The following is a 56,021-nucleotide window of genomic DNA, read 5'->3' as shown; positions in this document are numbered from 1 at the left end:
TTTGTCACCAAGGCAGAAGATAAGGACAACGAGGACATCGCCAAGCTGGTGGAGATCTGGCACTCCCCCGAGGTGCAGGCCGCCGTGGCGGAGGATTCCAAGGGCACCTCCGTGTCCGTGAACCGCCCCGCCGAGGAGCTCCAGGGCATCCTGGAGAACATCGAGGCCAACCAGCGCGACGCGAAGTAACCCTGACCCAGGATTAAAGGTATTCCCCTCATGGCCCCCAAGGCTCAGTCCCCCACCGCCGGAACCCGCATCGAGTTCCGCGAGACCACCAAGGTATTCCCCGCCAAGTCCCGCAACCAGGCGGCCGACACCACCGCCGTGGACGGCGTCACCCTCACCGTGGAACCAGGCGAGATCCTCGGCGTGATCGGGTACTCCGGCGCCGGAAAGTCCACCCTGGTTCGCCTCATCAACGGGCTCGATCAGGCCACCTCCGGGCAGTTGCTTCTCGACGGCACCGACGTCGTGGGCATGTCCGAGCGGCAGCTACGCGGCGTGCGCAGCAAGATCGGGATGATCTTCCAGCAGTTCAACCTGTTTAGCTCCCGCACCGCCGCCGGCAACATCGAGTACCCGCTCAAGCTCGCCGGCGTGCCCAAGGAGGAGCGCAAGCGCCGCGTGGAGGAGCTGCTGAGCTTCGTGGGCCTGGCAGATAAGGGCGGCAACTACCCCGAGCAGCTCTCCGGCGGGCAGAAGCAGCGGGTGGGCATCGCCCGCGCGCTGGCCACCAACCCCTCCCTGCTGCTTGCCGACGAAGCCACCTCCGCCCTCGACCCGGAGACCACCCACGACGTGCTGGAGCTGCTGCGCCGGGTGAACAAGGAGCTGGGCATCACCATCGTGGTGATCACGCACGAGATGGAGGTGGTGCGCTCCATCGCGGACAAGGTGGCCGTGATGGAGGGCGGCCGCGTGGTGGAGTACGGCAGCGTGTACGAGGTGTTCTCGCAGCCCCGCACGGCCGTGTCCGCGCGCTTCGTGGCGACCTCGCTGCGCAACACCCCGGACAACGTGGAGACGGAGGACCTGCTCGCCCACGAGGGCCGCCTGTTCACCATCGAGCTGACCGAGGAGTCCGGCTTCTTCGCCGCCGCGGCAGCCGCCCGCAGCGCCGGGGTGCGCATCGCCATCGTCCACGGCGGCGTGACCACCCTGCAACAGCACAGCTTTGGCAAGATGACCGTGCGACTCAGCGGGCCCCAGGACGCGATCAACACCTTCCGCGACGCCTTGGCTCAGACCACCACCATCCAGGAGATCACCCGATGACCACTACCGTCCTTGCCGCAGACTGGGATCGCCTCGGCGATACCTTCCGCGAGGCCATCGCGGACACCCTCATCATGGTCTCGATCACCATGATCGTCTCCGGGCTGCTCGGCCTCCTCGTGGGCATCCTGCTCTACACCACCCGCTCCGGCGGAATCCTCAAGAACTCCGTGGTGTACACGGTGCTCAACGTGCTGGTGAACTTCGTTCGCCCCATCCCCTTCATCATCCTCATCGCCGCGCTCCAGCCCGTCACGGTGGCCGCCATGGGCACCTCGGTGGGCCGCGACGCCGGCATCTTCGTGATGATCATCGCCGCCACCTTCACCGTGGCGCGCATCGTGGAGCAAAACCTCGTGGCCATCGACCCCGGCATGATCGAGGCCGCCCGCGCCATGGGCGCCAGCCCCTGGAAGATCATCACCTCGGTGATCGTCCCCGAGGCGCTCGGACCGCTGGTGCTGGGCTACACCTTCATCTTCATCGCCATCGTGGACATGTCAGCCATGGTCGGCTACATCGGCGGCGGCGGCCTGGGCGACTTCGCCATCGTGTACGGCTACCGGGCCTTTGATAAGGAGGCCATGTACGTGGCCGTGATCGCCATCGTGATCCTGGTTCAGGCCGCGCAGTTCCTCGGCAACTGGCTCTCCAAGAAGATCATGCGGCGCTAGGGCCTCCTACCGGCCCGCCGCTGGCCCCGCCCCTTTCCGTGAGGGGGCGGGGCCTTATGTGTGTTTGGGCAGGCCTTCTTGGATGTTAGAGGAGAATTTCCTGTTTGTTCATTCTAGGTTCTCTCACATGAAACTCACAGGTTAATTTTACGGTGTGATATGTAAATCAGAGTCGATCGCCACTACAGACTCGCATCCTATTCCCTAGTGCTTCGAGGAGGCATCTCATGTTCTTGCGCAAGAAGATCACGCGCGGCCTGGCCGCCACGGCGCTGTCCGGCGCCCTGGTCGCGGGCGGGGCGGCTGCCGCGCTGGCCACCCAGGTCAACGTTGATGGCGGCACCTGGAACTACGGCGTCGAAGGAGGCAAGGTTTGGTCCAATTACTACCACGGAGCCCGCAGTCACGGCTCCAGCGTACAAGGAAAGCACTACGCCGATAGCGGCTGCGTGGGAGCCGATCAGTGGTCTTACGCATCGGCACCCGACCGCTTCGGTAGGGCCGATCACTCCTACTACCGCTTCTGCTAGTTCCTTCTTTCTTTGCCTCATCCACTCCCCATGGGTGAGGCATTTTCCACTAGGAGAATATCCCATGCACCACCTATTACGAATATCCAGCTCTTTACTACTGATTTTAAGTTTCCTTGTCGCGTTTCCCCTCACCCACCTCTTAGACAGTGACCTCGCCTCCGCTGGCAGACAGTCATTTCTCATCACAGAATCTTCTGGAGAGACCTCCCCCACCCAACTCCAAGAAAATATCACACGCTATACCAAGGAAAACCACATCACCGTAGGCCTTGAGCATTTTGAAGCCACAAACGAAGGAACCACCCATCATCTCTACGTTTCCCCTGGGGAAGACTCCTCCACCATGAGCACGTGGCTCCGTACCGGCTACTCGGGTTTTGACCCTTCAGTAAACGTGTCCGTAAGCCTCCTATCTGAGGCGGAACTGACCGACGCCGGAGGCGTATACCATGTCGCTGGAACAGCCGATGAAAAAAACGATCTCCAGCAATATATCACGTCACTAGGTTTTACCGTAAAAAATTATGACGTTAATTGGGATTATATTCTCAGCAACCCCACCACAATTACTATCGCAGCTATGCTACTTCTCATCACCACCATAACCTTGGGTGGAGTTCTATTACGTGCACGCGATTACGCGATTCGGCGTATCCATGGACACGGATTCTGGAAGATCATCGGCAGCGATATACGCGCACTCCTTCCCTCCACACTTCTTTCCTTTATTATCTGCGGAACACTCAGCGCCCTGGCACTCTACCTCTATAACGGCTTCAACGCCACAGGACTCTACGCGCGCTGCACTGGCGGTCTCCTCATTGCCGGTGGTACCACACTTCTCCTCAGCCTCATCATCGGCGTAGCCACACTCCATCTAACCGACCTCATTCCCGCATTAAATGGCAAGATTCCGGGAAATTCCGTTTCTTTCGGAACGTACGTTCTCCGCTTCTGCGCCCTCACAGCCGCCCTCATCACAGTAGGCGCAACAGTATCGATGATCCTAGAAATACAACACCAAAAATCGCAGCAACATATTTGGAACTCTCACAGTGAGGCGGTGGCGTTCCAGATTTCCACCCGCACGGGGGATACTAATGGCGACGTCGCCCCCGCGCTGCGCGCCGCCGACGAGAGAGGCGAGCTTCTGCTCTGCCTGGTCTCGGAGGATCTTTCGCGCAGCCCCAACACTCTCGTCGTTAATTCTCTGTTTGCCGAGCAGGAGCTCTCCTTGCCCGCCAGCGAAACCCCGCAGCCGGGCGAGGCACTCATCCTGGTCCCCGAGGGCGCCCCCGCCGAGCACGTCGCTAGCGCTCGTGAGAAGGTGCTTTACGAGGCGGAATACGCCGGAATTCCGGCACCACACGTCACGGAGAAGCCCATTCCCGGCGATACCGAGGTGTTCACCTACGCGTCCTCCTTCGGTTTTACCCTCCCCGAGGCCACGGTGAGCGGGGTCCCCATCGTGGTACTGCCTCGCGGACTAGAGACGCTGGCGGACCGCAATCTCGTGGCTCCCGCCACGCAGTTGCAGCTATTCGCCGCCAACGGCGAGGCGATGCAAAAAATCATGTCTGACCCCTCGGCGGGCCCCTACATCGCCGGGCATTTCACCGCGCTATCGCACTGGGAGGAGGCCCACGCCAAGGCGCAGAGCCAATTCCGCTTCCAATCCATCAACCTGGGTATCCTCGTCCTCGTGGTCACCGCCTACGTGCTGGGCTCCGCCGCCGTGTACCAGACCCGGCACCGGCAGCGCCTCACCGTCACGGACCTCATGGGCGGCTCCCCCTGGAAGGCACGGCTCGGCCTGCTGGCGATCGAGGCGGCCTTCCTCCTCGTTCCCGCCGCGTGGCTGCTACACCGCCACCGCGCCTACGAGGAGGCCGCGCTCACGGCTATGCCCCGCGACGTTCTGCGTTCCATGGCCGTCACCCCGGAACTCGTCGCCGCCACGATAGGCATATCCGCGATCTGGGCGCTTACCTGCCTCGCCATGTCCGCCCACCTCGGCCGCATCTACTCCCGCACCCCCGCACGCTAAGGAGAACCACCCTTGTCCCCCACGATCACCGTCTCCCGCCTCACCAAGGCCTTCGGGCGCCGCACCCTGTGGCGCGATGTGGAGTTTTCCTGCCCGCGCGGCAGCATCACCGCCCTCACCGGGCCCTCCGGCAGCGGAAAGTCCACGCTGCTCAACTGCATCGGCACCCTCGATACCGCCGATTCCGGCACCATCACGGCGGCAGGGAGGAACATCCAGGAGTTATCCAGCGGCAAGCGCCGGAGGTTCCGCAAGAACAACCTGGGTTTCCTCTTCCAGGATTACGCCCTGATCCCGGATAAAACCGTGGAGTACAACCTGCGCCTGGCCACCGTCAACAAGCAGCAGCGCGCTCGGATCGACTCCGCGCTCGATACCGTGGGCCTGGAGGGATACCGCAAGCGCATGGTCCACGAGCTCTCCGGCGGCGAGCAGCAGCGCGTGGCGCTGGCCCGCATCCTGGCCCGCCAGCCGGAGATCATCCTCGCGGACGAGCCCACGGGCGCGCTGGACCCCGCCAACGGCCACAACGTAGTGCGGCAGCTCCGCGATCTCGCGGATCAGGGGGCCACGGTGGTCATCGCCACCCATGCCGCCGATGTCCGCGACGCCGCCGACCAGCACGTTGACCTAAGCCGGTTCCTCGTGGATGCCTGACTCCGCCACCCACGCCTTGACCGTCTTGGGCGCGCCGCCGCAGGAGGCCACCACCCCCTCGACCTCGCGGCGCACCAGGGGAACCTCCCAGCGGCGGCCGTCACGGTGCCGCACGGCGACGGGACCCTCCGGGGCGTCGTCCGCGCTGAGGTCGCCGTAGGCGAGGTCCTCCCCGGCGTCCAGGAGCGCGCGGGCCACCCGCAGCTCGGCCACCTGGCCGCGCGGCCCGTAGAGCCCGCTGCCCCGGTTGGCGGGGAGGAAGAAGCCCCCGCGCAGCGCCCGGGTCAGGAGTTCCCGCGCGGCCGGGGCGTTGAGGCGGCCGAAGGAGTAGCCCCAGGGCATGAGCAGCACGGCGGGGGCGAAGCGGTGGCCCTTGGTGTGCGAGGTCTCCCATGCCTGCTCGGGGAAGTCTCGGGCGAGCTCGGCGGCGAGGGGGCGCCCCTTGACCGCGCAGCATACGTCCCTGCGCCCGTGGGTGCATACCAGCAGCAGCGGGGTGTCCACGCGCTGGCCCCCGTTGCGGCCGGGGCCGGAGAGGTCCAGGCGCAGGAGGTCCTCGGGGCCGTCGAGAAGCAGCAGCTCCATCGCCCCGGCGCGCGCCCACACCAGGTAGCAGCGGTGGCGCGCGCCCACGTCCCGGCCCGCGCGGCCGGGGCGTCGGATGAGCTGGAGGCTGGCCCTGCCCTTGAGGGCCTTCTTGAGCCGCGCGCTCAGGTCGGGGCCGAAGGTGCCGCCGTCGAGCACGTCGCGGGACCATCCTCCGGGCCACTCGAAGAGCACGTACGCCTCGGCCCGCTTGGCGGTTCCCTCCAGGGGCTCGGCTGCCGCCTCGGAGCAGGGCGGGGCGGCTGGGTGCTGGGTGGTACTCATGCCCCGGTATCCTACTGCCGGGCGGCCACGGCCCTCTTCATGTCCGCCAGGACCCGGCGCGCGGAGACAATGGAGGCGTTGAGGAACCAGGGGTCGCCGTCCACCTCGTGCGCGCGGCCCTGGGTCACCGCGTCCAGACCGGTCCACAGGGGGTCGTCCAGGACGTCCGCCGCGGGTCCGCCGAAGGAGTAAAAGAGGTAGTCGGCCTCCAGCTCGTGGAAATTCTCCGGCGAGATCTCCTTGTTGGGCTGATCGGTAAAGGTCTGCGATTCGGGGCGCGTGAATCCGGCGTCCCGCGCCACGATCCCGGCCAGGGAGTGCTCGCCGTGGATCACGTACTGCCGACCCTTGCTGCGCACCAGGGACACGGTGGCCTCGTCGCCGCGCTGCTGCGCCCACACCCGCGCGTCCTCCTCGTAGCGCGCGAGCATGCGCTGCGCGGCCTCGCGCTGGCCCACGGCCTCCGCGACGATCCCGAGGTCCTCCTTCCACTTTTCCGATCCCCCGTTGCTGAGCACCACGGGGGCCAGCGCGCGCAGGCGATCCAGCAGCCCGGAGTCGGCGCGCTGGTTGGCCAGGATGAGGTCCGGCTCGAGGGCGGCGATCTTTTCCAGCGAAGGATCAGAGCGCTCGCCCACGATCTCGATGCCGTCGAGGTTGTGGCTCTGCCCGAACTCCTCCTGCACAAAGTCCGGAACTCCCGGAGCCGCGGTGGCGTCGGAGGAGGCGGTGGCGATGCCCACGGGCACGATCCCCAGAACCAGCAGGGTCTCGAGCTGCCCGGTATTGAGCGCCACCACTCGGCTCGGCGCCACGCGGCGGGCGAGGTCTGCGGGTTCCGGATCGCTGGACGAGCAGGCCGCGAGCGCTGCGCCCGCAACGCCCGCAGCACTGAGGAGACTCGCGCCGAGGAATCCCCGGCGAGTGAGGGGGGAGCGATACGTATAAGTCATAAACTATACCATATATCAATATGGCAAGGCATACCTAATATAGGAGGAGCCCCAGGGGCAGGATGGGTAGCAGCCCCCGCGCGTAGTACCGCACCACCTCGGGCGAGAAGCTCACGCCCATGCCGGAGTCGAAGAAGGAGGTGCTCCGCACCCTGTTCGGCCTGCCGCGCCTGCGCCCCACGAACACCCACACCAGCGCCACGGCGGCCACCTCCGCCGCGCCGCGCCCCTGCGCGGCGAGCACCACGGCCCCGGCCACCGCGCAAGCCACGAGGTAGCCCCAGCGCGCGGGCGAGGCCACCCCCAGGCGCCCGAAGTCCGCGGCCCGGTACGCCGCCGCGCACACGAAGCCCCAGGCCACGGCGGTCACGAGCACTCCCCTGCCGCCGTAGGCCGGCGCCAGGCCGAGCTGCCAGATCAGCACCGCAGCGGCCGCCCACGGCAGGTAGCCGCGACGCCGCAGGCGCCGCAGACCCAGCGCCCACGGGCCCGTGCCCCGCGCGGCCCACACGCTCCCCCGGCGGCGGGGCGCCACGCCCGACCGCCGCGCGGAGCCGCGCAGCCAGTTCATGACCAGCAGGTCGGACACCAGCTCCGTGTCCTGCAGCCCCGCTATGCCCTCCATCAGCGCGCGGGTGCGCCCCGCCGCCAGCAGCCCGGGCACCTCGCGACCCCGCCCGCAGGCCACTCCCACCGCGATCCGGGCCGCCGCCGTGGCCGCGGCGGCGTAGGCGGCGGGCGTGAGGCCATGCCCCGCCGCCGCGCCAAGAAAGGCGCCCGCCACGGCGCTCAGGGCCACCTGCACGAGCATCGCCCGATCCACCCCGGGGAGCCTGCGCCGCCGCCGGTAGCGCCACACCCACCTCCCCCGGGAAAGCCCGCGCAGCGGGACGAGGCGCTCCGCGAGCACCAGCAGCACCGCGCAGAGCGCGGCCGCGCTCGCCCAGCGCACGGGGGCCGCCACGGCGTGCGGGTCCGCCGGGAGGCTGGCCTGCACCAGGGCGCCCGTGCCCAGGCACGCCGCCACCGCGGCCATAAAGAGCGGATAGATATAGTCGCTCGCCTTGTCGATCAGCGCGAACACGGCCCTACTCCCCCAGCCGCAGCACGTCGCCGCAGCCCGCCACCACGCGCGGGGAGTGCGTGGCCACCAGCACGCAGACCCCCTCCCGCGCGATGTCCTGCAGGCGCGCGATGAGAAAATCCGTCCAGTCCTCGTCGAGGTGCCGCTCGGGCTCGTCGATCAGCAGCACCGGGGCCCGCACGCCGAGCTGGGCCCCGAGGTAGGCCCGCTGGCGCTGCCCGGAGGACAGCGCCCACAGCGGCGCCGCCACCAGGTTGTGCAGCGCCCACTCCTCCACCGCCGCGTCCCTGTCGATCCCCGCGAGGCTCAGGTGCTCCCCCACCGTGAGATCCGGGAGGAACACAGGCTCCGCGATGAGCGCCACCCCCGTGGTGCCGCTGCTCGTGGGCGTCTCCCCCAGCAGCACCTCGCCGCGCAGCGGGGACAGCTCCCCGGCGATGGTGCTCAGCAGGGTCGATTTCCCGCAGCCGTTGGGGCCGGTGAGCGCGCACAGCTCGCCCGGGTGGAACTCCCGGCTCACGCTGCCCAGCTCGGCGTCGTGCCCGTAGGCGCAATTCACGCTGAGAATCACGGATTCCTCACAAATTTGTCTCATTTTGCCATATACATTTCACACAGCTTCGCCGCACGAGATACGGTGGCAGTATGTCAGCGCTTATCGACGCCCCCCTGCGCCGCGGCCGTGCCCTGGCAGCGGTCCTCACAGCGGGCAGCCTGCTGCTCGCCTCCTGCGGCACGCAGCACGATACCACGCAGCCCGCCCCTTCTCAGGGCTCCGTGCCCGCCTCGCGCGACGGGAACGTCGGCGCCGACGCCACCACCGGCGAGAAGAGCGTCACCGGGGCGGGCCTTACCCCCTTAGGCGACGCCGACATGGCCAAGAAGACGATGCGCCCCAGCGAGCCCTCCGAACTGGTGGTGACCACCATGCGTACCGGCTCCCACGAGGGATTCGACCGCGTGGTCTTTGAGATGCAGGGGGAGGGCAAGCCCGGCTGGTACGTGGACTACTCCGACCACCCCACCCAGCAGGGCTCGGGCAACCCCATCGAGTACCACGGCACCACCGCGCTGACCGTGAACATCGACGGCACCGTGTACCCCTTCGACCTCGGGCTAGACACCCCCAGCCTCAACCGCATCACCCCCACCGACGGCGGCACCGTGGCGGACGTCATCAGCGTGGGCACCTTCGAGGGCCGCTCCCAGTTCATCGTGGGGCTCAACAAGCGCGTGCACTACTCCGTGGAGGTCCTGGAGGAGCCCACCCGCCTGGTGATCGACTTCGTTCCCTAACCTGGAGGGCATGAACGCCTACCGCACCCTGCACGCGCACCGCACCCCCATCCCCACTCCGGCGGCGGTGCGCCTGAGCAGCTCCCTGCTGGGCGGGGCCGCCGTGACCGTGCTCAGCACCGATCTTTCCCGCGGGGTACAGGTAGCCCTCGCCACCGCGTGCGTGCTCCTCGGGCTGCTCTTTCCCCTCGTCCACCCCTACCGCCGCCGGGTGCGCGAGTATCGTCGGGATCGCGGCGCGGGCTTCTCACCCCAGGTCTGGCAGTTCCTGCCGCTGTTCTTCCTCTGGCTGGCACTCATGCTCGCCCCGCTGCTGGCGCCCGCCCCGACGTGGGCCAGCGCCCTCCTGCTTCTCGCCGCCGCCGGGTGGCTGTACCTGACCTTTCCGCACATCGACGGCACCCGTGCGCTCGCGTACCTTCCTGACCAGGCGTGACGGGCGACTTTATACTTCTTTATAGATCAGCGATCTATAAAGAAGTATAAAGTGAAGGCATGCAGCCAAGCCCCTACACCCCGGTGCGGTAGCCCGAGAGGTCATCGGTGACCTTTCTTGGCAGGGCGACGGCCCCGTGCGCCGCGGGCATATTGCTCAAGAACTGGGCATTCGGACCACGGACCTCAGCATGGCCCGCCGCTCGCTCATGGACAAAGGACTCGTTGACGCGCCGCAGCACGGGTTCTTTGAGTTCACCGCCCCGGGGTTCGCAGAGTTTGTGCGTCGCACCGCCGATCTCTAGGAATCATTCTCCCCGCGTGGCCTCCGAATCCTTCTGTTCGCCCCCACGTACACCACGTTGCCCGCGTAGAACACCGCCGCGTTCCCCGCGAGCACCGGCAGCCACCACGCCCACCCCAGGTGGAACTGCCAGATCACTATGGCGCTAAAGATCAGGGAGAATGCCACCATCCGCCCCGGCTCCACATCAAAGCGCTTCATCCGCCGCACCCTAGTCGAGCCGCCCGCGCAGGGACTCGGCCTCGTCCACGAGGCGGACCAGGGTGTCCTCGTCCCAGTCCCGCGCCGCGCGGTGGTCCTCCGGGTTGAGCGCAAAATACTTCATGGCGGTGGCGAGCTGCGTGACGCGGTGGACGTCGCTAAGTAACTCCAGGGTACCCCGCCCGCCCCAGGCTGCCAGGTCCACCACCCCGCGCTCCGTCTTGTCCCGGGCCACCACCGCGCCGAGCGCCGCCGCCAGCAGGAAGGCGTCCCCACGCTCCAGGGCGGCGTCGGTGTAGTTCCCGCCGAGGCCCTCGAGCCCCAGCTCCGCGAAGATCTCCCCCAGCCCAACCTCGGGCGCCGCGTCCCCGCCGGCACCGGCGGCCCGCGATTCCAGCACGCGGACGAGGGCCGCCATCTCCTCGGTGGCCTGTAACGATATGCTCATGCGCCCTACCCTACGCCGGAAGGTCCCCTGACCCACCCTCGCTCACCTCGGCCACACCCCAGCATCCGGTAATACTCGATTCCCTATCCTCGGTGCCCTTGTGCAAGGTGATGGGCGTGAACCGTGAGTAACGGATTCGAACCGTCGCCCTTGCCCCTCGGGTGCCTTTCAGGAGATCGCGTAATTGGGCTGACGCGATCGGCAGCCTCGATGCTCGCTGACGCCGCCGATGGTGAGCTACCTACGCTCCGGCGCTACTCCTCGATCAACTCCGTGTTCCAATTCAACTGCTGGATGGCGGTGTCCCACCGGCGGTACTCCTTGGCCGCCGCGTCCGCCTTGCGCTGCAGATCCACCACGGAGACGCTGGCCACGTACCGGATCTCGCTGCGCGTGTAGCGGTCCTGGCGGGTGCTGGCCGCCCGCGCCAGGTCCGAGTACAGGGCGCGGCGGGCCAAGGCGGCGTCGCGCTGGGCGATGGCGTCGGTGAGCGTGTTCCGCTCGTCGAAGGCGGTGGCCGTGTTGGTGGCGTTGATCTTGCGGATCAGCCAGGTGATACGGTCCAGCAGGCCCTCGGCCTCCGCCAGCAGCTCTGCGGGATCCTCGTCGGGCCGTTCGTCCTCCTGCACCCGTGCTACCAGGGAGAGCCTCTCCTTAAGCTGCGCGCACCGGCGCTGCGCCTCCGCGCGCTCGGCCAGGGCCTCTGCCAGTTTCATCGTTCCTACTCCCACTCGATCGTTGCCGGGGGCTTGGAGGTCACGTCCAGCACCACGCGGTTGATCTCCGCCACCTCGTTGGTAATGCGCGTGGAGATCTTCTCCAGCACCTCGTAGGGGATGCGCACCCAGTCGGCGGTCATGGCGTCCTCCGAGGACACCGGGCGCAGCACGATGGGGTGTCCGTAGGTGCGGCCGTCGCCCTGCACGCCCACCGAGCGGACGTCGGCAAGCAGCACCACCGGGCACTGCCAGATCTGCTCGTCCAGGCCCGCGGCGGTCAGCTCCTCGCGCGCGATGGCGTCCGCGGCGCGCAGGATGTCCAGGCGCTCCTGCGTCACCTCACCGATGATGCGAATGCCCAGGCCCGGGCCGGGGAAGGGCTGGCGGCTGACGATCTCCTCCGGCAGGCCCAGCTCGCGGCCCACCGCGCGCACCTCGTCCTTGAACAGCAGGCGCAGGGGCTCCACCAGGGTGAACTCCACATCGTCCGGGAGGCCGCCCACGTTGTGGTGGCTCTTGATGTTCGCGGTGCCTGCGCCGCCGCCGGACTCCACCACGTCCGGGTACAGGGTGCCCTGCACCAGGAAGTCCACCTGCTGGCCCTCCAGCACCCCGGCCACGGCGCGCTCGAAGGAACGGATGAACTCCGCGCCGATGGCCTTGCGCTTGGCCTCCGGCTCGCTCACCCCGGCCAGCTTGTCCAGGAAGGCGGCGCGCTCGTCCACCGTGACCAGGCGCGCCCCGGTGGAGGCCACAAAGTCCTTCTCCACCTGCTCCCGCTCGCCCTGGCGCAGCAGCCCGTGGTCCACGAAGATGCAGGTAAGGCGGTCCCCGATGGCGCGCTGCACGAGGGCTGCCGCCACGGCGGAGTCCACGCCGCCGGACAGGCCACAGATAGCCCGCCCCTCGGCACCCACCTGCTCGCGCACGCCCGCGATCAGCTGCTCCGCGATGTTCTCCGGGGTCCAGTTCTGCGGCAGGCCCGCGATCTCCGTGAGAAAGCGCGTGAGCACCTCCTGCCCGTGCGGGGAATGCAGCACCTCCGGGTGGTACTGCACGCCCGCCATGTGCTTCTCCGCGCACTCGAAGGCCGCCACCGGGGCGCCCGCCGTGGTGGCTGTCACCGTGAATCCCTCGGGCGCGCGGGAGACCGAATCCCCGTGGCTCATCCACACCTTGTGCGTGTCCTCAAAGCCCCGGTGCAGGCTGCCGCCGGAGACCTCCATATCCGTGCGGCCGTACTCGCGCTGCCCCGTGGCGGCGACCTCGCCGCCCAGGGCGTTCGTCATCAACTGGAAGCCGTAGCAGATGCCGAACACCGGCAGACCCAGGTCAAAAATCTCGGGATCGAACGAGGGCGCCCCCTCCGCGTACACGGACGACGGCCCCCCGGAGAGCACCAGGGCGGCGGGGTTCTTCTCCCGCACCTCCTGCGCGGTGATGGTGTGCGGCACGACCTCGGAGTACATGCGGGCCTCGCGCACGCGGCGGGCGATGAGCTGCGCGTACTGGGCACCAAAATCGACGACGAGGACGGGGCTGGGAAGATGGGTCTGCTGCGCTTCAGTCACAACCCACAAGCCTACCCGAGGGGTGTGGCGTTGGCCCAGTCTCCGCCCGCGTCCTACGCCTTCGGCCTTCTGCGCTGCCCACCATGCTTCTGAAAGCCACACTGAGGCTTCACGGGATACTTACGAAAATACTGCTCCGGGTCCGACTCAAACAAACGCAGGCGCTCCGAATACGTAGCGTCAAAGGTCCTATTGATGGCGGCTTCACGGATCATTGCGGATCACCTCCGAGTGCTCCTCCATTGGGTTCGATTCTAGTGAGCGCTTCCAACGATGTCATGTCTATATAGGGAATGTCGCGCTGGTCTAGGAAGGTCATGGCCAGGGTAGAGGCCAAGTTCACTAGCGCCTCCTTATCCAGTTCACCGAGGTCACCCGGCCCCGGCGAATCCACGGTGAGGATTCCGTACAGGCGGTGTCCCGCAAAAACCGGCGCTACGGCGAACGAGCCATACGGCAAAAGGCATCCCTCTCCGTCCGGCAACTCCCGAGTATCGCCGATCAAGCGCCCCTCGCCTCTCAGAGCCTTCTTCAGGCTCTCGTCCTCAGCGGTGATGACTCGCTTCGAGCTTCCCACCGCGCTCCCCGCTACTCCCCACTCCGGGGCAACCAAGCAAAGCCTCTCGACGCTCTCCACCTGAAAATAATGAGCACGCGTCCCATCGTGTGCACCCATGAGGTTCCTCGCCAGCTCAAGGATCAACATCCGCGCTCCCTGTAGTTGGGCCTCGCGCTTTCGCTTCTCCCCACGGCTCATCGCCGCGCGCACCCGAAACGCCGCCATGTTGAGGTTGCTCACGAGATTCTTTGTTCGATCCCCCTGCGCTTCCTCCCACAGCTCCCGCTCCCGCCTCCCCTGGGCGTCCTGGTAGGCCCGCACCGCCACCGCCACGGCGGTCAGCACGGCTCCCAGCGCGAAGCACCCCACCCGCCAGGCCCCCTGCGCAAAGGAGGCGGCGGCCACCAGCAGGGTGCCCGCCACGCCCCCTAGCTCGAGCCACGCGGCCCTAATGCCCACGATCACCCGCAGCAGGAGCGGCTCGGAAAGAGCCGCCCTTCCCCGATCGTCCCCCATGATTCCCCCCGCTTCGCTCGCCCTACCCCGCGACGGACAACCGCACCTTCTGGAAGGACTTCAGGTCCGTGTACCCGCACTTGGCCATCGCGCGGCGCAGCCCGCCCACGATGTTGTGCAGGCCCAGCGCGTCGCGGGAGGGCCCGTGCAGGATCTCGCCCAGGCTGGGGCGCTCCTCGCTGGAGGCGAACTCGTATGCCTCGGTGATAAACCCGCGCGGGAAGCGGGGGTGCGCCGCCACGGAGGGCCAGAAGTAACCCTTGCCCGCGGCCTCGGCGGCGGGGGCCAGAAGGGTGCCGAGCACCACGGCGTCGGCGCCGCAGGCGATCGCCTTGACCACGTCGCCCGAGGTCTCGATCTCCCCGTCGGCCAGGATGTGCACGTAGCGCCCGCCCGTCTCGTCCAGGTAGTCCCGGCGCGCGGCGGCCACATCCGCGATCGCGGTGGCCATGGCGGTCTCGATCCCCAGGGCCATGCCGTTGGTGTTCACGCCGCCACCGACGATGATCCCGGCGGCGCCGGTGCGCATGAGGTGCATGGCGGTGGTGTAATCCGTCACGCCCCCGGCGATCACGGGGACGTCGAGGGAGCCGATGAAGTCCTTGAGATTGAGCGGCTCGCCCCCCTCGGCCACGTGTTCGGCGGAGATCATGGTGCCCTGGATGATGAGCAGCTCGGCCCCGGCGGCGATGACCTTGGGGGCGAACTCGCGGGCGTGCTGCGGGGATACCCGCACCGCCACGGTGGCCCCCTCGGCGCGCACGGCGCGGATGCGCTCGGCCAGCAGGTCGTGGTCCACGGGGGCGGCGTGGAGCTCCTGGAGCACGCGGGTGGCCTCGGCGGAGACCAGCCCGGCGTCGTTATCGGCGGCGTCGATCACGCGCTGCACGGCGGCCTCGAGGTCCGCGTGGCGCCCCCACAGGCCCTCGGCGTTGATCACGCCCATGCCGCCCTGTCGGCTCATCTCCAGCACAAAGTCCGGGGTGGCCAGGGCGTCGGTGGGGTGGGACATCACGGGGATGTCGAAGCTGTAGGCGTCGATGTTCCAGGTGGTGTCCACGTCCTTGGAGGAGCGGGTGCGCCGCGAGGGGACGAGGGAGACGTCGTCGAGGCGGTAGGTGCGGCGCGCCTCGCGTCCGATCCCGATTTCTACGTAATCGCGCATGGGATGCTCACATCTCCTTGGGGTTAGTGGTAGTTGGGGGCTTCCACGGTCTGCGTGATGTCGTGCGGGTGGCTCTCGCGCAGGCCCGCCGTGGTGATCTGCACGAAGCGCGCCTTCTGCAGCTCGGGAATGGTGGCGGAGCCGGTGTAGCCCATGGCGGCGCGCAGGCCACCCACGATCTGGTGCGTGATCGTGTCGATGGAGCCACGGAAGGGCACGCGCCCCTCGATGCCCTCCGGCACCAGCTTGTCCTCGCTCTTCACGTCCGCCTGGAAGTAGCGGTCCTTGGAGTAGGAGCGCTTCTCCCCGGTCAGGCCGCGCCCCTGCATGGCGCCCATCGAGCCCATGCCTCGGTAGCGCTTGTACTGCTTGCCGCCCACCACGACGATGTCCCCGGGGGCCTCGGTGGTGCCCGCCAGCATGGAGCCCAGCATCACGGTGCTCGCCCCGGCGGCCAGCGCCTTGGCCACGTCGCCGGAGAACTGCATGCCGCCGTCCGCGATGATCGGCACGCCCGCCGGGGCGGCGGCAGCGGAGGCCTCGAGGATCGCGGTGATCTGCGGCGCGCCGACGCCCGCCACCACGCGGGTGGTGCAGATGGAGCCGGGGCCGATGCCCACCTTGATGCCGTCCGCGCCCGCGTCCACCATCGCCTGGGCGGCCTCGCGGGTGGCAAGGTTGCCGCCCACCACGTCCACGCGGTCGCCAAAGTCCTTCTGCACGCGGGAGACCATCTCCAGCACGCGGTTGTTGTGGGCGTGGGCGGAGTCCACGATGAGCACGTCCACCCCGGCCTCCACCAGCAGCCCGGCGCGCTCGTAGGAGTCCTCGCCGGTGCCGATGCCCGCGGCCACCAGCAGCCGCCCGGAGGAGTCCTTGGAGGCGTTGGGGTACTGCTCGGACTTCACAAAGTCCTTCACGGTGATCAGCCCCACCAGCTTGCCTGCCTCGTCCACGATGGGCAGCTTTTCCACCTTGTTGGCGCTGAGCAGCTCCAGCGCCTCCTCCTTGGTCACGCCCTCGCGCGCGCTCACCAGCGGCATGGGGGTCATCACCTCGCTCACGCGGCGGTTGAGGTCCGGCTCAAAGCGCATGTCGCGGTTGGTGCAGATGCCCACGAGCACGCCGTTCTCGTCCACCACCGGCAGGCCGGAGATGCGGAAGCGCGCGCACAGGGCGTCCACCTCGGCGATGGTCATCTCCGGGGAGCAGGTCACCGGGTCCGTGACCATGCCGGACTCGGAGCGCTTGACGATCTCCACCTGCTCGGACTGCTCGGTGGCGGAGAGGTTGCGGTGCAGCACGCCGATGCCGCCCTGGCGGGCCATGGCGATGGCCATGCGCGCCTCGGTGACGGTGTCCATCGCGGCCGAGGCGATCGGGAGGCCGAGGCGGATGTTGCGCGTGAACTGCGAGGAGGTGTCCACGTCGCTGGGCACCACGTTTGACTCGGCGGGAAGCAAGAGCACGTCGTCAAAGGTCAAGCCTCGCAGCAGTACCTTGTTGGGATCGTCTCCGCCGGTAGATACCTGCTGCACCATGTAAAATTCTCCTCACTGTCAATGCTGTCGATGCGCCTGCCCCGCAGGGTCGTGTGCCTTTCCCTTCATTTAACCACCTACTCTAACCGGATCTTCCACGCCGGGGTAGCGCGAGGGAATTGCCAGTATGGAGGGGCTAATCATAGGATCGGCGTTGTGAATTTCGACTCTCAGATGCCGCTCGACCCCTTTGCCGACGACCCGAACGACCCCGCCTCGTTCCTGGACGCGGAGGAACCCGTGGAGCCGCTGTCCGAGGAAGAGCGCCGGGGAATCGAGCGCGACCTCGACCTCGTTCGAGAGTTCAAGGCGGCCCTGGGGCCCAGGGGCATCCTGGGGATTTTCTTCTTCTGCGAGGATTGCGAGGAGAACCACTACTTTAGCTGGGACATCCTGGCCGCCAACATGAAGGCCACGCTGGAGAACACGCTGAGCCCGGTGCACGAGCCGGGCGCGGCCCCCAACGTGGACGCCTACGTGCCCTGGGACTACGCCCTGGGCTACCTCGACGGGCTGCGGGGGCGCTGACCGCCGCGCCCCTTCCTATTGCTCTGCGGCCTCGCCCGGCGCGGGCTCGGCCTGCCCCTCCGCCCCCGCGCTCGCCTCCTGTGCGGGCTGGGCGATCCCCGGGCTGGGCTCGGCGGCCCGCTCGGCCACGGCGGGCTCCCCGGCCACCCCGCCGGGCTCGAGGACGGTCACGGTGGCCGTGACGGTGACGGTCTGCGTCTCGGTCACCGTGGGCCTGGGCTCGGCGGGTGCCTCCTGGCTCGCCTGGGCCCGGGGCTCCTCGCCCTGCGGCTGTTGCGCCGGGGCCGCCCCCGACACGGTGGTGGTCACCGTCACCGTGGCCTCCGCCGCCCCGCGCGGTGCGCCGCCGTTCCTCGGCGCGGGCGCCTCGCCGCCCGTCTCGCGCTCGGCGGCCAGGCGCGAGGTCTCCTCCATGTCCCGGACCATGAGGCGGGCCTGCTCCATGAGCAGGCGCACGCCGTCCATGTCCCCGCGCTGCGCGAGGTTGTTCATCTCCTCCAGGGTGCTGGCCAGCTCCACCACGTCCGGCGCGGAGTCCTGGCGCGGGAACAGCGCGGTGGAAAGCCCGTAGAGCGGGGAACCCGGCCCCGCGTTGAGCAGCACCGCCCCGCTGCCCGCGATCACGAGGGTGGCCGCCGCGGCCCCCAGCAGGCCGGCGAGCAGCGGGCGGACGCCACGCCGCGCGCCGAGATCGATCACCGGGGCCTGCGCCTGCGGGGCCGGGGGCATGGGTCGCTCCACGTCCGCCCGCAGCTCCAGCAGCATGGCGGCGAGCGGGTCCGCGCCCCCGCTGCGGTCTATCCCGTGGGACAGCTCCGTGAGGAGGGCGTCGCTGAACTGCAACTCGCGCTGTTCGCGAGGATCGTTCGTCATCGCTCTGCCTCTTCCCTCGTGTCCATTGCCTTGCGCAGGTTCGCCAGCGCCCGGTGCTGCGCCACGCGCACCGCCCCGGGCGTGGTTCCCACGATGTCCGCGGTCTCCTCCGCGGACAGTCCCACCAGCACCCTGAGCGTGATGATCTCGCGCGCCCTTTCGTTAAGTGAATCGAGAAGGAGGCGCACTCTGTTACTACCGTCCGTGAGCAGGGCCTCCTCCTCCGGGTTGGCCTCCCGGGAGGCGGAATCCGGCACCTCGTCCGTGGGGTGGGAGTGATCGCGCACGTAGGTTCTGCGGGCGTCCGCCACCTTGTTGCTCACCACCCCGTACACGTAGGCCATGAACGGCCGCCCACGGTCGGTGTAGCGCCCGATGGAGCTGACCACCGCCAGGCAGGCGTCCTGGGCGATGTCCTCGGCGCCCGGGATCCGGCCGTTGCTGATGCGGGCGCGCACGTAGCGCAGCACGAGCGGATGGATGATCTCCAGAATGCGTTGCAGAGCGCCCCGATCCCCCTTCACCGCGGCGGGGACGAGCGCCTGTAACTCTTGCTCGGCTTCGCTCACATCCTGCTCTTTTCCTAACGGTGATAGGTCACCGATTCAGCATACTATGGGCCATGCCGCCGACGGCGAACATAATGGTCTCATGGGCCGGAGCGGGAAAAATTCACCCAGGTTAACGGCGGGGAAAGGGGCAGTTCACAGGCACCGTGCGAGGCAGGGCGGGGGCTTGGCCACGCGGCGGTAACCGCCCGTCTACCTCCCGTTCACCCAGAAGGTACACACTTGCTCCTGTTTGTTTCCTCAGCAGCTAAGGAGGCCCCACCCATGGCTCAGCCCCGCCTGCTCCCCGGCCCCAACGCCGACCTGTGGGACTGGCAGCTCCACGGAGCCTGTCGCGGCGAGAACTCGGAGATGTTTTACCACCCCGACGGCGAGCGCGGGCACGCCCGCACCCGTCGGGAGAACAAGGCCAAGGCCATCTGCCACACCTGCCCCGTGATCGAGCTGTGCCGCGAGCACGCCCTGCGCGCCGCGGAGCCCTACGGCATCTGGGGCGGCATGAGCGAGTCCGAGCGCATGGCGCACCTGCGCACGCGCAGGCGGGCCTACTCCTCGCCCAGCACCACCCGGGCCTCCCAGGGCCGCAGGGACGAGGTGCTGGCGGCGTCCTCGTAGTTGCTCAGCACCAGCCGTTCCCGCTTACCCCAGGCGATGCCCGGCAGCGCCGCCTCGGCGGAGGTGAAGTTCGCCACCACCGTCAGCCGCGTCCCCGCCCAGATCCGCCGGTAGGCGTACACCGCCTCGTCCTCCGGGAACAGCGGCTCGTAGGAGCCCTCGCGCACCACGTCCCGCAGCTCGCCCTTGCGCAGGCGCAGGAGGCGTCGATAGTAGTTCAGCACCGAGCGGGGGTCCGATCGCTGATCCTCCACGTTGATCTCGGGGTAGGCGGGGTTGACGGCGATCCACGGCTCCGCCTGCGGGGCCTCCCCGCTGAACCCGGCCTGGGGGCGCGCGCTCCACTGCATGGGGGTGCGCGCGTTATCGCGGCTGCGGGCGTGGACGCGCGCCAGCGCCTCCCGGGCGGTCAGCTCCCCGCGCTCCTCCACCGTGGTGCGATACCAGTTCAGGGTGTCCAGGTCCCGGTAGTCCTCGATGTCCTCGAAGGCCACGTTGGTCATGCCCAGCTCCTGCCCCTGATAGATGTAGGGGGTGCCCTGCTGCAGGTACAGCGCCGTGGCCAGGGCCTTGGCCGAGGCCTCCCGGAACCGGGGGCTATCGTCGCCAAAGCGCGACACCGCGCGCGGCTGATCGTGGTTGTCCCAGTACAGGGCGTTCCAGCCGCGCCCCGCGAGGCCGCGCTGCCAGGAGTCCAGCACCTCCTTGAGGTCCCGCAGCGCGGGCCTGCCCAGGCTCCACTTGCCAAAGCGCTCGCTGGCGCCCAGCTCCACGTGCTGGAAGTGGATGATCTGGCTGAGCTCCTGGCGCTCCGGGGCGGTGTAGAGCACCCCCTGCTCGGGCGTGGGGCCCGCCAGCTCGCCCACCGTGAGCGCGCCCGCGTGCGACCACGCCTGGCGGTTCATCATGTTCAGCCAGGTGTGCACCTTGGGCCGGTTGTTCACAAAGCGCATGGAGGTAGTCACCCGCCCCGGCTCCTGGTAGGGATCGTCCGGGAAGCCCTCCGGCTTGTCCGCCGTGCCGATGGCGTCCACCCGCCAGGCGTCCACGCCCCGGTCCTGCCACCAGCGGATCATCTCGAAGATCTCCTCCCGCACGGCGGGGTTCTCCCAGTTGAGATCGGGCTGCTTGCGGGAGAACATGTGCAGGTAAAACTGCCCCGTGTGCTCGTCCCACTCCCAGGCCGAGCCGCCGAACTCCGAGCCCCAGTTGTTCGGCGGCAGCGGGGAGCCGTCCTCCGCGTAGCCCGAGGGGTCGCGCCACAGGTAGTAGTCCCGGTAGGGGTTGGTCCTCGAGGAGCGGGACTGCAGGAACCACTCGTGCTCGTCGGAGGTGTGGTTGACCACCAGGTCCATCATGATCTTCAGGCCCAGGTCGTGCGCGGCGGCCAGCAGGGCGTCGAAGTCCGCCAGGGTGCCAAAGTCCGCCATGATGTCCCGGTAGTCCGAGATGTCATACCCGTTGTCGTCGTTGGGCGACCGATACACCGGGCACAGCCACACCACGTCCGCCCCCAGCTCCTTGAGGTAGGGAAGCTGCTGGGTGATACCCGGGATGTCCCCGATGCCGTCGCCGTTGGAGTCCCGGAAGCTCCGGGGGTACACCTGGTACACCACGGCGTCGTGCCACCACTGCCGGTCCTGGGTATTCTGCTGCTTCTTGTCGCGCGTCACTGCTCTTCGGTTCCTTTCTCCTGCGCCTCGATCTCCACCAACACGCCGTAGTGGTCCGAGACCACCGGCGATCCCACCCCGTCCAAGACCACCCGGTGCGAGCGCACCGGCACCGGGTGGTTCACCAGCGCGTAGTCGATCCGCGCTCCCCCCTCGGCCTGCTCCCAGCCCACGATCCTTCCCGGGATCGTGTCGTGCCCGGCCACCTCCCGAGCGCCATCGCGGGCGTCGAGCCAGCCGAGGCCGCGCACCAGGGAGTAACCCTCCCCCTCCACCGTGGTGGGGTTGTTGAAGTCCCCCAGCACGCAGATGCGCTCCCCCGCGTGTTCCTTGGCAAACTCCTCCACCGCCCGCCACTCGCGGGCAAAAAGCCGCTGCCCCTCGAAGGACCACCAGGAGAAGTGCCCGGAGAGCACCCACCCCCACCCCTCCACCGGCACGGCCAGGGCCACGCGGCGCCGCACGTCCTCGTAGGCGTAATCCGCCAGCACCACGGCCCGGGCCCGAGCGCTGGGGCGGGGCTGCACCCGGCGCCGCACGAGCACGCCCACGCCCTCGTCGTACTTGCCAAAGCCCCAGTGCGCCTCCGCCCAGTAGCAGTGGTACGGCTCGCCCAGGTGGGCGCAGGCCGCCGCGAGCGCCTGGGCGTAGTTATCCGCCCCCACCGCCAGCGCGCTGGGGCCGCAGAAGTATTCGGAGCGCCAGGGCACCCCGCCCTGGAGCTGGTTGGCCTCCTGGAGCGCCACCACGTCCACCGCCTCGGAGACGATGAGCCGGGCGGTGTCCATGATCTTGGCGGGCTGATCCGCCTCGCACCAACTGTGCGCGTTGAGGCTGAGGAACTTCACGGGCGGGTCTCTCCTTGGGGCGGCTACACGACGGCGGGAAAAGGGGCGGAGGCGGGCAAGGGCACCGTGTGCCTTATTTTCCGACGCCTTGCCCGCCTCCGCTGACCACAGTAGGTGCGCCGGGCGCCCCGCACGGGGCACATCCGCCACCACGCGGGGGCATCCGTGCCACAACGGCGAAACTTATGCCGCAATCGTGGCAGGTCCCCACTATCGGTTCCACGAAGCCTTAAAGTGAGCCTGAAAGTCCTGCAAGGAAGAGGTATGTGACCATGATGGAAAAAGTGCAGAGGTTCGGCAGCGCCATGCTCGCCCCCGTGCTGCTCTTCGCCGTGGCCGGCCTGGCCGTGGCGCTGGCGATCATCGCCCAAAACGAACAGCTCCTCGGCGGGCTGGCCGCCCCCGGCACCGCGTGGAGCAACTTCTGGCGCGTCTGGGAGTCCGGCGCCTGGACCGTGTTCAACCAGATGGAGCTGCTCTTCGTCCTCGGACTGCCCATCGCCCTGGCGAAGTCGGCCAACGCCCGCGCCGTGCTGGAGGCCGCCCTGCTCTACCTGACCTTCAACTACTTCGTGGCGGGCTTCCTCGAGGTCTTTGGCGGCTCCTTCGGGATCGACTACGCCGCCGAGCCCGGCGGGGAATCCGGCCTCAAGCTCATCGCCGGGATCAAGACGCTGGACACCGGCATCCTGGGCGCCATCTTCATCTCCGCCGTGGCCGTGTGGATCCACAACCGCTACTTTGACAAGAAGCTGCCCGAGTTCCTGGGCATCTTCCAGGGCAGCCAGTTCGTGTACATCGTGGGCATCCTCGTCATGATGCCGCTGGCGCTGATCGTGTGCCTCGTGTGGCCGCAGATCCAGCTCGGTATCTCCTCCCTCCAGGGCTTCCTCGTCACCTCCGGCTCCCTGGGCGTGGGCGCCTACACCTTCCTCGAGCGCATCCTCATCCCCACCGGCCTGCACCACTTCGTGTACTCCCCCTTCGTCTTCGGCCCCGCCGTGGTGCCGGAGGGCATCCAGGCGCACTGGGTGAGCAACCTGACCACCTACGCCGAGTCCAGCGCCCCGCTCAAGGAGCAGTTCCCCGGGGGCGGCTTCGCCCTGCACGGCAACCCCAAGGTCTTTGCCCCGCTGGGCATCGCCGCCGCCTTCTACACCACCGCCAGGCCGGAAAAGCGCAAGGCCACCCTGGCCCTGCTCGTCCCCGTGGTGCTCACCGCCATGCTCACCGGCATCACCGAGCCGCTGGAGTTCACCTTCCTCTTCATCGCCCCGCTGCTCTTTGCCGTGCACGCCGTGCTCTCCGGGCTGATGACGGCCATCATGTACCAGCTCGGGCTCTCCGGGAACATGGGCGCCGGGCTCATCGACGTGGTGGCCCAGAACTGGATTCCCCTCTGGGCGCAGCACCACGCCACCTACCTCATGCAGATCGGCGTGGGCCTGTGCTTCACGGTGGTCTACTTCGCGCTCTTCCGCTTCCTCATCCTCAAGCTCGACCTGAAGACCCCGGGCCGCGAGGAGAACAAGGACGTCAAGCTCTACTCCAAGCAGGAATACCGGGAGGTGAAGAAGAACGGAAAGATCGGCGCCGCCTCGGGTGCGGACGACGCCTCGGAGGCCGCCCCGGGTGCTGCCTCGGATGCGGGCTCGGAGACTGCCTCGGAGGCGCCCGCCGACGACCCCTACTCCCAGCGCGCCACCGATTTCCTCCGGCTCCTCGGCGGGGCGGACAACATCGCGGACGTGAACAACTGCGCCACCCGCCTGCGCGTCTCCGTGAAGGACCCCGCCTTGGTGGCCGACCCCGACTCCTTCAGCGAGGCCGGGGCGCTGGGGCTGGTGAACAAGGGCACCGCCGTGCAGGTGATCGTGGGCATGGACGTGCCCCAGGTGCGCGACAGGTTCGAGGGGCTCATGGCGCACGCATAAAAGAGCGCCATCACGCCCGGCGTTGCTATGCTAACCGGGCAGAATGACGCCGCACCGTGGGAGGACCGATGAACCTAGAAAGCATCGTGGCCTCCACCCAGGGCTCCTGGAACGACACCGAGCGCGACATCCTCTCCTACCTGCTCGCCCACCAGGAGGAGGCCAGCGAGGCCTCGGTGCAGTACATCGCGCAGCGCACCTACACCTCCACCTCCTCGGTCATGCGGCTGGCCAAGCGCCTGGGCTTCTCCGGCTTCGCGGAGATGAAGTACTTCATCCGCACCTCCCTGCGCGAGGCGGAGCACCGCCCCGCGCCCGACCCGATCGCCCTGCAGCGCGACGACGTCCTGGGCACCCTGACCCACCTCGAATCGCTCTCCCTCGGCCCCATCGTCTCCCGGCTCTACGAGTCCAGCGCGGTGTACTGCCTGGGCACCGGCTCCTCGCAGCGTCTGGCCGCCTCGGAGTTCGCCAAGTCCCTCATGGCCAACGGCAAGCAGGCCACCGTGATTACCGACCTCACCGAGATGCGGGTGAGCCTGCCCATGATGCGCCCCAGCGACACCCTCGTGATGATCTCCCTGGCGGGCACCAACCCCGACTTCGTGGACATCCCCCGGGCCGCCACCCTGCGCGGGGTGCCCACCCTGGCCGTGACCAGGCTGAGCAACAACCCCCTCGCGGCGGCCTCGCGGTGGAGCCTGCACTACTGCGCTAGCGCGATGAACCCGCCGTGGCACGTGGGCGAGTTCTACTCGCTCATCGGGCTGAACGTGGCGCTGGACTACCTCATCCGGGCGTACATGGGGCACCGCCTGCGGGAGGAAAGCAACGGGGCGTAGGCCGCTCCCTCCCGCGCCTGTGTGCAGGCCATGCGCCCACAGCCGAAGGCGGTGGTCTCGTCCTCTCCCGGGCCGAGCACGGAACCGGATATATAATCCAGGCGTAGAGGAGACGCCGGCCGCGCGAGGGAGGAGCACGAGCATGAAAAGCATGGGGGACCTGCCCTCCCTGGAGAACGCCCGCATCGCCAATATGACGTTCTCGGGGAAAGATCTCCCCAAGCTCATCGCAGACCACTCGGAGTTCCGCAACGTCACCTTCGAGCGCTGCAACCTGATGAGCGCGGGGTTCATCGACGCCGAGTTCACCAACGTCTCGTTTTTATCCTGCGATCTCCGCAAGGCGGCCTTCCACGCCTCGAACTCGAACGAGTGCGATTTCCGGGGCTCCGACCTGCGCGGGGCCTACCTGGGAGGAAAACGAGAGGACTACCTCCACCAGGAGGGCGTCCTGATCGACGAGACCACCCGCTTCGACTACGAACCCTCAGAAAACTCGGTGCGGATATTCTTCCTTCCCCGGCGCACCCAACAATGAGGAAAGCCTCCCACCGGAGAGGGAATGCCTTCTCCGGCGGGAGGCTCGCGCTGCCTCGCCCCTAGTGGTGGTGATGCCCACCGGCGGCGGGCTCCTCCTCCTTGGGCTTTTCCACCACGGAGGCCTCCGTGGTGAGCACCATGCGCGCGACCGAGGCCGCGTTGACCACGGCGGAGTGGGTCACCTTCACCGGGTCGATGATGCCCTGCTCGATGAGGTTGCCGTACTCCAGGGTGGCGGCGTTGAAGCCTTCGCCGTTGGGGCGCTCGGCGGTGCGGGCCACCACCACGGCGCCGTCCAGCCCGGCGTTCTCCGCGATCCAGAAGGCGGGCTTCACCAGCGCGCGGGAGAGCGCCAGCACGCCGGTCTTGGCCTCTCCGTCGAAGCCCTCTGCGAAGGCCTCCAGCTCGTGGGCGATCTGCACCAGCACGGAGCCGCCGCCGGCGATGATGCCCTCCTGCACCGCGGCGCGGGCGGCGTTGATGGCGTCCTCCACGCGCAGCTTGCGCTCGCCCACCTCGGTCTCGGTGGCGGCGCCGACCTTAATCACGGCCACGCCGCCGGAGAGCTTGGCCAGGCGCTCCTCGGCCTTCTCCTTGTCCCAGGAGGAGTCCGTGTTCTCGATCTCGCGGCGGATCTGCTCGCGGCGGTTGTCCAGCGCCTCGGCGGTGCCCGCGCCGTCCACGATCACGGTCTGATCCTTGGTGATGGTCACGCGGCGCGCGCCGCCGAGCACCTCGGTGCCGGACTCCGCGAGGTTGATGCCCACCTCCGGGTCCACCACGGTGGCCCCGGTGACCACGGCGAGGTCGTCCATGAAGGCCTTGCGGCGCTCCCCGAAGTACGGGGACTTCACGGCGGCGACCTTGAGGGTCTTGCGGAGGGAGTTGACCACGAGGGCCTGCAGCGGCTCGCCCTCGATGTCCTCGGCGATGATGAGCGCCTGCTTGCCGGATTCCGCGATCTTCTCCAGGATCGGCAGGAAGTCCGGCAGGGAGGAGATCTTGTTGCGCACCAGCAGCACCACGGCGTCCTCGAGGATGGCCTGCTGGGCGTCGGTATCCGTGATGAAGTACGGGGAGAGGAAGCCCTTGTCAAAGGACACGCCCTCGGTGACGTCCAGGGAGGACTCGATGGAGGTGGACTCCTCCACCGTGACCACGCCGTCCTTGCCCACCTTCTCCATCGCGCCGGAGACCATCTCTCCGATGACCTCGTCGCGGGAGGACACGGTGGCCACGTTGGCCACGTCCTTGGCGGCGGAGACCTCGGTGGCGCGGGCCTTGAGCTCCTCGACCACCTTCTCCACGCCCGCGGCGATGCCCCGGTTCAGCTCGATGGGGTTGGCGCCCGCCGCCACGTTGCGCAGCCCCTCGGTGATGAGGGCCTGGGCCAGCAGGGTGGCGGTGGTGGTGCCGTCGCCGGCGATGTCGTTGGTCTTGATCGCCACGGACTTCACCAACTGCGCGCCGAGGTTCTCAAACGGGTCCTCGACGTCGATGTCGCGGGCGATGGTCACGCCGTCGTTGGTCACGGTCGGGCCACCGAAGGCCTTGTCCAGCACCACGTTGCGGCCGCGCGGGCCGAGGGTGACCTTCACGGCGTCGGCAAGCGTATCGACGCCGCGCAGGATGCCCTCGCGGGCCTCTTGGTCGAATGCAATCAGCTTTGCCATGCTTCTTCAGGCCCCTACTTGGCTACCACGGCGAGGACGTCGCGCGCGGAGAGGATCAGGTACTCCTCGCCCTCGTACTTGATCTCGGTGCCGCCGTAGCGGGAGAAGATCACGGTGTCCCCCTCCTTGACGTCCACGGGGATGCGCTCGCCCTTCTCGTCAAAGCGACCCGCGCCGACGGCGATGACGGTGGCCTCCTGCGGCTTCTCCTTGGCGGAGTCCGGGATCACCAGGCCGGACGCGGTGGTGGTCTCCGCCTCCACGATCTGCACCAGGATGCGGTCCTCAAGCGGGGTGATGTTGACGTTTGCCACTGTTATTCCTCCATTGGAAGTGCTCAATTGATTGTGCCGGTTGCGTACGTCCAGCACAGCCGTCGTCGCGGGTGAACAACTGTGTGTCTGACAACCTGCCTGGCACTCTACCCCCGCGAGTGCCAGCGTTCAACCGTCCGCACCCCCGTTTTGGTACCAAAGTAGCCCCCATGCGCTAGAGTTTGAAAAAACCATTTGAATGACAGAAACGGTGTTCGCCATGACCGCTACGCCACAGAACCAGCCGCAGGAGCTCCAGCGGCAGCTCACCAACCGTCACATCCAGCTCATCGCCATCGGCGGGGCCATCGGCACCGGGCTTTTCATGGGGTCCGGCAAGACGATCTCCCTGGCGGGCCCCTCCATCCTGCTGGTCTACGCCATCATCGGCACCGCCCTGTTCCTCTTCATGCGCTGCATGGGGGAGCTGCTGCTCGCCAACCCCCACTTCCACTCCTTCTCCGACATCGCGGAGAAGTACCTGGGCCCCTGGGCGCGCTTCGCCATGAGCTGGACGTACTGGCTGTGCTGGATCGTCACCGGCGTGGCGGACCTCGTGGCCATCACCGGGTACTTCCGCTTCTGGTGGCCGGACCTGCCCAGCTGGATCCCCATCCTGGGCACCATCGCCCTCCTCTTCGTGCTCAACGCGCTCACCGTCAAGGCCTTCGGGGAGACGGAGTTCTGGTTCGCCCTCATCAAGATCATCGCCATCGTGGCGCTCATCGTGCTCGGCGTGGCGCTGATCTGCCTGGGGCACACCAACGACTCCGGCTCCACCGCCTCCGTGAGCAACCTCTGGGAGCACGGCGGGGTCTTCCCCAACGGCTTCGGGGGCTTCGTCACCGGCTTCCAGATCGCCCTCTTCGCCTTCGTGGGCGTGGAGCTGGTGGGCACCACCGTGGCGGAGACCAAGGACCCGGAGACCGTGCTGCCCAAGGCGATCAACGCCATCCCCCTGCGCATCGTGCTGTTCTACATCGGCTCCCTGGCCGTCATCATGATGGTCACCCCCTGGAACGAGATCGTCCCGGAGAACTCGCCCTTCGTCACCATGTTCGCCCTCACCGGGCTGCCCGCGGCCGCCACCATCGTCAACCTCGTGGTGATTACCTCGGCGGCCTCCTCCGCCAACTCCGGCATCTACTCCACCTCCCGCATGGTCTACGGCCTGGCGCAAAGCGGCGACGCCCACCGCGTCTTCGCCAAGCTCTCCCCCCGCCAGGTCCCCCGCAACGCCCTCACCCTCTCGTGCATCTTCCTGCTCTCCGCTCTCGTGCTCATGGCCACCGGCGACGGCGTGCTGGAGGCCTTCACCATGGTGACCTCCATGTCCGCCACCCTCTTCGTGGCCGTGTGGACGGCGATCGTGTGGTCCTACCTCCGCTACCGGCGCCGCGAGCCCGATGCCCACCGCGCCTCCCGCTTCCGCACCCCCGGCGGGTCCACCACCGCCGTCGGGCTGCTGGTCTTCTTCGCCCTCATGTGCGTGGCCCTCTCCCTGGCCGCGGACACCCGCGGCGGCCTCATCGCCGCCCTCGTGTGGGTGGGCGCGGTCTGCGCCGTGGGCGTGGCACGGGAACGCAGGCGGGGTTAAGGCGAGGAGGGCTGTCCCCTCTATCTCAAGCTTCCCCCAAACGCCTCTGCAGAGCCCCTAGCGCCCCGCCGCGCTGCGCCACAGCGCGTATTCCTCCGGGTAGTCCTCGCAGTAGGCCCGGGCCGCGCGCACGACCTCGGCGGCGGCCCGCTCGTTGGCCTCCGTGGCGTCCTTCCCGTCGGCGCGCACGCACACCACGTCGCCCCGCAGGGCGGCCGCCGGGTCCGCCAGGAAGGCGGGGTTGCCGGTGGCCCGCCGGTTCTTCGCCAGGGAGGCCGCGGGGTTGGGCACGCCGCCCTCCTCCACCGGGTAGGCCAGGTAGGGGGTGGACTCGTCCAGCGCCACGGGGATCGCGGAGCCCTCGCGCAGCTCGCCGAGCGCCACGGACACCGTGCGGAGGGTGAAGTCGGGGGTGATGAGGATTCCTTGCGTCACCACCTCAGAGTAGATCCCCGGCGGCGCCCCCACCAGGGGGTCCGCCAAGATTTCACGCGCCGTTTACCCGGCGTGTACCAGAGGCACCTCCACGTCCAGGGAGGGATCGGTTCCCACCCCCAGGCCCGAGGGGCGCGCGCCCTCGTGGATGAGCTGCGCCGCCACCGTGGCGATCATCAGGCCGTTGTCCGTGCACAGCGCGAGGCTCGGCACGCGCAGCTCCACCCCCGCCGCCGCGCAGCGCTCCCCCGCAAGCTCCCGCAGGCGGGAGTTGGCCGCCACGCCGCCGCCCAGCAGCAGCACCCCGGCCCCCACGTCGCCGCAGGCGCGCACGGCCTTCATGGTGAGCACGTCGCACACGGCCTCCTGGAAGGAGGCGCACACGTCCTCCACACAGATCACGCGCCCCTCGCGCTCCGCGGCCTCCACGTAGCGGGCCACGGAGGTCTTGAGCCCGGAGAAGGAGAAGTCGTGGCGGTGTCCGCGCTGCTCGTCCACCTTCTTGGTCAGGCCCCGGGGGAAGGCGATCGCGGCGGGGTCGCCCCGGCGCGCCAGGCGGTCGATCACCGGCCCGCCGGGGTAGCCCAGGCCCAGCAGGCGCGATACCTTGTCGTAAGCCTCGCCGGCGGCGTCGTCGAGCGTGGAGCCCAGCTCCCGCATGGGTCTGCCCACGGCCTCCACCTCCAAGAGCTGGGTGTGCCCCCCGGAGACCAGCAGCGCCACGGAGTGCGGCAGCGCCTCCCCCTCGAGGTTGGCCACCGCGACGTGCCCGCCCAGGTGGTTGACGCCGTAGAAGGGCACGTCCCAGCCCGCCGCGTAGGCCTTGGCGGCCGACGCCCCCACGAGCAGCGCCCCGGCCAGCCCCGGCCCCACGGTGGCGGCCACGGCGTCGGGCCGCGCGATCCCCGCCTGCTCGAGCGCCTGGCGCATCACGGGGACCATCGCCTCCAGGTGCGCTCGCGAGGCGATCTCCGGAACCACCCCGCCGAAGCGCGCGTGCTCCCGCATGGAGGAGGCCACGGCGTTGGCGAGCTGCTCCACGCGGCCATCCTCGTGCAGACGCACGATCCCCACGCCGGTCTCGTCGCAGGAACTCTCAATGCCAAGGATAATCATGATGTCCTCACAGTAGCCTCACGCATCATCGTGTACGCATCCGCCCCGGAGGGTTGGTAATAGTTGCGGCGGATACCGGTGATGGTGAAGCCGCAGCTCTCGTACAGCCCGATGGCCGGGGCGTTATCCGTGCGCACCTCCAGAAACACCGGGGCGCTCAGCAGGTCCGCGGTGTGCAGAAGCTGATCCAGCAGGGCCCGCCCCAGGCCCCGGCCCTGGCAGGCGGGGTCCACGGCGATGGTGTACACCTCGCACTCGGGGTGCTCCTGCGGCCCCAGCACCGCCAGGCCCGCATACCCCACCAGCAGCCCGCCTTCCTCCGCGCCCACGTAGAAGGACGAGGGGTGCGGGATCTCGCGCTCGAAGGCGGCCTGCGGCCAGGGGCTGTCCCCGGGGAAGAGCACCCGCTCCAGCTCGGCGCAGCGCGCGGCGTCGGCCACCTCTAGTTTCCGCAGCCCCACCACGTGTTCACCTCCGGGATGGCCGGGGAGCGCGGCACCGGCTTGGGCTCGGCGGCGTCGGGACGGCGCAGGTACAGCGGACGCAGGGGCTCCGGGTCGGCCGCCAGGTCTGCCACGGCCACCAGGGAGGCCGCCGTGGGGGTGGCGTGGCCGCGCGGGAGCACGCGCAGGGGCTCCGGCAGCGACTCCCCCAGGTGCTCGGGGATGTTCACGCGCTCCGGGGCGAGCGCGGGGGCCAGCGCGGCCGGGGCCACCACGTCCGGCCCCTCCTCGCGGCGCCCGTGGCGGTACGTGGCCCAGTACACCTCCCGGCGCCGGGCGTCCGTGGCCACCAGGGCCGCCGGGCAGTCCCGGAGCTGGTATCCGATGGCGTCCAGCGTGCATACCCCGTGCACCGGCAGGCCGAGGGAGTGACCCAGCGCCTCGGCGGTGACCATGCCCACGCGCAGCCCGGTGAAGGGGCCGGGGCCACAGCCCGCCACCATCGCCTGCACGTCGATCAGGGAGAGGCCCTGCTCGCGCAGCATCTCCTGGATGGTGGGCACCAGGACCTCGTTGTGGGCGCGCGTGCCGCGCACGATGCGCTCCGCCACCACGGCCCCGGTGGCGGCGTCCACGAGGCCCGTCACGAGGTCCGCGGTGGCGGTATCAATGGCGAGAACTAACACGCAGCCAAGGATAGCGCGGCGGGAGCGGGCGCCCCATGCCGCGCCCTACCCCAGCAGGCGCTGCCCCACGTAGGCGTCGCCCTCGCGGATGCCGGGCGGCACCAGGTACAGCCCGGTGGCGGTGTGCTGGAGGTACTCGGTGAGCAGGTCCTCGGACATGCGGGCCAGCACCGGGATGAAATTCGTGCGCGGATCGCGCACGTAGGCGATGAAGAAGAGCCCGGCCTGCAACCGGCCCAGCTCCGTGAGGCCCTCGGTGTAGTTGTAGCCCCGGCGCAGCATCCGGGCGCCGCCGTTGTGCTGCGGGTGCACGGTGGCAAGGTGCGAGTGGGCGTCGATCCGGCCGTCGCCAAAGTCCGGGGCGCTGAACTCCTCGCCGCCGGACATCGGGCCGCCGCCGACCTTCTCCCGGCCGATGATCCGCTGCTGCTCCGAGAGGATCAGCTCGTCCCACACCTCCATCATCATGTGGATCTTGCGCACGCACAGGTACGATCCCCCGGCGGCCCAGGCCCCGGCCTCATCGCCGGGCTGAATCCACAGGTGCTTATCCAGCTCCGCCTGCGGGTCCTCGGCCTTGATGTTGGCGGTGCCGTCCTTGAAGCCAAAGAGGTTGCGCGGGGTCTCCTGCTCCGTGGAGGTGGAGGCGGTGCGGCCGTAGCCCACCTGCATCCAGCGCACGGAGGCCGTGCCAAAGGCCAGGCGCTTGAACTGGTGCATGGCGTGGAGTACCACCATGGGGTCCTCCGCGCAGATCTGGATCACCAGGTCGCCGTGGGAGCGGTCCTCGTCGATCTTCTCCGCCGCCATGCGCGGTATGCCCTCGCGCAGCGCCGCCGGGCACTTGTTGGCCAGGCCGAAGTCCTCCCGGAACAGGCTCGCGCCAAAGCCAAAGGTGACGCTCAGCCGCGCCGCGCCGAGGCCCATAGCCTCGCCGGTATCGTCCGGGGGCACGTCGTCGCGGGCCTTGGGCGCGTTCACCGGCTCGCCCGCCTGCATCCGCTCGGCGGCCAGCGTCCACGTCTCCAGCAGCGCCACCAGGTCCTCCCGGCGCGTGGCCACCACGTCGAAGGCCACCATGAGCATCTGCTGCTGGGCGGGGGTGAGGATGCCGGACTGGTGCTCGCCCCGGAACTCCACCTCCCCGCTCAGCGACGCCCCCTCGGCCGGGGCGTGGCGGCCCAGGGCGAAGCCGCCCAGCACGCCGCCCGCGCCCACCCCGGTGCCCAGGAGCATGGCGCGGCGGCTGATCTTGGCGGTCATCGGACGATGGCCTCCGTGAGCGTGGCCAGCGGCACGCGCAGGGCGTCCACCCGGTCGGATAGCTCCCGCCGGGCCTTATCGTCCAGGGAGTCGTAGGAGGCGAAGCCCTCCCCCTCGCGGTGGGAGTCCAGGGCGGCCTGCAGCGCCTCGAAGCGCGCGGAAATGGTGCGCGCCAGCTCCTCGTCGCCTCGCTTGGCCAGGTCCTCCACCGTCCCATAGGCCACGCGCGCGCCCTCCAGGTTGCCCTGGAAGTCGTAGAGATCGGTGTGGCTAAAGGCCTCCTCCTCGCCCGTGATCTTGGTGGTGGCCACCTCCTCCAGCAGGCCGATGGCGCCGTTGGAGATGTCCGCGATGCTCACGGTGAAGTCCGGGGAGTACACCAGGTCGTAGAGCTCCTGGGTGTTCTCCACGAGCTTGTCCGCCAGCTCGGCGCGCTGGGCGGGGTCCAGGGCCGGGGCGTCCTGCGGGCGCCACAGGTCCTTCTCGATGCGGTGCCACCCCGTCCAGGGGCGCGCGTCCGTCTCCTCGGAGGCCTGGTAGTCCGCCTCCCGCTCGTCGAGCGCGGGATCCAGGTCCCCGAAGGCCTCCGCCGTGGGCTCGATCCGCTCGTAGAACAGGCGGGCCGGGGCGTAGGCCGCGCGGGCGGACTCCTCCTTGCCGCCTCGGTAGTCATCCGCGAAGTCCTGCGTGGCGGCCAGGAGCTGCCCCACCTGATCGCGCACGTAGGCCGTGTAGTTGGTCACGGCGGCGTCGATCAGCTCCTGCTCGTCGCCGGAGACCTCCACCGCCTCGCCCTGGGTGACGGTGAAATCGCGCTCGTCCACCAGCGCCCCCACCATGTTCTTCTTGCAGGCGGTGACGTAGCTGCCGGGCTCCAGCAGCACCGTGTAGTCGGTGTGGGTGCCCGGCCCCAGGTTCTCCCGCTCGCCCACGATGCGCAGGCGATCCTCCGCGAGGATCTCGAACTCGTTGCGCACCGTGCCCTCGTTGCTCAGGGCAAAGGTCACCCGCCCCGAGGGCACCTCCGAGGCGGAGACCTCGCAGGTATCGTCCGTGATGCGGACGTCAATGGGCTCCCCGGCCGCGCCCTCCGCCTCGGAGGTGCCCTCGGGGTTGTTGGCCACGCAGGCGCTTAGGGCCACGGCGGGAACCAGCACGCAGGCCACACGAACAAGCTTCATCTTTACTTAACCCTCTCTACTTCACTGACGGAGCCGCGGGTGCGCTCTCCGGGTTCTTCTCGACGCCGCCCTTCGCAGCACCTGCTGCACCTGCGGCGTCGGCACCGCGGGCGCGCTCGGCGCTGCCGGGGCCGCCGCGACGGCCCCGCTGCTGGCGCCACAGCAGGGGCAGCACCGCGATCAGATAGGCGCACCACCCCACCACCTGCACCACGGTGGGCGCGAGGTTGACGTTGAACATGGCCTCCGCCAGCACGAACCACCAGGCACCGGGGTGCACCCCCGGGATGTGCCCGTCAAAGTAACCGGAGAGGTCGTAGGCGCTAGTGCCCCAGCCCGGGATCACCCCCGCCTCCTGGAGATCGCCTAGGCCGTAGGCCACGATCCCCGCGGCCACCACCAGCAACAGGTAGCTGGTGAGGCTGAAGAACCTGCCCAGGTTGATCCGGGCGGTGCCCCGGTAGATCAGCCAGCCGAGGACCACCGCCACCGCGAGGCCCGCCACCACGCCCGCCGTGGGCTGCCAGAGCCCGCCGCTGGCGGTGGCGCGCACCGTGGCCCACACGAACACCGCCGTCTCCAGGCCCTCGCGCCCCACGCTGAGCGCCGCGATCCACACGATTCCCCAGCCGGAGGAGCGCGCCAGCGCCGCCGCCGTCTGCGTCCGCAGGTCCGCGCTCATCTCCCGGGAGTGCCGCCCCATCCAGAGGATCATCCAGGTCAGCATCGCCGCCGCCACGAGGGACAGGACCCCGCCCAGGATCTCCTGGGCCTGGAAGGTCAGGGTGTAGGGGCTCCACGTCATCAGCGCGCCGACCGCCAGGGGCACCAGGGCCGCGATCCCCACGCCCAGCCACAGGCGCGGGAGCACGTCGCGGCGCCCCATCTTGACCAGGCTGGTCACCAGGATTCCCACGATGAGGGACGCCTCCACGCCCTCGCGCAGGGCGATAAGAAAATTAGCCAGGAACAACTCGCCATCCGCCTTTCCCGGCGCGCACGGCTTGTGTTTTTCACGGCATGAGGCGCGCCACGGGGCCGCAGGGATACAGTGATTCGGCCCTCTCCACCCGAAAAAATTAGCCTTGCTTTACCTATCCGGTCAATGGCCTTACCCCGCTCCATACCCCCGACTGCGCCGCACTTCACAGGCTCCTCCGAGCCACGCCCCGCGCTAGAAGTACGACCAGAACCGCACCACGATGGCCACCCCGATCGCCGCGATCCACAGCAGGGAGATAGCCGCTTTCCAACGATCCAGGCCGCGCACCCACCCCGCCCCGGAGCCGCCGTAGGTGCGCAGGTTGAAGGCCGTGACGTACACAAAGAGCACGATGCTTAACGCCCACACCCCCATGCAGTACGGGCACAGGGCGCCTATGACGTACACCGCCTGGAAGAACAGCCAATGCACAAAGAGCACCGCGAAGGTCATGCCCGCCTGGGCGCCGAACCAGAACCACCCCGCGAAGCGCCCCCCGGCGGCCACCGCCGCCCCGATGAGGGCCACCAGGCCGAAGCCCACCAGGCCGATGATGGGATTGGGGATGCCGAAGGCCGCCGCCTGGAGGGAGCGCATGACGTTGCCGCAGGACACCACGGAGCTGAGGTCGCAGGTGGTGGTGTAGGTGGGGTCCTCCGCCAGCTTCATCTTTTCCACCATGATGATGCCGGAGAGCACGATGCCGAGGACACCGCCCACCACGTACAGCCAGCCCCAGCCCGGTGATGGGGCGGCCCCCCGCCGCTCCTCGCGTGCCTGCGCCACCGCTTCTACCATGTTGCGCCCCTTCGAAGGTCCTCGCGCGCCACGCCCTGCGCCGGGCGCGACCCGCTATTGCGTCACCCCCATACTAGGCCCCCTCGCGGCGCTGCCACGATATGATCCTAGCCTCAGAATCCGGGTCCTCCTCCACCGCCGTGGTGCGGTCCATCCTGACCAGGAGGTACCCGCCCGCGAGCTGCTCCACCAGCCCCTCGCCCCACTCCGCCACCACCACGGCGGTATCCAGCTCGGAGTCCAGGTCGAGGGCGTCGAGCGCCCCCACCGGGTCCGTGGCGGGCCCCTCCCCCAGCAGGCGGTAGGCGTCCACGTGAATCAGGGAGGGGCCGCCCTGCGGGTGGCGGTGTTCCCTGGCGATGGTGAACGTCGGGGAGGTCACCCGCCCGCGCACGCCCATGCCCCGCGCGATCCCCTGGGTCAGGGTGGTCTTGCCCGCGCCCAGGGGGCCGTCGAGAAGCACCACGTCGCCCGCCTCCAGGCACTCCCCCAGGAGCGCCCCCAGCTCGCGGGTGTCCTCCGCCTCCTCGCAGCGGCGCGACCCCGCCGCCGGAAAACCCTGCTTCATGCCCCTACTCTCCCTTTCCCACGTACACTCGCCGCGTGCGGCCCCTCGGGGCGCACACGACCTCGTAGTTGATCGTCCCGGCGCGGCGCGCCAGCTCCGTGGCGCTCATGCCGCCCCGGCCAAAGATCACGGCCTCGTCCCCCGCCGCCACGCGGTGCTCGTTAGCCCCCAGCCACACCACGAACTGGTCCATGCACACCCGGCCCACCTGCGGGTAGCGCCGCCCGGCCACGGCGACCTCCACGCACCCCTGGAAGGAGCGCGGCAGGCCGTCGGCATAGCCGGCCGGAACCACCGCCAGGTAGCCGTCGCCCGGCGCGCGCCAGGTCAGCCCGTAGGACGCCCCCTCGCCCGCCCGCACCGGCTTGACCACCAGCACCCGCCCCACCCAGGACATCGCGGGGACCACGCCGTGCTCCACCCCGGCCACCGGCTCCAGCCCGTACAGGGCGAGCCCCACCCGCACCATCTCGTGGCGCAGGTCCGGGCGGGTCAGGGCCCCCGGCGAGTTGCACAGGTGGTTCACGGGCACCTCCAGGCCGTGCTCGCGCGCCGCCGCGATGGCCCGGCGGAACCGCTCCGCCTGGGCGTCGGTGGCGGGATCGTCCGGGACGTCCGCGCTGGAGAGGTGGCTCATCAGGCCGGTCACCCGCACGCGGGGGCACCGCGCCAGCAGGTCAAAGACCTCACCCCACTCGGCGGGGTCCACCCCACTGCGGTGCATTCCCGTCTCTACCTTGACGGTAACCTCGGCAACCTCGGTGACCCCGCTGCGCTCCTGTGCACCCTCCGCCGCGGCGACCACGGCCCGCGCGTGCGCCAGCGAGGGAATGGCCAGGCGGATTCCCCACCTCAGGGCCTCCGGGAGATCCTGCTCGGGGGACCACAGCCACGCCAGGATGGGGGCCTCGATGCCCGCCCGGCGCAGCTCCCGCGCCTCCCCCAGGGTGGCCACCCCCAGCTCCTGGGCTCCGTTGGCCAGGGCGATGCGGGCAACCTCCACCGCGCCGTGGTTATAGGCATCGGCCTTCACCACGGCCATGAGCCGGGCGGGGGCCACCCGCCGGGCGATCTCGCGGGCGTTATGCGCCAGGGCATCCCTATCGATGCGGGCGGTGAGCAGGTCCATGAGCACCCATTCTGCCACTGCCCCGGGGCGCGGCGACGCGCGCCCGTCCTCGGGTGGCGAGGGATTTACTCCACCGTCACGGACTTGGCCAGGTTCCTGGGCTTATCGATGTCCTCGTTGCCGCACTCCTGGGCGATGTAGGCGGCGAGGAACTGCAGCGGCACCGTGGCCAGCAGCGGCTGCATGAGGGTTGAGGCCTCCGGGAGACGAATGAGCCAGTTGGCAAAGGGCTCCACGGCGGTATCGCCCTCCTCCGCGATCACGATGGTCTTGGCGCCGCGCGCGCGGATCTCCTGGATATTCGAGACCACCTTGGAGTGCAGCAGCTTGACCCCGCGCGGGCTGGGCACCACCACGACCACCGGGAGGTCCTCCTCGATCAGGGCGATGGGCCCGTGCTTGAGCTCCCCGGCCGGGAAGCCCTCGGCGTGGATGTAGGCCAGCTCCTTGAGCTTCAGCGCGCCCTCCAGCGCCACCGGGTAGCCCACCCCGCGCCCCAGGAAGAGCATGGTGGGGATGGCGCCCAGGGTGGCGGCGATGGAACGGCACTGCTCCGCGGCGGGCAGCAGCTCCTCCACCTTGGCCGGGATGCCCTCCAGGGCCTCCCAGATCTCCTTGATCTCGTCCGGGTACTTGGTCCCCTTGGCCTGCGCCAGGGCCAGGCCAACGATGTAGTTGGCGGCCACCTGGGCCAGGAACGCCTTGGTGGAGGCCACGCCGATCTCCGGGCCCGCGTGGGTGTACAGCACGGCGTCGGACTCGCGCGGGATCTGGGAGCCGTTGGTGTTGCACACCGCCAGCACCTTGGCCCCCTGCGCCTTGGCGTAGCGCACGGCCTCCAGGGTGTCCGCCGTCTCCCCGGACTGGGAGACCGCCACCACCAGCGTGCGCGCGCCCAACACCGGGTCGCGGTAGCGGAACTCGCTGGCCACCTCGATCTGCACCGGGATGCGCACCCAGTGCTCGATGGCGTACTTGGCCAGCAGGCCCGAGTGGTAGGCGGAGCCGCAGGCCACCACGAAGATCTGGTCCACCGCGCGCAGGTCCTCGTCGGAGAGGTTCTGCTCGTCCAGCACGATCCGCCCGTCCTGGAAGTGCCCCGCCAGGGTGTCCCGCACCGCCGCGGGCTGCTCGTGAATCTCCTTCATCATGAAGGAGCTGTACCCGCCCTTCTCCGCGGCCTCCAGGTCCCAGTCGATAGTGAAGGGGCGGCCCTGGGCCTCGGAGCCGTCGAAGTTCAGGATCTCGTAGCCATCCTTGTTGATGATCACCACGTTGTCCTGATTCAGCTCCACCGCGTCCTTGGTGTGCTCAATGAACGCCGCCACGTCAGAGCCGAGGAACATCTCCCCCTCGCCCACGCCCACGATGAGCGGCGTGGAGCGACGCGCCGCGACGATCTCCTCCGGGTGATCCGCGTGCAGCACCAGCAGGGTAAAGGCCCCCTCCAGGCGGCGCAGCACCTTCAGCGCGCTGGCGCGCAGGTCGCCTGCCGTATCGCCCTCGTTATAGGCCAGGGCCACCAGGTGCGCCGCGGTCTCCGAGTCCGTCTCCGAGGCCATCTCGATGCCGTGCGCCTCCACCTCCTGCCGCAGCGGGGCGAAGTTCTCGATAATGCCGTTGTGGACGATGGCCACCTTGCCGTCGTAGGAAAGATGCGGGTGCGCGTTCTCGTCCGTAGGCCGCCCGTGCGTGGCCCAGCGGGTATGGCCGATGGCCGTGGTGCCCCGCAGGCCGTCCTCGCCGATCTCCGCGATCTTATCCTCGAGATTGGCCAGCTTGCCGGCGCGCTTGGCAAAGTGCAACTCGCCGGCATCCGCGACGGCGATGCCCGACGAATCATAACCGCGATACTCCATGCGACGCAGAGCATTGAGGGCCAGGCCAAGCCCCTGACGGTTGCCGACATATCCTACGATTCCACACATAGGCGCCAGGATAGTGTACGGATCAACCGCGCACCATCACCGATCTCCCCGCGCGGCCTATCGACGCCCCAGCGGGGCCGCGCCGGGCCCCGTCCCCGCCGCTCAGCGCCTCTATTCCCGCTGGTATTCGGTTGGATATTCGGCTGAGTATTCGGCGCGGCGGGGACCGGGCAGGTAACCGGCGTGCCCGCCCCGGGACGGGAGCGTCGGACGGGCTTGGGTGCGTGTATCGCGTGCGCTTTGCCCGGGGCGCTCTTGTGCGTGGGCTGGTATGAACCGGCTTGGCTGCCATTATCAGCGCGTGTACTCGGTGAAACTGCTGGCGGGTGGGTGGCCGGGTTGCCGGTGAAACGCTGGCGGTTGTTGGCCGGATGTTGGTACTGGATGTCGATAGTTGGTGGCGAGCGAGTGGCGGATAAGGGCCCGCCGGGCCGGAGGAGTCACGATGACGGCACCGTATTTACTATCCTGTTAGGCGTGTCTGAGAATCTGAATAAACACCTCCCTAAACTCGCCAAGCGCGGCCCGCACCGCGTCCTGGTGGGCGATCTTGCCTACGCCGGGCTTCCCGGCAAGGTGTACACGCCCGCCGAAGGCAACGGGATTCCCGCCGTGGCCTTCGGGCACGACTGGTTTACCGGCATCAAGGCCTACCACGTCACCCTGCGTCACCTGGCGAGCTGGGGGATCGCCGTGGCGGCCCCCGATACCCAAACCGGCATGAACCCCGACCACCGCAGCCTGGCCGCCGACCTCACCACCTGCCTGCAGATCCTCGCGGGCGTCAAGCTCGGCCACGGCAACGTGATCGTCTCCCCCGGCAAGCTGGGGCTCGCGGGCCACGGCATGGGCGCGGGGGCGGCCATCCTCGCCTCCGCCGGGGAGGAAAAGGTGCGCGCGGTGGCCTGCGCATACCCCGCCATGACCTCTCCCTCCTCCGAGGAGGCCGCACGCGCCGTCTCCGCCCCCGGCCTGATCCTCGGCTCCGGGCGCGATAACCTCGTGGAATCCGGCAACCCGGCGCGCGTGGCCCACAACTGGAAGGGGGACGTGGCGTACCGGGAGCTGGAGAAGGGAACCCAGCAGGGCTTCAGCGAGGACACCGTGCGCAAGCTGCTCGTGGGCGCGAGTGGACCGCAAACGGGTGCCAAGGAAACCGCTCGCGGGTTAATCACGGGCTTCCTTCTCCACCAGCTCGCGGGGGAAAAGAAGTATTCCGGCTTTTCCGATCCCGAGGCCACCGCCAAGAAGGTGGTGTCCTTAAGCTCCGAGGAGATAGAGGAAAAGGCGTATCGCCACCGCAAGCTTTCCCTGACCCAATAATCGCGTCCCTTAGTTTTTGAGTTTCTCTTCAGCACCCCCTGCACAGGTCCGTATTCGCGCCCGTGCGTCCGCGCGCGGAGTTCCGCGTGGATGTCTGCGGCCTCCATGCGGACCCCATAGCGCGGAGCCTGCCCTCGCAGCGCCTTGTCCTCCTGCCGCTGCGCGTCTCGCCTTTCCATCTCGCGTCGGCTTTCCTCCAGGGCCACCTCGAACTCCAGCATGCGCTTTGCGGCTCTCTCCCGGAAATTACGCGCAAATTCCTCGAAATCCATTTACCACGTTCCTGCCTTTCGTGCCCCGACCGTGCCGGGACGCTCCTCCTGCTGTCCATTCCCGCCGTCCGGGTCTCCCTGTTCCCGCGCGCCCGCGTCGCCCACGCCCTCCGCGTTATCGGTATCGGCCGCGGCGTCCGCGGGGGAGACTCCGAGGTCCGCCTCACCCACCAACATATGCTCGGGCGGATCGCCCCCAGGGGGCGAGGCCGGGGGCTCTTCGCCCACCGACGCCTGCTCGGGCGAATGCTCAGACGGCTGCCCCAGGTGAGCGAGCTTCTCCGCCGGTGGCTCGGGCTCCGGGACCGAGGCCAGGTCCACTCCGGGATCGATCGGAGCGCCCTGCTGTGGTTCGGCAGGCTCAGTACCGGCGGGGTCGGGCGATTCGCACGGCGGTTCCGGCGTTGTGGGCGGTTCCGGCGAGGAAGGCTCCTGCGGTGGGCAGCTATCCGGTTCCGGCGGCGCTGGCCGTGGGGGTGCCTCCTCGACGCACTCCGCGTTCTCCCGCGTGCTCCCCAACGTATCCGGGACGGGCGGGATCGGCTGCTCCGTTTGCTCGGACGAAACCGCCGGGCTCTCGCAGAGAGTATCGCTTGCCTGCGGAGGACAGGGCGGCGGGCCGTCCGCCGGAGGAACCGCCGACTCCACGACCTGAGCGATCCCTTCCACGGCGCCTCCTACTATCTCCGCGCCCAGCCTCGCGCCGTTGAGTATCGTCTCCATCCCCGCCGCGCCGGCGCCAGCAAGCGAGCCCACGATGCCCTCCATGCCGCAGGGTTGCCGCTCCCCGCAGGAAACCGCCTCCGTGGTCACCTGCGCCGGAGACACCGGGGACGGGGGCGCGGGAGACGGACCAGCCTGCGCTGGGCTCACCGGGGCGCAGTGGGTGCTCCCTGCGGGGGTCGGGCTGGTGTTCGGGCGCTCGCCCCTCGGGGGAACGGAGCAACCCTCCTCCCGCGCCGCATGCCTTGTCTGCGGTTCGGCTTCCCCGGACGCTGCCGGTGAGGCCTCCTCCGACGCGGCCGCCGGGGCGAGGCGCGGTTCCGGGCAGGCCGTTTCCGGCTGCCCAACCGGGGTACGCTCCGGCCCGGCGGCGGCAACCTCCACGCCGGGTGCGGCACCCGATCCGTTTCCAGGCGGGACGTCGGGCGGCGGGGCGGGCGGCGTCGGGGAGACTCCCGCGCTCGGTGTCTCCCGTTCCACCGGAGGGCACGACCTCTCCGCGCGTGCGGGCTCCACGGCGGCGGGCCCGCAGGGCTGCGGCGCCTCGCATACGGTAGACACCCTCCTTTCCAGCTCCTCCATGCACCCGGCCAGGGCGCCGTCTCGCTCCCGGCATAGCTCCATCACCGAACTCCCGGCCTGATCTATGACGCTTGCAGCCATCCCCAGGGCGGAGTTGAAGGCGGCGGCCTGCTCCGGCCCGGCCTGAGGCGCGAGGCATCGGAGGTGGTTACTCAGGGCCGTCACATTCTGGGACAGCGCCGCGAGGATCTCCGACGCGGCGGTATCCGAGGTTGCGCAGATGTCCCTCATCGCCTCGGCGGCCTTCTCCGCCTCGTGGGTGAGCTGCTGGGCGTCCTCGCGGTTCTGCCACCACTCGCGGATCCCCTTGCCCAGGGCGTCCCCGATCAGGCCGAAGGCCAGGTGCTGAAGAACCTGCAGCAGCCCGCCGAGCCACCCCTTTCCGAGCCTCGACGTATCGGTGACGCCCACGGCAAACCCCAAGTGCTGCCCAATGGCCCCGGGATCGATCCCCGCCGCCCCGCCGAGAGCTTGCTTGATCTCCTGAGGCCGTATGCCCGGCCCCGCATAGCGTCCCCCGGAGGCGTGGCGCAGTTCCTCCACGGCGTCGCCGTACGCCTGCCCCTCCGTCATAGCAGCGTCCCCCATTCGGCGGCGTTCGCGCGGTCCGTTGCCTCCACCCGTGCTATGTCCTCCAGCGCGGAGTGAAGCATCCGAGACAGGCCCCGCATCCTTTGTATCTCCGCAGCGTGCAGGCGCACATAGGAGTCCGCGAGGCGACGGCCCTGCGCGTAGAGCGCCCCTCCCGCGACGTCGAGAGACAAAGCGGGCGGCGTCTTTTCGTGCTCCCGCAAGCGCTCTTCTAGCTCCGCCAGGCCGCGCCGCAACAGCGCGCCGGCGGCCTCCGGCGCAATGGATACGTCCCCCATGAGAACCCCCTCGGGCTGGTTGTGTGAGTCAAAGAAAAATACCTCTTTATCCTTTGACTCCGCCCGGCCCCCGCCGGTTCCCCAATGGCGGAAATACCCGCTACACCGCCGCGACCACCGCCGCGAGCTGCCCGGCGACCTTGCGGGCCTGCTCCTCCTCGGCGGCCTCCACCATCACGCGGAACAGTTCTTCGGTTCCCGAGGGGCGCAGCAGCACGCGCCCGGTCTCGCCAAGCTCCTCCTCGGCGGCCTCGATCGCGGCTTTCACCTGGGGGTGCTGCGCGATCACGCTCTTGTTGGACACCGGGACGTTGATGAGGACCTGCGGCAGAACGGTCATCACGGAGGCCAGCTCCTCCAGGGTCTTGCCCGTCTGCGCCATCCGGGCCATGAGGCTCAGGCCGGTCAGCACGCCGTCGCCCGTGGTGCCGTACTCCGGGATAATGATGTGCCCGGACTGCTCCCCGCCCAGGCTCAAGCCGGAGGCGTTGAGTTCCTCGAGCACATAGCGGTCGCCCACCTTGGTCGGAACCACGTTGATCCCCTGCTCGTCCATCGCTAGGCGCAGGCCGAGGTTGCTCATCACCGTGGACACGAGGGTGTTCTTTTTCAGCTCGCTGTTATCCTTCATCGCCACCGCGAGGATCGCCATGATCTGATCCCCGTCCACCACCCGCCCCCGGGCGTCCACGGCGAGGCAGCGGTCGGCGTCGCCGTCGTGCGCGAGTCCCAGGTCCGCGCCGTGCTCGAGCACGGCGCGCTGCGTCTGCTCGATGTGGGTGGAGCCGCAGCCGTCGTTGATGTTGTAGGCGTTGGGCTGGTGATGGATGGCGATCACCTCGGCTCCGGCGCGTCGGTAAGCCTCCGGCGCGATCTCCGAGGCCGCGCCGTTGGCGGCATCCACCACCACGCGGATGCCGCCGAGGTCGGCCTTCACCGCCTCCCTGAGATGCGCGAGGTAGCGATCGTGAGCGTCCGTGGCCTCCTCGATCACGCGCCCCACGCCGTGCCCGGTGGGGCCCTGCTCGTCGAGCCCCGCCATCACCGCCTCGATCTCATCCTCCACCGCGTCCGGCAGCTTGCGCCCACCGGCGGAGAAGAACTTGATCCCGTTGTCCGGCATCGGGTTGTGCGAGGCGGAAATCATCACGCCCATGTCCGCGCCGTAGTCGTCCGTGAGGAAGGCCACCGCCGGGGTGGGCACAACCCCCACGCGCAGGACGTCCACCCCTCGAGAGGCCATGCCCGCCGCCAGCGCGGCGGCCAGCATCTCCCCCGAGACACGGGGATCGCGCCCGACGATGGCCGTGGGGCGCCGCTTGGAGGACTGCTTCTCGGCCGTGAGCACCTGCGCGGCCGCCGCCCCCAGCCGCAGCGCCAGGGAGGCCGTAAGGGTTTTGTTCGCCAATCCGCGCACGCCATCAGTACCAAAAAGTCGAGTCATGCGATCCATTATGCCCGGTGCCCGCCGCCTGCCCGCCAACGCCCCACAAACGGCAAACGCCGCCTTCCCCGAAAAGGGAAGACGGCGCCAGCGCGGTAAAACTTAGCGCTTGGAGTACTGCGGGGCACGACGTGCCTTGTGCAGACCGGCCTTCTTGCGCTCGACGGCACGAGCGTCACGGGTGAGGAAGCCAGCCTTCTTCAGCGCCGCGCGATCCGCCGGAGCGTAGGCGTTCAGCGCGCGAGCAATAGCGAGGCGGAACGCACCGGCCTGACCGGTGGGGCCGCCGCCCTTCAGGTTGGCCTGGATGTCAAACTGGCCCTCGCGGTCCAGGAGCACCAGCGGGGACTTCACGGTCTGCTGGTGGATCTTGTTCGGGAAGTAGTCCTCGAGGGTACGGCCGTTGCACACGAACTCGCCGGTGCCCGGCACCAGGCGCACGCGCACGATGGCGCGCTTGCGGCGCCCCACGGTCTGGATCGGGCCCTCGACGCCGACCTGCTCCGCCTCGACCTCAACCTCGGTCTCGGTCACCAGGTGATCGCCGATGGTGTTGGTGAACTCCTCGGTGGCCGCCGCGGCAGCCAGATCCTCGGCATCCGCCACGTTGTTCTCGATGTTGTTGTTCGGCTCGGTCACTGGGCCACCACCTTGATCTCGTAGTTCTCCGGCTTCTGACCAGCGTGCGGGTGCTCATCGCCAGTGTAAACGTGCAGCTTCTTGATGGAAGCGTTGGACAACTTGTTGTGCGGCATCATGCCCCGGATGGACTCTTCGATGGTGCGCTCCGGGTGATCGGACAGGGCGCGGCCCAGGGTCATGGTCTTGAGGCCACCGGGGTAACCGGAGTGGCGGTAGCGCAGCTCGCGGTCGCGCTTGTTGGAGCTGACGGCGACCTTATCGGCGTTGATGATGATGACGTGATCGCCGCAATCGACGTTGGGAGCGAACTGGGGCTTGCCCTTGCCGCGCAGCAGGTTTGCGGCGTGGGTGGCAAGACGACCCAGGACCACGTCAGTGGCGTCGATGACATACCACTTACGGGTGATGTCACCGCTCTTCGGGTGATAAGTAGACACTTAAGTGACTCCTTGAAGGTCTTATCTACAGGACTGCCGGCCAACAAGTGCGCCCTGCGATGATCACGGCGGCCGGTGGAGACCCGAGATCACGCATACTCGCACAGCACACAGAACATCTATCCTACGAGACACCGGGGCACGAACAAAACCGCAGCGGCACGATCACCGTACATCGCACCCGTGCCTGCCCCGCGATGACAAGACCCCGCCGCTGCGGTATTGCTCATTGCCGCGCGACCGCGGCCTTATTCACACAACCCAAACACACACCGCCTCGGCCTACCCCCACGACGCCGCGGCGGCGCGGTTCACGTCCGCCATGCGGTCGTTGCCCTGGGTGACGGTGCGGGAGATCGTTTCCAGTATCTGGTTGAGATCCTCCGCCGAGCGGTCCCACTTTTCCTGGGCCGCCTGGTACGCCACGGCGGAATCGCCTTCCCACGCCGCCACCATCGGTTGCAGCAAGGCCTTGAGCTCCCCCAGCAGCCCGTTGATCCGGCCGGACGTGGCATGAATATCCCCCGCGGCCGCCTCGATGGCGCCAAAAGAATACTTAATGTGATCCACTGTTCCTCCTAGAGAGCCAGGCCCGATCCACCGACGGAGCTGAAGGCCTGAGCGTTCTGCGCCTCCATGTCCTCGAAGTGGCGAGCATTGGAACGGATATTCTCGCTGATAGACCCCAGCGCCTCTCGTAGCTCACGGGCCGAGGTATTCCACCGCTCCATGAGCGCGTCAAAGCTCACCTGCGCGCTGCCAGCCCAAGAGCCGCGAACGCCGTCCACGACCCCTTGCAACCGCGTGAGCTCGGACTGCACCTGACTGTTGGTATCGTCCACGCGGCCTGCGGTGGCCACCATGACGTCGGCCTCTGTTCTAAAAACACCTGACATCGTTCCCCCTTTACGTATTGCTCGAAACCAATATGCGGAAGGCCGCTGCCGCGACCCTCCACTTATCTTTGACTGCCCCACCCCGCCTCCGGTTCCCTCCCGCCTTAAAAAGCCGCCGCAAAAATCGATGCATTCGCCCAGCCCGCTACCGGAGCCCCACGGATTCCTCCACGATCCGGCACGACGCCTTCTGCACCACGGTGGGCCTGCCCTTGGTATGGCAGCCCACGCTCATGTGATGGCCGGATTCCACCCACGTACTCCACTGCACCTGAGAACCGTCCCCGGGGTCCTCCCGATACCTCATCTTTTGCCCCTCCTCCCGTGGGGGTTCGGGCGGATCGAGGTCGCTCAGCGTGGGATCGCCCCCGACCTCGGCGGCGACCTCGCGCAGCACCTCACCAGGTGGCACCGAGAAAAGCGGGTCCGCCGATACGAGGATGCGTAAATCCGCATCGCGCCCGGTCAGGATCGCCACGCCCTCGGCTAGGTCCGCCCGAAAGCCCTCGGGGGTCGAGACCCTTATGTCCCCCACCTCGTGCACCACCGCCGGACGCTCAGCGCCTTCCTCGCTTTGTTGTTCGCCTTCCTGCGCCTGCGGTTCCGTGTAAGACACCGCAGGCTCCCCCTCCCCTCCCGCCTGCGGCGCGATGCCCACGGCGGTGCCGTCACCCAGGGACCACCACGAAAGCCCCGCCACCGCCAGCACCACCCCCACCATCGCGGCGTGCCACCACGTGAGCCTTAGCCACGCGGTTCTCCACCACGCGCCCTCGCCGTTGCCGCCCGCGTGGCGGTGCCGCGGCCCCTCTCGGGGCCGGGCCAGCACGTCCAACGGATCCCCGCGCCGCCCCGCCCCGGACGCGCGTCCCTTCTGTTCCTCTTCCGCTACTGAGGGCTCGGTTTCCTCCCCGCCGTCACCCATCAAGCCTGCGGCGCGCAGGGCCTGCGTGACCGCGGCGGCCACCTCCTCGTTCTGCGTCTCCGCCTGCACCTCCGCCTGACCGCGGTCCCCCTCGCAGAGCGCCTGCGCCTGCTCCACCAGGGCGCCCAGGGCCCAGGGTTCCCGCAACACCGGCGGCACCAGGTCGTAGCGGTAGACGGTATCCGCGCCCTCAAAGACCGTGGCCTCCTCCAAGAGCGTCACCACGAGCTTGGTCATTCTTCGCCCTCCTCCACGCGCGCCACCTGTATCACCTCGGCCTCCGCCCCCGGGGACGACCATCGCCCCCTCCCCGGCGGCTGAGGCAGCGGCTTCATCCCGCAGATGGCCCCCTCCTCCTTATCCGCGTCGAGCAGCAGCACCACCGGCATTTGATCACGCAGCGCAGCCAGGAAAGGCTGATACAGGGCCCTATTAATGCCACCGGATTTCTGCGCTACCACGAGGTGCAACCCCACGTCACGGGCGTGCGGAATAAGCGGAACGAGTTCCGCGAGGGCTCCGGGGTCCACCAGGTCGGCGTCGTCTACCACCACGTATATCTCCGGCCCCTCCCACCACGCGCGCTCGCGTAGCTGGGCGGCGCTCACCTCATGCCCGGGTATCCGTTCCCGAAGGGTCGCAGCGGTGTTCCGCAGCGCCTCCGCCGTGCCGGGCGCGGAGGCGCTGTACGCGGCCAGCATCTCCTCCGGGACCTCGCCCAGGTGTGCGCGCCGGTGATCGACGAGCACGATCCGCGCCCACCGCGGCCCCTTTCCGCCGATTCCCGCCATGAGCGTGCGCAGCGCGGTGCTCTTGCCCGAGCCGTGCGCGCCCACGCACAGTACGTGGTCCTGCCACCAGTACACCGGCTCCATGTGCACGCCGCCGATCCCCACCGCGCATCCCCGCCCAGGGGGAAGCTCGGACAGCGGCAGGGAGGAGGGCAGCACCTTCAGGGAGGGGACGGGCTCCTGATCGGCCGCCGCCGTGGTGATGTGCGCAATATCCTGCGGGGAGCACATGCACCACAGCATCTGTTCCCCCTCCTGAGTGATCCCCCGGCCCGGGCGCGCGGGAATCTTCTGTTGGGCCTTGCGGTCGATCAGGGAATCCATCGCCTCGCCCAGCAGCAGTTCCAGGCGGTAATCAATAAGGTCCCGGATCGCGGGGCGCAGCACCGTCCACCGTTGGGTGGAGATCATAACGTGGATGCCGGCGGCCGCGCCGTCGGCAACCAGGCGCGCCACCCTTTCCACCTCCTCCTCGCAGTCGGCCACCAGCCCGTGCCAGCCGTCGATCACCACGAAGGTGTGCCTGCCGTCGTCCGGCTCACCGGCCTCCATCAGGGCCGTGACCTCGTCGAAGATCCGGTGCACCCGCCCCAGGTCCTTCCTTCCGGCCACACCGGCCACGTGGGGCAGGCGCCCCAGGACGCTGTGAGAATCCCCCGCCATGTCCACCACGTAGAACCGCACCTGGGACGTCGTGTGCGTGGCCGCCAGCGAGGCCACGATGCTCCCCAGCGCCGTGGACTTGCCCGATCTCGGGCCTCCACACAGGGCCACGTGCCCGCCGCCCACGGTGAAGTCCAGCACCAAGGGGTCCTGGCGCTGGTGATAGGGGCGATCAATCACTCCCACCGCAGCCCGCAGGAACCCCATCGGCTCCACCACTCCGGCGAGCTCCACCGAGTCCGGCAGGGGCGGCAACCAGAGGGTTCGGGCGCGGCTGCCGCGCTTCTTCGCCGCCTCGCACGCGGCGTCCACCACGGCGTCGAGAAGCGTGCGCGATCCCTCCTCGCACACCGTGGTGCGCGCGCTATCGATGTCGGACCAGCTCCGGAAGGGCCTCACGCCGTGGTTTCCGCCGCCTATCTCCCGGCAGTGTATGACCGGGCCGGACACGTACGCGGCCTGGAACCCCACCACGTCCTGCGGCCCGGCCTTGATAAAGCCCATGCCTGGCACGGCCGGGAGGTCGTGGGCGTCCGGCACCCCCAGCACCTGCCGCGATTCCGCAGCCGAGAAGGTGCGCAGCCCGATGCGGTAGGAAAGGTGCGAGTCGAGCCCGCGCAGGCGCCCCTCCTCCAGCCGCTGGCTCGCGAGAAGCAAATGCACGTGGAGGGAGCGGCCGAGGCGCCCCACCGCCACGAACAGATCCGCAAAGTCGGGGTGCTGCCCCAGGAGCTCGGAGAACTCGTCTACCACTATGAGCAGCGCCGGCATGGGATCAAGATCGTCCCTCCCTGCCCGGCGCGCGGCCTCGTAGTCGTGCACGTTGGCAAAGTTTCCGGCCGCCCGGAGCACCTCCTGCCTGCGGTTCATCTCCCCCGCTATGGCGTCGTGCATCCGCTCCACCAGCACGGATTCCTGTTCCAGGTTGGTGATGACCGCAGAGGTATGCGGGAGCCGATCGAGCCCGAGGAACGTGGCACCGCCCTTAAAGTCCACCAGGATCAGCGTCAGCTCCTCGGGGCTGTGGGTAGCCGTCAGGCCCACGACCAGGGTGCGCAGCAGCTCCGATTTTCCCGATCCGGTGGCCCCTATGCACAGCCCATGCGGCCCCATGCCGCCGTGCGCCGATTCCTTCAGGTCGAGCCATACGGGGGCACCCGTGGCGGTGTGCGCCCCCAGCGGCACGGTCAACCGGGTTGTCTCCGGCTCGCTTCGCTCGGCCCACATGGTCTCCGCAGTGAGCGCGTCGGCATCACCTATTCCCAACATCTGTAGGAGATCGTTCGGCGTCCTTCCCGGCATCGCACCCTCGGGTCCGTCCGGGCGATGATAGGGCGCCATGCGCCGCGCCAGGGACTCGGCCTGGGCCTGAGTCATGCGGTCGGGCGTGCCGATTCTTTCCGCCCCCGCCGCGGTATGCACCACGATCTCGCCGTCGAGGTGCAGCGCTAACCCCTCCTCCTCGGCGCGCCGCCGGATGAGCCCGCCGCCCGCCTCGGATACCTCGATGACGGTATCAGCCTCCGGGATATTCGGGCAGTCCTCCCCCGTCACCGCTACGCGGTACGCCGCGCGCTCGGGATGCCGGGTGTGCGGTAGCCACTTCAGCCACTCCCAGCCTTCCTGGCCCGGCGCGGCGCTCAGCCCCACGGTCTCGGGGCCGTGCTGGAATACCAGGCCGCTCAGCAGGGCCCGCGCGCAGTCGAGGGCCCCTCGCCCCGTCACCGAGACGTAGCGGAAGGCCCGCAGTTGGATCACCACGGGGCTGTCGGCGACGGTGCTCACGGCCCGTACCGTGCTGCGCAGCGAGATAGCGCACACGGGGTCCAGGTCCTCGGTCGCGCCGGGATCGCTCACCTCTATCGGGGTGCACAGGGCGGTTGCGCCAAGGCCTATCCGCACCTCCAGGGCGTCCTCGTCATCCCGTTCCTTCTCCCACATGCGCTCCCGCCCCACCATGGCCCACAGCTCTCCGGGAGGGGGATACCGATGCGTCTCGTTTGCGCGTTGCGCCTCCGCGTTGTCCGCTGCGGCGGCCCGAAGCTGCCCCACATGCCTCAGGTATGTGCGCCGCGTATCGTCCGCGTCCTGACCTCCCTGCGGGGAGAACATCATCAAAAATCCCATCGCCGCCATGAGCGGCATGACCAGCATCATCGGGTTGACCGTTCCCGAGGAGAGAAACATGACCGTGACCATGGCGGCCATGGCCGAGACCATCACCACGGGCATCAGGAGCCTCAACAGCGACGTCGCGGCGGGCCGGTGCGCCGCGGGAACCGGGAGCGCCTTGAGGGTTCCCTCCGGCCGCGGCGGGGCCGGAACGCGCCCGCCCACGGCCCGATACTGCACGCATAAATCCGGTGCCGTGGTCGCATGAGTCGCCTCCACAATCCCCCCTTGCACGCCCGTGAGCTGGGCCTATCCCTCGCCCACGACCCCCTGCCGTGGACATGCCTCACAGAATAGTCCATGATGGAGTCATATGTTGGAAGTGCCCGACTTTCGGGGGTGGCACGTCAGGACTCGGGGGAGTTGATTTCGCTCATGGCCGTCGACCATATGCTCAGGCTGCGGGTGCGCATGCAGGCTGGTTCCTATCGCCGCGAAGCGGACATTGCGTTTCCGGAACATTCCACGCTCGTGGAGTGCCTCTCGGAGCTGCTGAGCCTGTGCGACGCCCCCATGCTCACGCGGCCCTGGCAGGCACGCAGCGGCCTCGGGAGGGAGATCGACGCCACCGCGCCGCTTTCCCGCACCGGGCTCCACGACGGCGATACCCTCCTGCTCATTCCCCGCCAGGAATCTCCGCCTCCCGTGGTCCGCGACGCCACGGAGGCCCTCGTCGAGGCGGCCTCCGAGTATCGCGCCGTCACGCCCGATCGGCTCAGCCACGCCTACGCCACCACGGGCCTCATCGCCTGCGCGGTGTTGCTTTCCCATTGGATTCCCCCGTGGGCGTCCTTCCTCCCGCCCCTTGCCGCCGCGCTCCTGCTCACCCTGTGGGTGCGCCCCATGCCCGGCGTCATCGCTTGCGGCATCGCCTGCGCCGGAGCCGCCGGTTTCCTCTGGGTGTACCACAGCGCGCCGCCGGGCTGGGTCCCGTACGCCGCGCTCTCCGGCCTCCTGTCGGCGGGAATGGCGCTGGTGCTCTTCGCGCTCTCCGCCTGCACGCTGCCTCCGAGGGCCGTGTGTGCCGCCGCCACGGCCTGCCTGCTGGGGATCAGCGCCCCGATCCTGTGGTGGCTCACCCATCACCTACCCGGGGTGGCCGCAGGAGTCATCCTCCTTTCCTTTCTGCTTCTCTTCCTGGCTCCGCGCCTCGCCACCTCCCTGGTGGGGCTGAGCCCGCCGAGGATTCCCTCGGCCGGGCAGGATTTGGGGCTTGCCGACGCCCACCCAGCCCACGCGGAGCGCCGGGCTCGGCGCGCGCAGCGCCTCTACGAGGGTTTTCACCTCGGGATCGCCGCCGCGCTCTGCCCCGCCCTGCTCTGCCTCGGCCTCGCCCCGGCGGCCTCGGCGGGTTCCGCTCTGAGCACCGTCCTGGTCCTCGGCGTGTCCCTCGTGAGCGGCATCCATGCCCTCATGCATCCGCACCCGTACGCCGTGTGGTCCCAGGTATGCGTCTCCCTCAGCGGAATGGTGGCGGCGGTCGTCATGGCGCATGCGCACGTCGCGTCCGAGGTACTCGGCTTCCTCCTGGTGGCGGGGTGCCTGAGCGTTCCGTGGTGGCTGAGCATCGTCCCGCCGCCGGAGCCCACCCAGATCGTGTGGTGGGAGCGCCTGGAGTCCCTGGCGGTGGCGGCGATCTTCCCGCTCTGCCTGCACCACATGGGGTTCTTCGCTCTCATCAGGGGGCTGGGATGATGCCTCCGTCCTGGCACTACCTCGGACTGGTGGGCGTGCTGTTCGCGGCGCTGATCGCGGCGGCGCCCGCGCTGCACGCACGGGAGGGGTGCGCGGGCGGCGTCCCGGCACCGGGCCCCACGGCCCCTCCCGCCACCGTCTCGAATCACCTCTCGGGGCGGGGTGTCACGGTGGCCGTCATCGATACCGGGGTCACGCCGCATCCCCAGCTTGCCGAGGTCATTCCCGGGTCCGACTTCGTCTCCCCGGAGGACCCCGCGCCCCTGCTCGACTGCGACGGCCACGGAACGATCGTGGCGGGCCTTATCGCCTCGCGCGACGCCGGCGTGGCTCCCGGGGCGGCGATACTCAGCATCCGGCAGACCACCACGGCCCCCGCCCCCTCCGGGGAGGACCACGCCCGGGGCACCCTGTCCTCCCTGGCCAAGGCCATCGAGGAGGCCGTGGATCGCGGCGCCCGCGTCATTAACCTTTCGGTAGTCGCGTGCCTGCCTCCCGAGCGCGCCCGCCGCCTCGATGCCTCGGAGCTGGACGCCGCGCTCGATCGCGCGGAGCGCAGCGGCACCGTGGTGGTGGCCGCCGCGGGCAACCGCTCGCCGCAATGCGAGGAAGCGTCGGTGGTGTACCCGGCCTACTCCCCCACGGTGCTCTCGGTCGGCGCCCTGGATTCTCCCCACGACCTCGCCGCCTATTCCCTGCCGGGTGGCCCGCTGCGGCTCGCCGCGCCGGGGACGGTACCGGCGGGGCTCAGCCCCACCGGCGAGGGGTGGGTCAGCGCGGTGGGGGCGCCGGACCCCTCGGGGTTCGTCGCCTCGCCCCAGGGCCTCATCGGGACCAGTTTTGCCGCCCCCATCGTGTCCGGGATCGCGGCCCTGGTGCTGGAGCGCGCCCCGCACTACAGCCCCGCCGAGGTGCGCACCCTCCTCCTCGCGGCGGCCCAACCTCCGCACGGCGCGGTAACGCCCCAGGCCGTCCTCACCTCGGCCCTGCCGCCCCCGCCGCCGCCTCGCCCGCACCCCTCCGTGACGATCCCGGGGCCTCCGGACCGGCGGACGCGCTCGCGACTGCATGCGGTGCTGATCGTGCTCATCGTCGCCACCGTCGGGACCGCAACGGCTCTCGGCGTCACACGCCGACACAGGCCCGGGGGCAGTGTCATAGCCACGGCGAAAAAACTCCGGAGGGTTTAGCCCTGCGCCGCAGCCTCGTCCCGGGACGCCACGGTGAAGCGACGACCCGCGTGGCGGGGCTGCTCGATCTCGTCCACCGCCGCCACCGCGAAGTCCTCCGCGGAAACGAAGTCGCCCGCCGGGGTGTCCAGCCCCACCTTGTACTCGCCGGTGCGCGCCCCGGGAGCGATCATCGGGGAGGGCGCGATCATGCTCCACTCCAGACCCTCGGACTCGTGATATGCCTGGTGCACCGCGGCGAAGGCCGTGGCCTCGGGCAGGTACTCGCTGGGAAAGTCCGGGCTCTCCAGGAGCAGCCCCTCCCCCGCCTGGAGGGCTCCGGCCCCTCCGATCACGATGAACCGGCCCCGCGGGCGGGCTTCGATCAGAGCCCTATGCGCCGCCACCGCCGCGTCGTAATCGTCGCGGCTGGCCACGCTGATCACGGTGACGTCGCCGCCCTCGATCACCTCCTTCACCGCGGGGGTGTCGGAAAAGTCCAGCGCCCGCGCCCCCGGCTGCGAACCGGACCGGGTGTAGCGGATGACCTGGTGCCCACGCTCCTCGGCCTCGGCCGCGAGGGCGGAACCCACCATGCCTGAGGCTCCGATAATGGAAATGTTCATAACGCTGCTCCTTTGCAGTATGGGCCGCTGCGGGCCTTGCGGAATTCGATCCACCGCCAATACTATTTATTAGTAACTGATTACCTCAACGTAACCATAGGAACGGGCATGCAACCTCACTCCGCCCCGAAGGACAACGCCCCCTCGGCTCCCCCGTCCGGCCAGCACGGCCAGCACGACCAGCAGCCGGACATCCTCAACAAGAACTGCCCCTCCCGCACGGTGCTGCGGCACCTCACCGACCGCTGGACCCCCATGATCGTGGCCGTTCTTTCCCCCGGTTCCCCGGTGCGTTTCAAGGACATCCGGGCCGCCGTGCAGGGAATCTCACCGAAGGTGCTCACGGAGACCCTTCGCTCCATGGAGCGCGACGGATTGGTGCACCGGGAGGTCACGACCAGCATTCCCCCGCGCGTGGACTACCGCCTCACCGATCTCGGCTCCACCATCGTTACCCCGCTGGCGGCGCTGCGCGAGTGGGCGGAGAGCCACGCCGATGAGGTGGAGGCCCACCGGGAGCGCTACGACCGCCGCCACGGAACCCCCTAGCGCCGCGCGCCCCAACCATCCCAAACCCACCCCAACCGCCCCACCAGCCAGTCTCCCCGGCCCCGCGCCTACCGGCCTCCCCGCAGCACCTCATCCCGGCCCAGGGCGCTGCCCTCGGGCAGCAGCGCCAGCGCCGGCCACCACCCCGGTATCGGCTCCGGCAGCCCCAGCGCCGCGAGCGCCTCGGCGTTGTCCACGCGGTGCCGCACCCCGTGCGGGGTGACCACGTGGTAGCCAAAACCGGCGTCCACGGCCACCGCTCCCCGCAGCTCCGAGGCAAAGGAGTCCGCCACCATGAGCCGGGCCGCCGCCTCCTCGGCCTCGACCCCAGCCTCGTCGCGCCCTCGAGCCCCACCGCCCAGGGCCTCAGCGGGGGCACTCCCGGGATCGCCCAGGCCGCCCGCCGCCACGGGGAGGTCCGCGGGGACGCGCATAGACTCCCCGGACGCGGGGCGCCCCACCCCGCCCTCGGCGCCGATGGAGCAGAGTTCGGTCTCCCCCGGGTCGAGCAGCCTCGCGCCGCGCTCGGGCAGGAGCAGCCCCTGCGGCATCTCCGGGCGCGCGGCCATCTCCGCCTGCTCGCCCGCGCGGCTTGCCGCCCCCATGTCCCTGAGCATGGTGGCCTGGAGCTCCGTGATCGGGCGCGCCCCCTCGGCGGTGGCGGCCCACCATTCCTCCCCGGCGCGCACCACCTCGGGCAGGGGCACCGGAAACGCGATGGGCTCGCGCTCGGCGATCCCCATGAGGACGGGGGCCGGGGGCTGCCACATCGGCGTGCGTTCGTCGATGCCCATGCGGCGGCGCACGATGAGCCCGGCGGGGTCGTCGGGAGGCGGCAGCGCGCGGCGTCCCCGCGC

Annotated in this window: 58 protein-coding genes (2 of these 58 running past the window's edge); 19 read left to right on the top strand and 39 right to left on the bottom strand. The window is 69.1% G+C overall.

What is annotated here, in order from left to right; all coding sequences use genetic code 11:
* The 6 genes from B140_RS0105920 to B140_RS0105895 all read left to right on the top strand — a co-directional run.
* On the top strand, positions 1-189 hold the 3' end of the coding sequence (locus tag B140_RS0105920) for a MetQ/NlpA family ABC transporter substrate-binding protein (RefSeq protein ID WP_018118434.1). It extends 672 nt beyond the left edge of the window; the window shows 189 of its 861 coding nt (coding positions 673-861); the start codon falls outside the window, past its left edge; its stop codon occupies positions 187-189.
* 30 nt (positions 190-219) lie between these two features.
* A complete protein-coding gene (locus B140_RS0105915; protein ID WP_018118433.1) occupies positions 220-1,278 on the top strand; it encodes a methionine ABC transporter ATP-binding protein in 1,059 nt (352 codons plus the stop codon).
* Positions 1,275-1,952, top strand: coding sequence for a methionine ABC transporter permease (locus B140_RS0105910; RefSeq protein WP_018118432.1), 678 nt, complete (start codon positions 1,275-1,277; stop codon positions 1,950-1,952). The genes B140_RS0105915 and B140_RS0105910 overlap by 4 nt, the downstream gene beginning before the upstream one ends.
* Before the next feature lie 227 nt (positions 1,953-2,179).
* Positions 2,180-2,482 (top strand): lactococcin 972 family bacteriocin, encoded by a 303-nt coding sequence (locus B140_RS0105905; RefSeq protein WP_018118431.1) that lies wholly within the window; start codon positions 2,180-2,182, stop codon positions 2,480-2,482.
* 1,066 nt (positions 2,483-3,548) lie between these two features.
* The gene (locus B140_RS0105900; RefSeq protein ID WP_018118430.1) at positions 3,549-4,532 is read left to right on the top strand and encodes a hypothetical protein; all 984 of its coding nucleotides are present in this window, start codon (positions 3,549-3,551) and stop codon (positions 4,530-4,532) included.
* Positions 4,533-4,544: 12 nt separating this feature from the next.
* Positions 4,545-5,189 carry an ABC transporter ATP-binding protein gene (locus B140_RS0105895; RefSeq protein WP_018118429.1) on the top strand — a complete coding sequence of 215 codons (645 nt, stop codon included), beginning with the start codon at positions 4,545-4,547 and terminating at the stop codon, positions 5,187-5,189.
* Here the strand turns inward: B140_RS0105895 and B140_RS0105890 are convergent.
* The 4 genes from B140_RS0105890 to B140_RS0105875 are packed head-to-tail and all read right to left on the bottom strand — an operon-like array spanning position 5,163 to position 8,691.
* Positions 5,163-6,059 carry a ferredoxin family protein gene (locus tag B140_RS0105890; protein WP_018118428.1) on the bottom strand — a complete coding sequence of 299 codons (897 nt, stop codon included), beginning with the start codon at positions 6,057-6,059 and terminating at the stop codon, positions 5,163-5,165. The two genes, B140_RS0105895 and B140_RS0105890, sit on opposite strands and share 27 nt — an antisense overlap.
* A gap of 11 nt (positions 6,060-6,070) precedes the next feature.
* Entirely contained in the window at positions 6,071-7,012 is a 942-nt protein-coding gene (locus B140_RS0105885; protein ID WP_026166047.1) for an iron-siderophore ABC transporter substrate-binding protein, read from the bottom strand.
* A gap of 34 nt (positions 7,013-7,046) precedes the next feature.
* On the bottom strand, positions 7,047-8,096 hold the full coding sequence (locus B140_RS0105880) for a hypothetical protein (RefSeq protein ID WP_018118426.1): 1,050 nt from the start codon (positions 8,094-8,096) through the stop codon (positions 7,047-7,049).
* A 4-nt stretch (positions 8,097-8,100) separates the two neighbouring features.
* A complete protein-coding gene (locus B140_RS0105875; protein WP_244874397.1) occupies positions 8,101-8,691 on the bottom strand; it encodes an ABC transporter ATP-binding protein in 591 nt (196 codons plus the stop codon).
* Positions 8,692-8,741: 50 nt separating this feature from the next.
* Here B140_RS0105875 and B140_RS0105870 point away from each other — a divergent pair, with 50 nt between their 5' ends.
* The 3 genes from B140_RS0105870 (at position 8,742) to B140_RS13725 (ending at position 10,132) form a co-directional block, all read left to right on the top strand.
* Positions 8,742-9,392: an AMIN-like domain-containing (lipo)protein gene (locus B140_RS0105870; RefSeq protein ID WP_018118424.1), complete on the top strand. Its 651-nt coding sequence runs from the start codon at positions 8,742-8,744 to the stop codon at positions 9,390-9,392.
* A 10-nt stretch (positions 9,393-9,402) separates the two neighbouring features.
* A complete protein-coding gene (locus tag B140_RS0105865) occupies positions 9,403-9,828 on the top strand; it encodes a hypothetical protein (protein WP_018118423.1) in 426 nt (141 codons plus the stop codon).
* Positions 9,829-9,964: 136 nt separating this feature from the next.
* Positions 9,965-10,132 carry a hypothetical protein gene (locus B140_RS13725; protein WP_018118422.1) on the top strand — a complete coding sequence of 56 codons (168 nt, stop codon included), beginning with the start codon at positions 9,965-9,967 and terminating at the stop codon, positions 10,130-10,132.
* Here B140_RS13725 and B140_RS0105855 read toward each other — a convergent pair.
* From B140_RS0105855 to guaB, 7 genes are all read right to left on the bottom strand, one after another.
* A complete protein-coding gene (locus tag B140_RS0105855) occupies positions 10,129-10,332 on the bottom strand; it encodes a hypothetical protein (protein WP_018118421.1) in 204 nt (67 codons plus the stop codon). The genes B140_RS13725 and B140_RS0105855 overlap by 4 nt on opposite strands.
* A 10-nt stretch (positions 10,333-10,342) precedes the next feature.
* Positions 10,343-10,780, bottom strand: coding sequence for an imm68 putative immunity domain-containing protein (locus tag B140_RS0105850; protein WP_018118420.1), 438 nt, complete (start codon positions 10,778-10,780; stop codon positions 10,343-10,345).
* Between the two features lie 254 nt (positions 10,781-11,034).
* On the bottom strand, positions 11,035-11,496 hold the full coding sequence (locus B140_RS0105845; RefSeq protein ID WP_018118419.1) for a DIP1984 family protein: 462 nt from the start codon (positions 11,494-11,496) through the stop codon (positions 11,035-11,037).
* Between the two features lie 5 nt (positions 11,497-11,501).
* Positions 11,502-13,070, bottom strand: a complete 1,569-nt coding sequence (guaA, locus tag B140_RS0105840) for a glutamine-hydrolyzing GMP synthase (protein WP_018118418.1) — start codon at positions 13,068-13,070, stop codon at positions 11,502-11,504.
* Positions 13,071-13,281: 211 nt separating this feature from the next.
* The gene (locus B140_RS0105835) at positions 13,282-14,145 is read right to left on the bottom strand and encodes a GAF domain-containing protein (protein WP_018118417.1); all 864 of its coding nucleotides are present in this window, start codon (positions 14,143-14,145) and stop codon (positions 13,282-13,284) included.
* Between the two features lie 22 nt (positions 14,146-14,167).
* Entirely contained in the window at positions 14,168-15,310 is a 1,143-nt protein-coding gene (locus B140_RS0105830; protein WP_018118416.1) for a GuaB3 family IMP dehydrogenase-related protein, read from the bottom strand.
* Positions 15,311-15,333: 23 nt separating this feature from the next.
* On the bottom strand, positions 15,334-16,851 hold the full coding sequence (gene guaB, locus B140_RS0105825) for an IMP dehydrogenase (RefSeq protein ID WP_018118415.1): 1,518 nt from the start codon (positions 16,849-16,851) through the stop codon (positions 15,334-15,336).
* Positions 16,852-17,025: 174 nt separating this feature from the next.
* Between guaB and B140_RS0105820 the strand changes: the two genes are divergently transcribed.
* Entirely contained in the window at positions 17,026-17,379 is a 354-nt protein-coding gene (locus tag B140_RS0105820; protein WP_101173493.1) for a DUF5319 domain-containing protein, read from the top strand.
* A gap of 15 nt (positions 17,380-17,394) precedes the next feature.
* On the opposite strand, the gene B140_RS12080 is transcribed toward B140_RS0105820, so the two are convergent.
* A complete protein-coding gene (locus B140_RS12080) occupies positions 17,395-18,252 on the bottom strand; it encodes a hypothetical protein (RefSeq protein ID WP_018118413.1) in 858 nt (285 codons plus the stop codon).
* Positions 18,249-18,821, bottom strand: a complete 573-nt coding sequence (locus tag B140_RS0105810; protein WP_018118412.1) for a sigma-70 family RNA polymerase sigma factor — start codon at positions 18,819-18,821, stop codon at positions 18,249-18,251. Before B140_RS0105810 ends, B140_RS12080 begins: the two co-directional genes overlap by 4 nt.
* 264 nt (positions 18,822-19,085) lie before the next feature.
* Between B140_RS0105810 and B140_RS0105805 the strand changes: the two genes are divergently transcribed.
* The gene (locus tag B140_RS0105805; protein ID WP_018118411.1) at positions 19,086-19,436 is read left to right on the top strand and encodes a WhiB family transcriptional regulator; all 351 of its coding nucleotides are present in this window, start codon (positions 19,086-19,088) and stop codon (positions 19,434-19,436) included.
* On the opposite strand, the gene B140_RS0105800 is transcribed toward B140_RS0105805, so the two are convergent.
* Both B140_RS0105800 and B140_RS0105795 read right to left on the bottom strand, forming a co-directional pair.
* Positions 19,367-21,109, bottom strand: coding sequence for an alpha-glucosidase (locus B140_RS0105800; protein WP_018118410.1), 1,743 nt, complete (start codon positions 21,107-21,109; stop codon positions 19,367-19,369). The two genes, B140_RS0105805 and B140_RS0105800, sit on opposite strands and share 70 nt — an antisense overlap.
* Positions 21,106-21,957 carry an endonuclease/exonuclease/phosphatase family protein gene (locus B140_RS0105795; protein ID WP_018118409.1) on the bottom strand — a complete coding sequence of 284 codons (852 nt, stop codon included), beginning with the start codon at positions 21,955-21,957 and terminating at the stop codon, positions 21,106-21,108. Before B140_RS0105795 ends, B140_RS0105800 begins: the two co-directional genes overlap by 4 nt.
* 272 nt (positions 21,958-22,229) lie before the next feature.
* On the opposite strand from B140_RS0105795, the gene B140_RS0105790 reads away from it, so the two are divergent.
* The 3 genes from B140_RS0105790 (at position 22,230) to B140_RS0105780 (ending at position 25,271) form a co-directional block, all read left to right on the top strand.
* The gene (locus B140_RS0105790) at positions 22,230-23,891 is read left to right on the top strand and encodes an alpha-glucoside-specific PTS transporter subunit IIBC (RefSeq protein WP_026166044.1); all 1,662 of its coding nucleotides are present in this window, start codon (positions 22,230-22,232) and stop codon (positions 23,889-23,891) included.
* 68 nt (positions 23,892-23,959) lie between these two features.
* A complete protein-coding gene (locus B140_RS0105785; protein ID WP_018118407.1) occupies positions 23,960-24,733 on the top strand; it encodes a MurR/RpiR family transcriptional regulator in 774 nt (257 codons plus the stop codon).
* Between the two features lie 142 nt (positions 24,734-24,875).
* The gene (locus B140_RS0105780; RefSeq protein WP_018118406.1) at positions 24,876-25,271 is read left to right on the top strand and encodes a pentapeptide repeat-containing protein; all 396 of its coding nucleotides are present in this window, start codon (positions 24,876-24,878) and stop codon (positions 25,269-25,271) included.
* A 61-nt stretch (positions 25,272-25,332) separates the two neighbouring features.
* On the opposite strand, the gene groL is transcribed toward B140_RS0105780, so the two are convergent.
* Both groL and groES read right to left on the bottom strand, forming a co-directional pair.
* Complete coding sequence (gene groL, locus B140_RS0105775) at positions 25,333-26,946, bottom strand: chaperonin GroEL (RefSeq protein ID WP_018118405.1); 1,614 nt, start codon at positions 26,944-26,946, stop codon at positions 25,333-25,335.
* A gap of 14 nt (positions 26,947-26,960) precedes the next feature.
* Complete coding sequence (gene groES / locus B140_RS0105770; RefSeq protein WP_018118404.1) at positions 26,961-27,260, bottom strand: co-chaperone GroES; 300 nt, start codon at positions 27,258-27,260, stop codon at positions 26,961-26,963.
* 220 nt (positions 27,261-27,480) lie between these two features.
* Here groES and B140_RS0105765 point away from each other — a divergent pair, with 220 nt between their 5' ends.
* Complete coding sequence (locus B140_RS0105765; protein WP_026166043.1) at positions 27,481-28,857, top strand: amino acid permease; 1,377 nt, start codon at positions 27,481-27,483, stop codon at positions 28,855-28,857.
* Positions 28,858-28,914: 57 nt separating this feature from the next.
* On the opposite strand, the gene B140_RS12960 is transcribed toward B140_RS0105765, so the two are convergent.
* From B140_RS12960 to glmS, 11 genes are all read right to left on the bottom strand, one after another.
* Positions 28,915-29,292, bottom strand: coding sequence for a hypothetical protein (locus B140_RS12960; protein ID WP_156801675.1), 378 nt, complete (start codon positions 29,290-29,292; stop codon positions 28,915-28,917).
* A 63-nt stretch (positions 29,293-29,355) separates the two neighbouring features.
* Positions 29,356-30,408, bottom strand: a complete 1,053-nt coding sequence (tsaD, locus tag B140_RS0105755) for a tRNA (adenosine(37)-N6)-threonylcarbamoyltransferase complex transferase subunit TsaD (protein WP_018118401.1) — start codon at positions 30,406-30,408, stop codon at positions 29,356-29,358.
* Complete coding sequence (rimI, locus tag B140_RS14330; protein ID WP_018118400.1) at positions 30,405-30,872, bottom strand: ribosomal protein S18-alanine N-acetyltransferase; 468 nt, start codon at positions 30,870-30,872, stop codon at positions 30,405-30,407. The genes tsaD and rimI overlap by 4 nt, the downstream gene beginning before the upstream one ends.
* Positions 30,851-31,537, bottom strand: coding sequence for a tRNA (adenosine(37)-N6)-threonylcarbamoyltransferase complex dimerization subunit type 1 TsaB (gene tsaB / locus B140_RS14325; RefSeq protein ID WP_026166041.1), 687 nt, complete (start codon positions 31,535-31,537; stop codon positions 30,851-30,853). Before tsaB ends, rimI begins: the two co-directional genes overlap by 22 nt.
* A 45-nt stretch (positions 31,538-31,582) precedes the next feature.
* The gene (efeB, locus tag B140_RS0105740) at positions 31,583-32,800 is read right to left on the bottom strand and encodes an iron uptake transporter deferrochelatase/peroxidase subunit (RefSeq protein ID WP_018118398.1); all 1,218 of its coding nucleotides are present in this window, start codon (positions 32,798-32,800) and stop codon (positions 31,583-31,585) included.
* Positions 32,797-33,981 (bottom strand): iron uptake system protein EfeO, encoded by a 1,185-nt coding sequence (gene efeO, locus B140_RS0105735; protein WP_026166040.1) that lies wholly within the window; start codon positions 33,979-33,981, stop codon positions 32,797-32,799. The genes efeB and efeO overlap by 4 nt, the downstream gene beginning before the upstream one ends.
* Positions 33,982-33,997: 16 nt before the next feature.
* Positions 33,998-34,954 (bottom strand): iron uptake transporter permease EfeU, encoded by a 957-nt coding sequence (efeU, locus tag B140_RS0105730; protein ID WP_018118396.1) that lies wholly within the window; start codon positions 34,952-34,954, stop codon positions 33,998-34,000.
* Positions 34,955-35,155: 201 nt separating this feature from the next.
* Positions 35,156-35,761, bottom strand: coding sequence for a vitamin K epoxide reductase family protein (locus B140_RS12070; protein ID WP_040426119.1), 606 nt, complete (start codon positions 35,759-35,761; stop codon positions 35,156-35,158).
* Positions 35,762-35,834: 73 nt separating this feature from the next.
* The gene (tsaE, locus tag B140_RS0105720) at positions 35,835-36,329 is read right to left on the bottom strand and encodes a tRNA (adenosine(37)-N6)-threonylcarbamoyltransferase complex ATPase subunit type 1 TsaE (protein WP_018118394.1); all 495 of its coding nucleotides are present in this window, start codon (positions 36,327-36,329) and stop codon (positions 35,835-35,837) included.
* 4 nt (positions 36,330-36,333) lie between these two features.
* Positions 36,334-37,458 carry an alanine racemase gene (gene alr, locus B140_RS0105715; RefSeq protein ID WP_018118393.1) on the bottom strand — a complete coding sequence of 375 codons (1,125 nt, stop codon included), beginning with the start codon at positions 37,456-37,458 and terminating at the stop codon, positions 36,334-36,336.
* Positions 37,459-37,523: 65 nt separating this feature from the next.
* Complete coding sequence (gene glmS, locus B140_RS0105710; RefSeq protein ID WP_026166039.1) at positions 37,524-39,386, bottom strand: glutamine--fructose-6-phosphate transaminase (isomerizing); 1,863 nt, start codon at positions 39,384-39,386, stop codon at positions 37,524-37,526.
* Positions 39,387-39,863: 477 nt separating this feature from the next.
* On the opposite strand from glmS, the gene B140_RS0105705 reads away from it, so the two are divergent.
* Positions 39,864-40,709 (top strand): dienelactone hydrolase family protein, encoded by an 846-nt coding sequence (locus B140_RS0105705; RefSeq protein WP_026166038.1) that lies wholly within the window; start codon positions 39,864-39,866, stop codon positions 40,707-40,709.
* 272 nt (positions 40,710-40,981) lie between these two features.
* Here the strand turns inward: B140_RS0105705 and B140_RS0105700 are convergent, their stop codons facing one another.
* From B140_RS0105700 to eccCa, 9 genes are all read right to left on the bottom strand, one after another.
* Entirely contained in the window at positions 40,982-42,859 is a 1,878-nt protein-coding gene (locus B140_RS0105700) for a hypothetical protein (RefSeq protein ID WP_156801674.1), read from the bottom strand.
* Complete coding sequence (locus B140_RS0105695; protein ID WP_018118389.1) at positions 42,856-43,155, bottom strand: hypothetical protein; 300 nt, start codon at positions 43,153-43,155, stop codon at positions 42,856-42,858. The genes B140_RS0105700 and B140_RS0105695 overlap by 4 nt, the downstream gene beginning before the upstream one ends.
* A gap of 100 nt (positions 43,156-43,255) precedes the next feature.
* Complete coding sequence (gene glmM, locus B140_RS0105690) at positions 43,256-44,599, bottom strand: phosphoglucosamine mutase (protein ID WP_026166037.1); 1,344 nt, start codon at positions 44,597-44,599, stop codon at positions 43,256-43,258.
* Between the two features lie 102 nt (positions 44,600-44,701).
* On the bottom strand, positions 44,702-45,238 hold the full coding sequence (gene rpsI / locus B140_RS0105685) for a 30S ribosomal protein S9 (RefSeq protein WP_018118387.1): 537 nt from the start codon (positions 45,236-45,238) through the stop codon (positions 44,702-44,704).
* Positions 45,235-45,678: a 50S ribosomal protein L13 gene (gene rplM, locus B140_RS0105680; RefSeq protein WP_018118386.1), complete on the bottom strand. Its 444-nt coding sequence runs from the start codon at positions 45,676-45,678 to the stop codon at positions 45,235-45,237. The genes rpsI and rplM overlap by 4 nt, the downstream gene beginning before the upstream one ends.
* A gap of 282 nt (positions 45,679-45,960) precedes the next feature.
* Complete coding sequence (locus tag B140_RS0105675; protein WP_018118385.1) at positions 45,961-46,248, bottom strand: WXG100 family type VII secretion target; 288 nt, start codon at positions 46,246-46,248, stop codon at positions 45,961-45,963.
* Positions 46,249-46,256: 8 nt separating this feature from the next.
* Entirely contained in the window at positions 46,257-46,574 is a 318-nt protein-coding gene (locus tag B140_RS0105670; RefSeq protein WP_026166036.1) for a WXG100 family type VII secretion target, read from the bottom strand.
* A 145-nt stretch (positions 46,575-46,719) separates the two neighbouring features.
* Positions 46,720-47,736 (bottom strand): type VII secretion-associated protein, encoded by a 1,017-nt coding sequence (locus B140_RS0105665; RefSeq protein WP_018118383.1) that lies wholly within the window; start codon positions 47,734-47,736, stop codon positions 46,720-46,722.
* Positions 47,733-51,344 carry a type VII secretion protein EccCa gene (eccCa, locus tag B140_RS0105660; RefSeq protein ID WP_244874396.1) on the bottom strand — a complete coding sequence of 1,204 codons (3,612 nt, stop codon included), beginning with the start codon at positions 51,342-51,344 and terminating at the stop codon, positions 47,733-47,735. The genes B140_RS0105665 and eccCa overlap by 4 nt, the downstream gene beginning before the upstream one ends.
* A 156-nt stretch (positions 51,345-51,500) precedes the next feature.
* Between eccCa and eccD the strand changes: the two genes are divergently transcribed.
* Positions 51,501-52,820 carry a type VII secretion integral membrane protein EccD gene (gene eccD / locus B140_RS0105655; protein ID WP_169332530.1) on the top strand — a complete coding sequence of 440 codons (1,320 nt, stop codon included), beginning with the start codon at positions 51,501-51,503 and terminating at the stop codon, positions 52,818-52,820.
* Complete coding sequence (locus B140_RS12065) at positions 52,817-54,010, top strand: S8 family serine peptidase (protein ID WP_051069256.1); 1,194 nt, start codon at positions 52,817-52,819, stop codon at positions 54,008-54,010. The genes eccD and B140_RS12065 overlap by 4 nt, the downstream gene beginning before the upstream one ends.
* On the opposite strand, the gene B140_RS0105645 is transcribed toward B140_RS12065, so the two are convergent.
* Complete coding sequence (locus B140_RS0105645; protein ID WP_018118379.1) at positions 54,007-54,615, bottom strand: NAD(P)-dependent oxidoreductase; 609 nt, start codon at positions 54,613-54,615, stop codon at positions 54,007-54,009. The two genes, B140_RS12065 and B140_RS0105645, sit on opposite strands and share 4 nt — an antisense overlap.
* 108 nt (positions 54,616-54,723) lie before the next feature.
* Here B140_RS0105645 and B140_RS0105640 point away from each other — a divergent pair, with 108 nt between their 5' ends.
* A complete protein-coding gene (locus B140_RS0105640; protein ID WP_018118378.1) occupies positions 54,724-55,164 on the top strand; it encodes a winged helix-turn-helix transcriptional regulator in 441 nt (146 codons plus the stop codon).
* A 68-nt stretch (positions 55,165-55,232) separates the two neighbouring features.
* Here B140_RS0105640 and eccB read toward each other — a convergent pair whose 3' ends face one another.
* On the bottom strand, positions 55,233-56,021 hold the 3' portion of the coding sequence (gene eccB / locus B140_RS0105635) for a type VII secretion protein EccB (RefSeq protein ID WP_083912247.1). It continues 582 nt past the right edge of the window; 789 of the gene's 1,371 nt are visible here — the last part of the coding sequence; the start codon falls outside the window, past its right edge — the gene reads right to left on this strand; it ends in the stop codon at positions 55,233-55,235.

Origin of the sequence: Corynebacterium mastitidis DSM 44356 (assembly GCF_000375365.1) — a bacterium.
GTDB classification, from domain to species: domain Bacteria; phylum Actinomycetota; class Actinomycetes; order Mycobacteriales; family Mycobacteriaceae; genus Corynebacterium; species Corynebacterium mastitidis.
The sequence above is the reverse complement of the archived record's forward strand: the minus strand, read 5'-3'. Positions and strand labels throughout refer to the sequence as shown.

Bases quoted from the DNA above. Each gene is read 5' to 3' on its own strand.
- B140_RS0105865 (WP_018118423.1), top strand. From the start codon at position 9,403: ATGAACGCCTACCGCACCCTGCACGCGCACCGCACCCCCATCCCCACT.
- groL (WP_018118405.1), bottom strand. From the start codon at position 26,946: ATGGCAAAGCTGATTGCATTCGACCAAGAGGCCCGCGAGGGCATCCTG.
- eccD (WP_169332530.1), top strand. From the start codon at position 51,501: ATGGCCGTCGACCATATGCTCAGGCTGCGGGTGCGCATGCAGGCTGGT.
- B140_RS0105830 (WP_018118416.1), bottom strand. From the start codon at position 15,310: ATGCGCGATTACGTAGAAATCGGGATCGGACGCGAGGCGCGCCGCACC.
- B140_RS0105890 (WP_018118428.1), bottom strand. From the start codon at position 6,059: ATGAGTACCACCCAGCACCCAGCCGCCCCGCCCTGCTCCGAGGCGGCA.
- B140_RS12065 (WP_051069256.1), top strand. From the start codon at position 52,817: ATGATGCCTCCGTCCTGGCACTACCTCGGACTGGTGGGCGTGCTGTTC.
- B140_RS0105910 (WP_018118432.1), top strand. From the start codon at position 1,275: ATGACCACTACCGTCCTTGCCGCAGACTGGGATCGCCTCGGCGATACC.
- B140_RS0105820 (WP_101173493.1), top strand. From the start codon at position 17,026: ATGCCGCTCGACCCCTTTGCCGACGACCCGAACGACCCCGCCTCGTTC.
- tsaD (WP_018118401.1), bottom strand. From the start codon at position 30,408: ATGATTATCCTTGGCATTGAGAGTTCCTGCGACGAGACCGGCGTGGGG.
- alr (WP_018118393.1), bottom strand. From the start codon at position 37,458: ATGGACCTGCTCACCGCCCGCATCGATAGGGATGCCCTGGCGCATAAC.
- B140_RS0105640 (WP_018118378.1), top strand. From the start codon at position 54,724: ATGCAACCTCACTCCGCCCCGAAGGACAACGCCCCCTCGGCTCCCCCG.
- B140_RS0105765 (WP_026166043.1), top strand. From the start codon at position 27,481: ATGACCGCTACGCCACAGAACCAGCCGCAGGAGCTCCAGCGGCAGCTC.
- B140_RS0105805 (WP_018118411.1), top strand. From the start codon at position 19,086: ATGGCTCAGCCCCGCCTGCTCCCCGGCCCCAACGCCGACCTGTGGGAC.
- glmM (WP_026166037.1), bottom strand. From the start codon at position 44,599: ATGACTCGACTTTTTGGTACTGATGGCGTGCGCGGATTGGCGAACAAA.
- B140_RS0105885 (WP_026166047.1), bottom strand. From the start codon at position 7,012: ATGACTTATACGTATCGCTCCCCCCTCACTCGCCGGGGATTCCTCGGC.
- efeB (WP_018118398.1), bottom strand. From the start codon at position 32,800: ATGACCGCCAAGATCAGCCGCCGCGCCATGCTCCTGGGCACCGGGGTG.
- B140_RS0105905 (WP_018118431.1), top strand. From the start codon at position 2,180: ATGTTCTTGCGCAAGAAGATCACGCGCGGCCTGGCCGCCACGGCGCTG.
- B140_RS0105665 (WP_018118383.1), bottom strand. From the start codon at position 47,736: ATGACCAAGCTCGTGGTGACGCTCTTGGAGGAGGCCACGGTCTTTGAG.
- B140_RS0105870 (WP_018118424.1), top strand. From the start codon at position 8,742: ATGTCAGCGCTTATCGACGCCCCCCTGCGCCGCGGCCGTGCCCTGGCA.
- B140_RS0105785 (WP_018118407.1), top strand. From the start codon at position 23,960: ATGAACCTAGAAAGCATCGTGGCCTCCACCCAGGGCTCCTGGAACGAC.
- glmS (WP_026166039.1), bottom strand. From the start codon at position 39,386: ATGTGTGGAATCGTAGGATATGTCGGCAACCGTCAGGGGCTTGGCCTG.
- B140_RS0105780 (WP_018118406.1), top strand. From the start codon at position 24,876: ATGAAAAGCATGGGGGACCTGCCCTCCCTGGAGAACGCCCGCATCGCC.
- tsaE (WP_018118394.1), bottom strand. From the start codon at position 36,329: ATGAAGCAGGGTTTTCCGGCGGCGGGGTCGCGCCGCTGCGAGGAGGCG.
- B140_RS0105835 (WP_018118417.1), bottom strand. From the start codon at position 14,145: ATGGGGGACGATCGGGGAAGGGCGGCTCTTTCCGAGCCGCTCCTGCTG.
- B140_RS0105875 (WP_244874397.1), bottom strand. From the start codon at position 8,691: ATGAGACAAATTTGTGAGGAATCCGTGATTCTCAGCGTGAATTGCGCC.
- B140_RS0105645 (WP_018118379.1), bottom strand. From the start codon at position 54,615: ATGAACATTTCCATTATCGGAGCCTCAGGCATGGTGGGTTCCGCCCTC.
- B140_RS0105700 (WP_156801674.1), bottom strand. From the start codon at position 42,859: ATGACGGAGGGGCAGGCGTACGGCGACGCCGTGGAGGAACTGCGCCAC.
- B140_RS0105695 (WP_018118389.1), bottom strand. From the start codon at position 43,155: ATGGGGGACGTATCCATTGCGCCGGAGGCCGCCGGCGCGCTGTTGCGG.
- B140_RS0105845 (WP_018118419.1), bottom strand. From the start codon at position 11,496: ATGAAACTGGCAGAGGCCCTGGCCGAGCGCGCGGAGGCGCAGCGCCGG.
- B140_RS0105915 (WP_018118433.1), top strand. From the start codon at position 220: ATGGCCCCCAAGGCTCAGTCCCCCACCGCCGGAACCCGCATCGAGTTC.
- efeO (WP_026166040.1), bottom strand. From the start codon at position 33,981: ATGAAGCTTGTTCGTGTGGCCTGCGTGCTGGTTCCCGCCGTGGCCCTA.
- B140_RS0105850 (WP_018118420.1), bottom strand. From the start codon at position 10,780: ATGAGCATATCGTTACAGGCCACCGAGGAGATGGCGGCCCTCGTCCGC.
- guaB (WP_018118415.1), bottom strand. From the start codon at position 16,851: ATGGTGCAGCAGGTATCTACCGGCGGAGACGATCCCAACAAGGTACTG.
- B140_RS12080 (WP_018118413.1), bottom strand. From the start codon at position 18,252: ATGACGAACGATCCTCGCGAACAGCGCGAGTTGCAGTTCAGCGACGCC.
- B140_RS0105855 (WP_018118421.1), bottom strand. From the start codon at position 10,332: ATGAAGCGCTTTGATGTGGAGCCGGGGCGGATGGTGGCATTCTCCCTG.
- B140_RS0105670 (WP_026166036.1), bottom strand. From the start codon at position 46,574: ATGTCAGGTGTTTTTAGAACAGAGGCCGACGTCATGGTGGCCACCGCA.
- B140_RS12070 (WP_040426119.1), bottom strand. From the start codon at position 35,761: ATGGTAGAAGCGGTGGCGCAGGCACGCGAGGAGCGGCGGGGGGCCGCC.
- B140_RS0105790 (WP_026166044.1), top strand. From the start codon at position 22,230: ATGATGGAAAAAGTGCAGAGGTTCGGCAGCGCCATGCTCGCCCCCGTG.